The organism is bacterium (assembly GCA_036524115.1).
GTDB lineage: Bacteria > JAUVQV01 > JAUVQV01 > JAUVQV01 > DATDCY01 > DATDCY01.
The window spans coordinates 1-57,671 of record DATDCY010000012.1 but is presented as its reverse complement, the minus strand read 5'-3'; the positions used below and the strand labels follow the sequence as shown (position 1 = coordinate 57,671).

The window sequence follows — 57,671 nt, the reverse complement described above, 5'->3', positions numbered from 1 at the left end:
CGGGCGCCCCATTGCTCCTTGAAACGGTACGTGCCCTCGCCCGGCGTCGAGCGCCCGAAATCGAACGTTGCATACCCCTGCTCGCAGGCGAACGCCAGGACGCTCCAGTAGAGAAGGGTGTTCGGGCTGCTCCTGTTGAACCGCCGCACGGAGGAGGCCCAGGGTATCTCCAGGGTGTCCTTGAAGCCGAGAAGAAAGCCCGACGCCGCCGGCTCCCCGTCCCTGGTGTAGACCGTACGGATCCAGGTGCTGTCGGGGAACTCCTCGAGGATGTTCCTGAAGAAGTCCTTCGCATAGACCGGGGTTCCCAGGTCGCGCATGTTGGCCGCAAATACGTCGTAGAAGGCGTCCAACTCGTCGGCGCGGCCGGAGCGGACCGTCATCCCGTCCTTTGCCGGCCTGCGGATCTGGCTCCTGAGTTTCGCGTCGAAAGACTTCAGCAGGTGGTCGGCGCTGTCGGGGAGCCCGAGGTGCATCGACACTTTTGCAGTCTTGGCCGGCAGCCCGAGGTCGAGCGGTTCCCTGTGCCGCAGCTCGATGTGAGAGGCGTTCTCCCGCCGGGCGATGTTCACAGCCTCCCGGAGCAGTGCGACCCTCGCCTCCTGGTCGTCGGCGCAGACGCCACCGTAGGTGACGAACGGCATCGACACCAGGAAGTTGCCGAAGAGCCTGCTCTTGAGCCGAACCAGCGGGAGCACTCCCGCCACGCCGCCCCCACTTTCGGCGAGGAGGTAGTGCGTCCTGTGGCCGAAGCTCCTTTCGACGACGCCCTTCCAGCCGAACCGGTGGTAGGCCGCCGCCGCGGGGCTCCCGTCGACATAGCAGTCCCATCGCTCTGCGTCGTCGGCGACCGCGGCGCGGACCTCCACGGCAACCTCGGGCCTTGGCCGCGCGGCTCAGGCCGGCAGCCCGAGCTTCTCCCTGGCGGCGCGGATCCACTCCGGCGGCACCGGCTCCTCGAACTTGCGCAGCCCCTCGGCCCGCGGGATGACCCCCTCGCGCACCATGTTGGCGATCTCCCAGATGTAGGGGTGGAAGCCGTACCGCCGCAGGTGGATGTCGTTGGCGAAGGCATTCAGGAGGCAGTTCGTCGAGTTGCTGTCGGTGTCCCGCGGCGCCTGCCAGCCGAGCTTGCCGATCGCCGCGAAGATCTTGCCCTCGTCGTACTCCTCCCAGGCCAGCGGGTGCACGTTCCACGGGAACTTCTCCGGCGCCGCGAAGTGCTTCTCGCTCAGGAAGTAGGCGCCGACGTCCTCCCCCGCCACCCGCTTCAGCGGTCCGACGATCGCCTGCTGGGTCATCCGCAGCAGCGCCGGGTTCGTCTGCATGATCGACGACTGCACGGGCGCCTGCCCCGGGGACCAGCCGAAGCCGATCATCGGGATGTCCTGCTCGATCGCCATCTTCAGGCACGCGGTCTTCACCAGCCCGATGCACGAGGTGCAGATCGTGCTCGCGCGCTCGAGCGTCTTCTTCGAGTAGAGCTCCTCCTCTGCCGCGGCCGCGAAGATCGTGCGCAGCAGGTCCCACCGCGGCTTAAAGAGGACGTGGTCGACGCCGAGCCGCTCGGTGACGTTCCTGATATTCTCCACGGCCCGCGGCGCGATGAAGCCGTTGTCGTAGCTGACCGCGAGGATGCGCAGACCGTACTTCTCCTTGAGGAGCGCCAGCGTGTATGTCGAGTCCTTGCCGCCGCTGAAGGCCATGAGGACGTCGTGGGTGCGCCGCTCGCGCCTGCCGTCCCGGCCGAGCTGCTCCAGCAGCTGCGCGAACTTGAGCGCGTACTTCGCCTTGTCCTCGCCGAGCTTGCCGGACCGCCCGACGAACTGCTGGCAGTGCGTGCAGACCCCCTGCTCGTCGAACCGGATGCCGGGGAACGTCTCGGGGAGGATACAGTTAGTGCAGATTTTCATGGCGGGCGAAGTCTCCTGATTTGAGTTCCTTCTTGCTGATCTTGCCGGTCGAGGTCTTCGGCAGCGACTTCATGATCTCGACCGCCTTTGGAACCATGAAGTTCTCGAGATGCGCGGCGCAGTGCTTGAGGACGTCCCTCTCGGTCAGCGCGGCACCGGCCTCGGGGACGACGAACGCCTTGACCGCCTCGCCGAGGATGTCGTCCGGGACACCGATGACGGCCGCCTCGAGGACCCCATCGAGCCCGTACAGCGCGTTCTCGACCTCCTTGGGGCTCACCTTCTCGCCGCGGCTCTTGATGATGTCGTCCTTCCGCGCGACGAAGTAGAGGAAACCCTCCTCGTCGGTCTTGAAGAGATCGCCGGTGTACAGGACGCGCTCCCCGGGGTACTTGCCCGGCCGGATGCAGGCCGCCGTCTCCTCGGGCAGCTCCCAGTAGCCGAGCATGACGTTGGCGCCCCTGACGACCAGTTCGCCGACCACGCCGGGCCCGACGCGGTTTCCCTGCTCGTCGACGATGTACACCTCCTCGTTCGGCATTCCCCGGCCAACGGAGTGCGGCCGGCGGTCCAGCTCCGCGGGCGGCAGATACGACACCCGCTTGCACTCGGTGAGACCGTACATCGAGTAGAGCCGCACGGCCGGGAACAGTTCCCGCAGCCGCCTGATGTGACTCGCGGGCAGCGCGGCCGCGGTGTTGGTCATGTAGCGCAGAGAGCTGAGGTCCCACTTCGGCAGGTCCTTCAGTCCGAGAAGGATGGCAAAGATGGTGGGAACTCCCGGGAAGCCCGTGACCTTCTCCCGGATCATGAGCTCGATGATCTCGTACGGGTACGTGAAGGACCTCTCCAGCACGACCGTGCCGCCGATCTTGAAGGCCATGAGCACCTGGTAGAGGCCGTAGTCGAAGGCCAGCGGCAGCACGTTGACGATGACGTCGTCGGGTGTGTTCTCGAGATAGGTCGTGATGGAATCCGCCGCCGAGACCATGTTCAGGTGCGAGAGCATCACCCCCTTCGGGTTCCCCGTCGAACCCGAGGTGTAGATGACGCCGGCGAGGTCGAGATCGATGCAGGGCGACACGAGGCCACCCGCCGGAGCTGCGGCCACTGCATCCTCGAAGGAAAGGAGTCTCGCCCCGGCAAAGGCGGCCACGTCCGCGCCGGCCTTCCCCGCGAGGATGACCGTCTCGAGGTGCGGGCTGGAAACGCGGCTGGCGACGGCCCGCCGCGGCGTCTGCGTGACGAGGACACGCGCCCGGCTGTTGTTCAGGATGTACTCGAGCTTCTCGGCCTTCGTCGTGGGGTTGACGACCATGAAGGCCGCCCCGGCTTTCATCGTGGCGAAGATGGACACCACGGCCTCGACGGAGTTGTCCATGAACACCGCGACCCTGTCGCCGCGGACGACGCCGGCCCCCGCCAGCGCCGCGGCAAGGGCATCCGCCCTGCCGTTCAGCTCCGCGTACGTGAGCCGCTGCCCATGACAGAGCAGCGCGACCTTCTCCGGGAACTTCCCGGCGCTGTGCTCGAGGAAATGGTTGACGAGGGTCTGTCTCACGCCGACTGCTCCCTGGCCCGCCCCGGTCCGGTCAGGCCGCACTCTTCCTGCCGACGTAGTTGGCGAGGTTGTCGACGGAGTCGAAGTTCTCGGGGAGCAGCTCCTCGTCGGCCACCGAGATGCCGTACTTCTCCTCGACGAAGGCCACGAGCTCCAGTACGCCCGTCGAGTCGATCAGGCCGTTCTCGAGCAGCGACGCGCCGTCCGTGAAGTCCGGATTCTCCTGGCCGAACAGAAAGTTCTCGAGGATGAACGTGCGAAGCGCCTCCTTGACGGGCATGTGCGATCTCCTAGGTTTTCTTCCGGGCGCTCATCACGCGGACGCTGCCCTGCCGCTCGTGGCAGGCGATGTCCCCGTAGCCCCCGGTCTTCTTGAGCAATCGCTCCACCAGCTTCTCCTGCCGCTCCCCGATCTCGAACACGAGCACGCCCTGCGGCGACAGGAATTCCCGGGCACCGGCGATCAGCTTCCGGTAGATGTCGATGCCGTAGGGTCCGCCGTCCAGCGCAACGAGCGGCTCGTGATCCACGATCTCGGAAGAAAGCCTGGCAAGCGACGATGTGGGAATGTAGGGGGGATTGCTGACCACCACATCGACTGCGCCCCGGCAATCCAGATCGGCGAAAGGGGCAAACATGTCTCCGCAGAACAGGCTGACGCGGTCCTGGACCCCATGCTTCGCCACGTTGCGCCGCGCCACCTCGACCGCGCCGGCGCTGATGTCGGAAGCCAGGATCCTCGCGCCTTCCAGCCCCAGCGCCAGAGTGATCGCGATGTTCCCGCTGCCGGTGCCGATCTCGATGATCGTCGGGCGCCTGCCGGGTGCCGTCGCGCCCCGGGCGTGTTCGCTGACCACCCGGACAAGCAGATCGGTGTCCTCGGTCGGAATGAGGGTGTCCGGCGTGCAGTGGAACACGTTTCCCATGAACACCGCCCTGCCGACGAGGTACTCCAGGGGCACGGTCCCCTTGCCTCTCTGCTCGATTGCGGCCAGGCATTCGCTCATCCCGTCGGCCGCCGTCGCGTCGATCCTCCGGAGGGAACCGTCGCCCAGAAGGTCCAGCAGGTGCACGGCCTCCCTGAAGGGCTCCGCAACCCCCGCTGCCTTGAAGCGGGCGTAGATCTCGCACAGATGGTCATACATGCCCGCTCTCCCGACGAAGCTCGATGCCGGACCTGCGCCTACACCTCAACGGCATACCGGGTCTCCTCCCTGAGATTCCCCTGCATCCGGCTGATGCGCGGGGCGAAGTTCTCGACGAATTGATCGTGCAGGAGCATCGTCGAGAGAATTCCCACGAGCGCCATGTTGTCCTTGAACCCAAGCACCTGGCTCTGCCGGCACTTCTTGGCCAGCATCGCGACCGCCGTTGGATTGAAGTACCCGGCCCGCCGCAGGCGGTTCTCGGAAAGGAGATCGTCCACGTAGTCCAGCGGCTGCGCGTGGAAGAAGCTCTGGGCGTCCGGCGCCATGTAGGGTTGCTTCGTGCGGCGCGTGATCGATTGCGGAAGCAGGTCGCGCACGCTCTTCTTCAGGAGGTACTTTTCCGTGAGGGCCCGCATGCGCAGGCCAGGCGGCAGGGCGAAACAGAACTCCATGACCCGGTGGTCCAGGAACGGGAACCGGCCCTCCACGGAGTTCGCCATCGCCATCCGATCCCCCTGGGAGCAGAGCAGGTATCCCGAGAGGAGCGTCTTGATCTCCAGGTACTGAGCCTGGGAGAGGTAATCGTACTGCGGCAATCTCTCGTGCAGGAGGGGCGCAAGGGCCTGGAGGTTGTCGTAGCCGTGGAGCGCGGACTTCAGCGGGTCGGAGAAGAAGACCTTGGTCTTCCGCGTGGTGTTCCAGCGGGGCACGTGCGCGTAGAAGGCCTCCGGGTAGCCCGAGACGTCGGCATTGAAGAAGGCCTCCCCGTAGCGCACGGAGCGCACCGGCGACTTTTCCAGGTAGGGGTACAGGCGCTTGAGGATCAGGGGGCGGAACGTCGACTCGGGCGCCCTTGCCAGGAAACGACGGATCTTTGCTTCCTTGAAGATGTCGTAGCCGGCCAGAATCTCGTCGGAACCTTCGCCGGTGAGCACCACCTTGTAGCCGCTCTCGCGCACCAGCCGCGAGAGGAGCATGAGCGGCGTCGGCGCTGTCCTGAGGATGGGCTTTTCCGCGTGCCAGATGACGTCGGGAAACGCTGCGCCGATGTCCCGCCCGGTGCAGGTGATGCTGCTGTGATCCGTGCCGAGGTGGTCGACGACCTCCTGCTGGTATCCCCGCTCGTCGAAGGCTTCATCGCTGAAGTTCACCGAGAACGTGCGCACGGGCGTGTCGCTGAACCTCCGCACGAGCGTGGCGATCACGGAGGAATCGAGCCCGCCGCTGAGGTAGGCGCCCACGGGCACGTCCGCCCGGAGCTGGAGCCGGGTCGCATCGAGGAGCAGCGCCCGCAACTCCTCGGCGTACTCGGCCTCGCGGCGAGGGGGCTGTTCCTGGCGGAAGTCCGGGTCCCAGTAGCACGCCGTCGTCTCGACGTCCTTCTCGACCACCATGACGTGGCCGGCCGGCAGCTCCTGGACGCCGGCGAAGGCCGTCTGCGGCGGCACCGTCATCCAGAACGTGAAGACCTGGTCGAGCGCGCGCGGCTCGATCGTCCGGCTGACGCGCGGATCCGTGAAGAGGGACTTGACCTCGGAGGCGAAAAGAAGGGAGCCTCCGACGCGCGTGTAGAAGAGCGGCCGGATGCCGACCCTGTCGCGAGCGAGAAAGAGTCGCTCCCGCCCCTTGTCCCAGACCGCAAACGCAAACTGGCCGTTGAGGTGCTGCACGCAATCGATGCCGTACTCCTCGTAGAGGTGGACGATCACCTCCGTGTCCGAGCGCGTGTAAAAGACGTGCCCGAGTTTCACCAGGGCTTCCCGCAGCTCGAGGTAGTTGAAGATCTCACCGTTGAAGACGATCCAGACCCTCTTGTCCTCGTTGTGGATCGGCTGCCAGCCTCCCTCGAGGTCGATGATGCTCAGGCGTGCGTGCGCCAGGCCGACGCCCTCCCCCTGGAAGAACCCGAAACCATCCGGCCCCCGGTGACGCAACACGCCGATCATGTGTTGGAGCTGTTCACGGCGCACCGGCTCTCTCGAAACGCCGTTCAGGACACCCGCGATGCCGCACATGGCGAACGTCAGCTCAACCCGAGGACCTGTCTCAGCGGGGCGAAGGCATAGGAACCGAGCAATGATCTCATCTTGTGGATGGTGGTGCGCAAATTGCAGTAGTGACGGAACCGCGACTTCATGCGCGCCTTGATCCGCGGCTGCTCGGGATCGAACTCCCAGGGATGCATGTACAGCACCGCGGGCCGCCCTCCTTCGTTGACGCGGTCGATGGCGAGACGCGTCACCCAAAGGGGGAACAACCGCAGGTACCCGCCTCCGGCTGCGGGCAGGCGGACCTTCCCGCCAAGAAGGGGCACCGTCGTCGGCGGGAATTCCCGCAGAATGCCGGCTTCCCGCCTGATACTGTGAATGCCCGGGTCGGCCCCAGGCATCCCGTAGACATCGTGGTGGATGGGGAAGATGCTCGAGTCGTAGACAAAGCCCTCTTCGATCAAGATGTCGACGGCCCAGACCGACTTGGGCGTGATCGAGAAGCTCGGCGCCCGATAGCCAAGGACGGGTGCCCCGCACTGATCCTCGAGGACGTGCTTGGCGCGGCGCAGATCCTCCCGGAAGCGATGGGGGCCAATGACGTCCAGCCGCTCGTGGCCGAATCCGTGGCAGGCAATCTCGTGCCCCCTGCCCTGAATGCGTTTGACCAGGCCCGGCACCCGTTCCGCGACCCAACCGAGCACAAAGAACGAAGCCCGCACCTGGTGGCTGTCGAAGAGGTCGAGAAGAACCTCGGTGTTCTTCTCCACGCGGAGCGGATACCTATCCCAGTCGGATCGATTGACATTGTGTTCGAACGCACTGACGTGGAAGTAGTCTTCGACGTCGACACTGAGTGCGTTGATCATAGGGCGTGACTCCTGTCCTGAGCGCGCGGATCAGAGTCTGGCTGAGGTTCTGAAAGGTAAGCCCAGAGTCGATCAAGGAAAACCGAGACGGGCTACCGCCGCAGGCCGACGCTCAAGAGCCTCGGCCGCCCGGTACCCAATAATGGCTGTCTGTCCGAAGCAAAACCGCAAACAAAATAGACAATTGCGTAAGGGAAGTCAAGGTTACGCCAACGGTTCCGGGTCTCGCGCACCGCTGGAGACGGGCGGCCTGCTGGCCTTGCCTCGGAGAATCGGGCATCCTCAGGCTGCGATGGGCTCACGGGTGAAATGGGCGGCGGGTGTCGGTGCGGCGTCCATCCTCCTCTACGCGACGGCTATCGAGCCAACCCAGATCAGTGTCACCAACATCGTCTTCAATGAGGGAGATCTGTCCAAGGCACTCGACGGCTGCCGGGTCGCCTTCTTGAGCGATCTCCACTTCCGCGATGCCGGAGGCCCGGCGCCCAACCTGGTTCTGCGCCAGTTGGACGAGATCCAGCCCGACCTGATACTCCTGGGGGGTGATTTCGTGGAATGGGGCGCGCGCGGAAGGGCCTACGACCAGGCGCTCGCCTTCCTGGCCGGGTTGCACGCCCCCCTAGGGGTTTTTGCAGTGCTCGGCGACGCCGATGCGACCGGCGCGCGCCGGTCCTGCGAGTTCTGTCATGAACCTGGGGAGCCCGACCGGACGTCGCGCCATGACGTGACCTTCCTCCGCGACCAGGCGGCGGAAATTCCAGCCAGGACGGGAACCCTGAGGATTGCGGGACTCGATCCGAAGGCCCACTCGCACCCCGATGCGAGGCTCCGTAGCCTGATTCGAGGGTCTGGTCCGACAATTGTCCTCTCGCACTCTTCCACCAGTTTTGCGGAAATTGCGGCCGCCCGCGAGATCCTCGTCCTCTCCGGCGACACCCACGGCGGCCAAGTCTGGCTCCCCACGTGGGCCTGGCGCCTTCTGCGGTTGCTGCCGGACCCGTCGCACCCGTCCGGTCTGTATCGGGAAGACAAGAAGTTCCTCTACGTGACGCGGGGAATCGGCACATCTCGTCTGCCATTTCGCCTCGGCGCTCCACCGGAAATCGTGCTCTTCGAGTTCAGGAGGCCGTAGCGTGATTGCCCCGGCTGTCCGTCGCCTCATGTCGTCAGGTACGACCCGCCGAACCGCGACGGCTCTCACCGTCGCGATCGGCCTGGTCGCCTGTCAGCGTACACGGCCATTCGAGTACGAGTTCGAGAGGCGCGACATTCTTGACGAGTTGCAGTGGCAGTGCGGCGCCATCTATCGCCTCTCTGCCTCGCACGCAACATCGGGCCGGTCGAGTCTGGAAATGACGCTCTATCCGGCGAGCGCGGGCAATCCGCGGCCCTATCCTGGGATCACCTTCGCCTCGTTCGATCCGGACTGGTCCCGGCGGAGGCTGCTCCGATTCGACGCGTATAACCCGGCCGCGAACAACGTCCCCTTGACGCTTCGCATCGACGACGCCGAGTACCCCGACTTCCCGGAGCGCTTCAACAGGACCTTCTCACTGGTTCCGGGGGCCAATCGGATCGCTGTCCCCCTGCCCTCGCTCGTGACCTCGGGCTCGCACCGCCCCCTGCGCCGGGAGTCCATCCGCCGCGTGTTCATCTTCGTCGCGAATCCCCGGGCCCCAGTGACCATTTACCTGGACGACGTCCGTTTGGATTGAGCGCTGATCAGGAGAGAGCGCCATCCAAGTGACGGGAGACAAAAAGAAACCGCCGCCCCGTCTTGCGAGGGGCGGCGGCGTTGCTGCGGAGCGGCCGGCGAATCTAGGCGCGGCGCCGGCGGCGGATCAGGCCCAGGCCGAGGATTCCGCTGCCGAGAAGCAACAGCGAAGAAGGCTCGGGAACCTGACTCGCCACGCAGACATGACTCAGGACGAACTTGGCATTCTTAGGAAGATCCCCGGCATAGGTAACGGTCGCGGTGCTGCCACTCACAAGAAGGTCGTCGTAGTGGAACCCCGTCGGCACCGCCACATACACCTGATCGACCTGTGGCTGAATCCACAGCGATGTGTCGTAGAACGAGGTGCCAAGATTGAGATGCACCTGGACGAAGGTCGCCCAATCATTGTCCGGAGCGATCACGAAATGCCAATAGGTGCCGTCATTCGGGCACCCCTCCGTCCCGGGAGCGCAGATCGGAGCATCGTTATTGTGGAGGTCCAGCGTTATCGTAGTCGCCAGCGCGCGTCCCACCGGTACTAGCGTCAGGACCAGGGCGGCCACCACCAACACCATCCATTTCTTCTTCATAACCAATCTCCTTTCGCTGTGCTCGCCGAAGACCAACCGTCCCATTTTCGTCATCATCGCTCTCTGCCTGAATCATGTTTGCATGAGTTGTGCCAAACCGAAATGTAGGGCATCTGCGAATCTAACACATTGATTATATTGCTTTTTAAATGATCGACGCCAGAATGCAGGTCCTTTGTGGTGCTGCGACCGTCTGGCAACATGTAAGACAGTTTTACAGTTCAAAGAAGAGCGAGATCACTGCTCGCGAGGAATCCCCAGCTTCTCCATCAGCTCGTACATCGTCGGCCGGCTGATGTCCAACTCCGCGGCGGCACGCGTGACGTTGCCGTTGTGGCGCTTGAGGGCGCGCTGGACAAACTCCCTCTCCACCGCGTCGCGCACCTCCTTGAGCGTCGTGCCCTCGTAGCGCGCGGCGGCGGAGTCCAGGTCGAGGTCAGCCGGCGTGATCTTCGTCCCCTCGGCCATGATCACGGCGCGCTTGACGCGGTTCTCCAGTTCCCGGACGTTCCCCGGCCATTGGTGGCGCTCCATGGCCCGCAACGCCTGGGGCGTGAAGGCGGCGATCTTCTTCTTCGCCTCGGCCGAGAACCTCTGGAGCATGGTCGTGGCCAGCAGCGGGACGTCCCCCTCGCGGTCGCGCAGCGGCGGCAGGACGATCACGACCACCCCAAGCCGGTAGTAGAGGTCCTCGCGGAACCGCCCCTCCCGCATCGCCGTCTTGAGGTCGCGGTTGGTGGCGGCGATGACGCGGACGTCGACCTCGATCTGCTCGCGGCCGCCGATGCGCTCGATCCGGTGCTCCTGGAGAAAGCGCAGGAGCTTGACCTGCAGCGGCGCGGAGAGGTCGCCGATCTCGTCGAGGAAGAGCGTGCCGTCGCGCGCCAGCTCGACGCGCCCCTTGCGCTGGATGTGCGCCCCCGTGAACGCGCCCTTCTCGTGGCCGAACAGCTCGCTCTCGAGGAGCGCCTCCGGGATCGCGCCGCAGTTGATCGCGACGAACGGGCCGTCCTTGCGCGCCCCGAGCCGGTGGATCGCCAGCGCCGCCAGCTCCTTGCCGGTGCCGTTCTCGCCCGTGATCAGCACCGGCGCGTCGGTGGTGGCCACCTTGCGGATGGCGGTGAACACCTCGGCCATCTGGGGGCTCGCGCCGAGCATCCCTTCGTAGGAGCGGCCCGTGACCTGCTGCTGCAGCTCGCGGTACTCCCTCTCGAGCCGGGCAACGTGGAACGCACGGGCAAGGATGAGCCGCAGCTCGTCGACCTGCACCGGCTTGGGGAGGAAGTCGTAGGCGCCGCGGCCGATCGCCTGCAGGGCGTTCTCGCGCTCGCTGCGGCCGGAGCTGACGATGACCTTGACCAGATCATCCTCGCGACGCATCGCCTCGAGCGCCGCGAAGCCCTCGCTCACCGCGTCGGGACTGGGTGGCAGCCCGAGGTCGAGGATGACGACTTCCGGACGCTGGGCGAGGAAGGCCTCGAGGGCCCGGGGGCGGTCCTCCGCGACAAGGACCTCGTACTCCTTCGCGAGGGCCCACTTGAGCTGGGTGCGGATGCTCTCCTCGTCGTCGACAACGAGGAGCTTCGGCTTCGACGGAGTCGCCTCAGACGCTGCGGCGTTCTTGCTCATGAACCACGTCCCTGTTTCTCAACACCGAATGGATGGAGGCCGGCGCGGATCCTACTTGCTCCCGATCTCCCCCAGTGTCTTTCGCGCCTCGTCCGCGCCGCCGAAGGCCGAACTCAGCTCCAGCGCCTTCTTCAACTCCGCGGCGGCCTGCGCGTTCTTGCCGCTCTTGAAGTAGGCCATGCCGAGGTGATAGCGGACGACCGGGTTGTCGCCGATCTTCTCGCGGGCCTCCTCCAGGGAGGTCACGGCGCGCGAGAACATGTTCATCTTGTAGAAGACCCAGCCGAGGGTGTCGGCGACGTTCGGGTCCTGCGGCAGCTTGTCCTGCGCGATCTGCGCAAGCTGCATGGCCCGATCCAGGCTGCCGCCGTGCTCGGCCTCGATCCAGGCGAGATTGTTCGCCGCCGGACCGAACTTCGGGTCGATCCGCAGGACCGCCTCGTACTGCTCCTTGGCCTTGGCCGTCTCCCCGCGCGAGTCATACAGGACGCCAAGCAGCATACGCGCCTGCAGCGAGTCCGGCTGCTTCTCCACGGCCGTCTGCCCCTCCCGCAACGCCTTGTCGATCATGCCGTGCCGCCCGTAGAAGGAGCCGAGGGCGACGTAGAGACCGTTGTTCCCCGGCGCCAGGTCCATGGCCTTCCTCAGGCTGGCCTCGGCGAGATCGAGCTTGCCGGCGCGCTCGTAGAGCTGGAAGAGAAGCTGGTGGTACGCCGGGTTCCTCGGCGACGCCTCGACCTGCTTTTGCACGCGGGCGAGCGCCTTCTCGGGCTGCTTCTGCATCATCGCCAGCATCGCGAGGTCCTGGAGCGCCGGGAGGAAGTCGGGTGAGAGCGCGAGCGCCTTCTCCATCTGCGCAGCGGCCTCGTCGAGCCTTCCCTTCGCGACGGCCAGCCTGCCCATCAGCTGGAATCCGTTCGGGTTCTTCGGGTCGATCCGCAACAGCTCCTGAAAGTGCCGCTCGGCCGTGACCAGGTCCTTCTTCCAATAGGCGGCGCTGCCCGCGATCAACCGCGCCTGGTAGTTGTCGGGGTCCTTCTCGAGGACTCTGCTGCTTTCCTCGAGCGCCGCGTCGAAGTTCTTCGACTTGAGCGCGAGATCCGCGAGAGTCAACCGCGCCTCGCGGTAGTCGGGCGCGACCTTGAGCGCCTCCTGCAGCGCTGCCCTCCCCTGCTCCGCATCCTTGTTCGCGAAGTGGGCCAGCGCCAGCGAGTACCACCCGGGCGCAAAGTTCGGCGCGGCCTTGGTGGCAGCCTGGAACGTGTCCAAGGCCTCCCGGTACTGGCCGCGTCCCATGGCGATCCTGCCCTTGAGCAGCAGCCCCTGGGGGTCGCTCGGGTTGCGCTTGAGCAGCTCCTCGACCGTGGCGGCGGCCTCGTCGGGCCTCCCGCGCAGCAGGGCGGCCTCCCCGATCGTCCCGAGAGCGCGGGCGTTCCCCGCGTCGAATTCCAGGACCTTGCGCAGCGTCGCCTCGGCTTCGGCGCTGCTTCCCTGCGCGCGCTGGAAGTCGGCGAGGGTGAAGTAGGGCATCGGGTTCTTCGGCTCGGCCGCGATGGCCGCGGCCAGCGCCTTTCCCGCCGGCTCGGGCCGCCGCGTCGCGATGTAGAAACGTGCGAGCAGGACGTGCGACTCGGCCTTCTGGGGCTGAAGTTCCACCACGCGTTTGAACTGCGTCTCGGCTTCGTCCACGCGACCCGTGACCCGCAGAAACTCGCCGTAAGCGGCGTGCGCCTCCGGCGAGTTCGCGTCGACGCCGAGCGCGGCCTTCAGCGTCTCCTCGGCCTTGGCCGTCTGGCGCGCGGCCGCATACAGCTCGGCCAGCCGTATGGAGGACTGCATCCGCTTGGGGTCGAGCTCGACTGCCTTCTTCGCCTCGGCGATCGCGCCGTCGATGTCCTTTGAGGCGGCGTCGACCCCGCTCATCAGCAGGTGCCCTTCGACGTTGCCCGGCTCCTTCGCCAGCACGAGCGTCACCTTCTCTCTGGCCTTTCCGGTCTCTCCGGCGGAGAGCAGAATGCCCGCGAGCTTGAGCTGCGCGTCGACGTTCTCCGCGTTCAATTCCACGCTCCGCGAGAGATCGGCGTACGCCTCCTTGACCTGTCCGGTCATGAGATACGCCAGGCCGAGCTTGTAGTACGCGAGTGCGTCCCGGGAGTCGATCTGCAGCATGTTCCGGAACTCGATGATCGCCTCGCGCACCTTCGACTCCGCCAGGTAGGCCTCGCCCCGCTTGAGATGCTTCGCCTTCTTCTGCTCTGAACTGCACCCCGGAAGGAGAGAGAATGCCATCGCGACGAGGAGACACAGCGAAACCTTCCGCACCTGACCGTGCATGATTGCTCCTCTGAATTGATTTGCGGACATTCTTACCAAATCGGTCCCCTGATATCAACTTTGTTCACTCTCTTATCATGAAGCGCGACGCTCCAGCGCGGCAAATGCGGGTTCGCCCCGGTGAAGTCCGGGCATCGATCAAGAGCGTCCCCTTGACATGCGAGGCCGGCCACATGATTATTGCGTTAATAGGAAACGCGAGAATCGAGGGATCTTTGCGTCGTTTCGGCCTAGAGCGTCCCAACGCCAGGGAGGAACTGTCTGTCATGCTGCACCGCGTCCCGTTCCGGCTGATCGCCGTCATCGCCGTCCTGGGCACCTTGGGCCCCGCCAGCGCCGAGGCGGCGGGCATCGCCTCGGGCGAGACCCGCTCCGGCCTTCTCCTGGGCGGCACCGGAGGGAACAACCGGGAGGAGACCTGGACGTTCACCGGCTCCGCCGGGGACCGGGTCGTGGTCGCCACGGCCCAGGACGGCAGCGGCGGCGTGCAGCCGGAGATCGTCCTCGCAGGGCCGGGCCCGGCGCCGGCCATCGCGTCCGCGACGGGCTCGTTCAGCATGTTCCGCTTGACGCACCAGCTCCCGGCGGACGGCGAGTACACAATCACCGTGCGCGACAACGGCGCCAACAACGACGGGTATTACTCGATCGCCTTCACGAACGTGAGCGCGGCCGCCATCGACCCCGGTCTGCTCGCCTCGGCCGTGGATCCCGACGGCGGTCCCGTCTCCTCGGGCCAGAGTGTCGGCGGGTCGATCACGGGGAACGCCGACATGGACTGCTTCCAGTTCGACGGATCGCCCGATGATCGCATCGTCGTCACCGTTTCCGGCTCCGGTCCGCAGCCGGAGCTGTACCTGTTCCCCCCCGGCGGCGGTGGCCCCGCGGCGGACTTTCCCGGAACCGGGAACCTCAGCACCCGCCGCGTGGATTACCGCCTCGGGCCAGCCGCCGGCGGCACGAAGTACACGCTGCTCGTCAGCGACTATGGCATGAACAATTACGGCAGCTATACGCTTTCGTTCGCCAAGATCCCCGGCGACGCCGCGTCGGCGACGGACGGCGATGGCGGCCCGATCGCTTCGGGCGAGACGAAGCTCGGCTACCTCTCGCCCGCGGTGGACAGCGACCTCTTTCAGTTCGCGGCGACCGCCGGCGACCGGATCGTCATCACGACAGCGCCACTCTCGGGGAGCGGTGTCCAGCCGGAGTTCTACCTGTACCCGCCGGCGGGGGGCGCACTCGAGGCCTCGAGTCTCGGCAGCACGTCCGGTCATCTGCTTGACGCGGTCGCCGCAGCGAGCGGGACCTACACGATCCTCGTGAGCGACTACGGCTTGAACGCCGAGGGGTGGTACTCGCTGTCCCTGGCGAAGATCCCGGGCGCGGCCGCTTCGGCGGACGACGCCGACGGCGGGATCATCGCCTCGGGCGAGACGAAGCTCGGGTACCTTTCGAACCGCTCCGACACCGACATCTTCCAGTTCGACGCCCAGGGCGGTGAGATGGTGATCCTGACGACGGCCGAGAACACCGGCGGCGTGCAGCCCGAGATTCGATTCTATGCGCCCGACGGGTCCTTTGTCGCGCAGGCAATCGGCAGCAAGGACTCGCAGTGGCTGGAGCAGCGGTTGCCCGCGCAGAGCGGAACCTACACGGCCGTTGTGAGCGACTTCAACCTCGACGCCGAAGGGTGGTACGCGATCGCGCTCGTGACGATACCGGGGGCCGTCACCTCGGCGGGCGATGCGGACGGCGGCACGATCATGTCCGGCGGAACCAAGGCCGGAGTGCTCAGCTATCAGGCGGACACCGACGTCTATCTCTTCTACGGCACGGCAGGGACCACGGTCGCCGTGGCCGCCTCGTCGCCTTCCTCCGGTCTCGAGCCGCAGATACGCCTGTACGCGCCCGGAGGCAACCTCGAGCAGTCCTCTCTGCCGGTGACGAGGGCGACGCGCGAGAATTGGCAGCTGCAGGAGACCGGCGTCTACTCGGTGGTGATCAGCGACGCCGGCCTGAACGCTTCGGGCACGTACGCCTTCTCGCTGGTTCAGATCCCCGGGGGCATCTCCCCGTCGGACAACGCGGATGACAACGACGGCGGCATGATCGCGCACAAGGAAGTGAAGGTCGGCGCGTTCCACTATGGCGCGGACCAGGATGTCTACCACTTCTACGGCCGCCCCGGCGACCGGATCACCCTCACGGCTGCGGCCTATGCCTACTCGAGCGTGCAGCCGGAGATCTACCTCTACCCCCCCGGCGGCGGGGCAATCGAGGCGTCCGCCACCGGGTCGCTGATGCCGCAGAAGCTGAGTCACACGCTCCTGCAGCGGGGGCTCTACACACTCGTCGTGAGCGACAACAACCTGGATTCGACCGGCTATTACTCGGTGGTCTTCTCGACGTCCGCCGCCTCCCCTGCCCCGGGCATCTACAACGCATTCCCGCCGCAGGGCTCGTCCGTGGTGACCTCGGAGACAAAGTTCATGTGGGACGCCGTCGCCGGCGCGACCGGCTACGAGCTTTACTACGGCACGGACCCGCTGGCGCCGCTGACGCTGCTGGACACGATCGCGACGAACTCGCGCATCTTCCCGGAGAAGGTCGCCGGCAACACGTACTACTGGCGGGTGGTCGCGTTGACGCCGGGCGGACCGGTCCCGGGCCCGTTCACCTGGTTCTCGTTCATCGCCGCGCCGATCATCCACCGCGACGACTTCACCGACGGCAGCGACGCCGGCGACCCGGACTGGCTCCCTTACCGGTACGCGAGCTGGCGCGTGAACAGCGCCAAGCAGCTGGCGTCCACGGCGAACGTGGACAACCGCGTCGTCAACAACAACTTCAGCGCGTTCCTGACGGGCAAGTTCGAGATAAAGACGAAGCTCTCGGGCGGGGGCTCCGCGGCCAACGCCAGCCTCCTCTTCGCGTACCAGAGTGACCACCAGCGCTACCGGTACGTGAAGCTGCTGCCCGGCAGGATCGTCGTCGGGCAGGCCGGGTATCTCGGGACGGAAGCCGGCGGGATCAAGAAGACGATTTTCGTGCCGACGGTCGTCGGCAGGTGGTACCGGCTGCGCGCCGACCTGGACTCCGCCGGGTACGTGCGGGTCTACCTCGACGGCAGGCTGAAGGGCGCCTTCAAGTTCAAGAGGGCGGTCGCCGGCTGGCTCGGGCTCGGCGCCTCCCAGGTGGAGACCTTCTTCGACAACTTCTACTGCGAGGAGGCGACCGTCTTCCCCTAGAGGGGTCCCCTCCTGCGCCTCCGCGCCCTGTGACCGCAATCACAGCGCCCCGCTGCCGCTTGGGTGCATTCTCTCTCCGGCGAACGGCACCGCACCGGGCGGCGAACGGCTCGCCGGGCGACACGCGACGGAGGGGACGGCGATGGCAGCGGTCAGCAGGGAGATCGGGAGAAACAACAACGGCGCGCGCTGGCGGGCGCGTCTCTGCGGCGGGATCGCCCTGGCATTGGTCCTGATCCTCGGCGCGGGCCAGGCGCTCGCCGCCCAGGTGACGCTCGCGTGGGACGCGAACACCGAGCCTGACGTCACAGGGTACAAGGTCTATTACGGGACGGCATCCGGCGTCTACGGCACGCCGATCGACGCCGGCAACGTGACGACCTACACCGTGACCGGCCTGACCGACGGCACGACGTACTACTTCGCCGCGACCGCCTACGACAGCGTCGGCAACGAGAGCGGCTATTCCAACGAGGTGCCGTACACGGTGCCCGGGGTCCCGGACGTCAACGTCCTGGGCAACGCGGTCGTGATCGTCGACGGCGACACCACGCCCTCCGCGGCCGACCAGACCGACTTCGGCACGGCCGGCGTCGGCGGCGCCGCGGTGACGCGCACCTACACCATCCGGAACGTCGGCACCGGCCCGCTGACGCTCTCGGGGACGCCGCTCGTCGCCATCGGCGGCGCCAACGCCGCGGACTTCACGGTGACGGCGCAGCCGACGACCCCGGTCGCCGCGGGCGCCAGCACCACCTTCACCGTGAGCTTCGTTGCCGGGGCCGCCGGCACCCGCTCGGCGACGATCTCGATCGCCACCAACGTCGCGGCGAAGAACCCCTACGACTTCGCGATCCAGGGCGCCGGCGCGACCGCTCCCGCGATGAGCGTGCTCGGCAAGGGCACGGCGATTCCCGACGGCGATGTCGCGCCTTCCAGCACCGACGACACCGATTTCGGCAAGACGAAGCTGACGGGCGGCGTCATGACGCACACCTTCACGATCCGAAATACCGGCACCGCCGCTCTGACACTCTCCGGCGCGCCGCTGGTCGCCGTTTCCGGCGCGAACGCCGCCGACTTCACCGTGACCGTGCAGCCCTCCGCAACGATCGCGGCCGGGGCCAGCACCACCTTTACCGTGAGCTTCGACCCGAGCGTCGCCGGCACGCGCACGGCCACGCTCAGCATCGCGAACAACGACGCCGGCAAGAACCCCTACGACTTCGCGGTCCAAGGCATCGGCGTGGCGCCGCCTGGCGCGCCGAAGAACGTCCGCAGCAACTAGCCGCATTCGTCCGATCGCCCCCATCGTCCCCCGCGGGAAGGTGGGGGCGATCGCTTTTTCGGTCATCCGTCACATTCCCGGTGCGGCGTGACGCCCGTCACTTATTTTTCGCGCCCCCTCTTCTAGATTTTCCGCGGGTGAAGACGATGAACGGCAACAACGGGACTGCTCAGGGCAAACCATCCGAAAGGGTGGGACGCAAAGCCGACGGCCTGCTTCCCGCGGCGCGGGAATACGGCGGCAGGGCTGCCAGTCGAAGGGATGCCATCGCGGGGTGCTCTCTCCGCGGTGCGCCCCTCCGCCGGTGCGGATTGCCCGGAGCAGCGGAGGAGCGCTCTCATGGCACGGCACGGTCTCGGCGACGGTAACGGGTCCCTGAAGACGCGGGCCTTTCCGCACGGCGGCGTGACCCGGCTGCTGTGCGCGGCGCTGGTTCTTCTCGCCCCCTCGCTGGCGTTCGCCGGACAGATCACCATCTCGTGGGACCCCGATCCCGCGGAGACCACTGTCGGCTACATGGTCCACAACGGGCTCTCGGGCCAGCCGTTCTCGTCGGTCATCGACGTCGGCAACGTCTCCTCCTACACGCTGACGGGCCTCGATGCCTCCGTCGCCTACCACGCCGCTGTCACCGCCTACGACCTCCTCGGGCAGGAGAGCCCGCTCTCGGCCGAGGTGGTCTACAACCCCAAGGCGGACGCGGGCGGCGACTCGGACGGCGACGGCCTGGCCGACACGCTCGAGACGGCCGGCTGCACCAGCCCGACCGACGCGGACACCGACGACGACGGCATCCCCGACGGATTGGAGGATGCCGACCACGACGGCCAGGCCGGCGCCGGCGAGAGCAATCCGTGCGTCGCCGACACCGACGGTGACGGCCTCCAGGATGGCACCGAGCTCGCGTACGCGCTGGCGATGGCGGGCCCGGACACCGACCTGGCGGTCTTCCGCCCCGACCTCGATCCGGCCACCGCCACCGACCCGCTCGCCGCCGACACGGACGGCGACGGCCTGGCCGACGGCCGCGAGGACCTCAACGCCAACGGACGCGTCGATGCCGGCGAGACCGACCCGAACGTCGCCGACAACCCCAGGCTCTTCGTCGACGACTTCAGCGACGGGACGGCCAAGGGCGATCCGTCCTGGCGGAGGGTTCTGGGCGCGTGGGCCGTCACCGGGACGGCGAAGCGCTTCGCCTCGGCGAACGTGCCGGTCAGCATGGCGCTGATCGCCGACCCGAACGTTCGCGACGTGCGTTCGGGGCGGATCGAGAGCTGGGTCAGCCTGACCCGCACCTACACCGCCGCGCCGGATGCGCGGATCGTCTTCCACTACCAGGATGCGACGCACTACCGCTACCTCCGGCTGACCGCCACCGGACTCTCGATCGGACAGGTCGGCGCCACTCCCGTCGAGCGCGCCGGTTTGAAGGCGTCCCTGCGGCGCCGGCTCAGTCCCGGCACCGGCTACCGGGTGCGCGTCGACATCGAGGGCGGCACGAAGGTGCGCGTCTACCTCAACGGCAGCGCGGCGCCCGTGCTCTCGTACACCTTCGTGGTCAACTCCTCGGGCCGCGTCGGCTATCGCACGGAGGGCGCGAGGAGCCTCTTCGACAACACGGCCGTCTTCACCGACGCAGTCCTGCGGTAGCGCAGGCGAAACCGGGGGTCCGACACCGGCCCCCCGGCGCCCCTTGCGCCGAGCCACTTGGCCGGAAACTCTTGACAAATCGTGCCGTTGTCGGCGAAATGTTCAGGATCTGCGGGACTGGTGTGGAAACCCGATGCCGCCGCGAGCGGCGGGAACGATAATAAGAGGGGACCGCGCCGCAAGAGATAGTGCGCCGCATGCACAGCGAGGCAACACGCCACGGGATGTCGGGGCCATCGCCGGGATGGCGGTGGACGCTTGTCGCCGCGGTCGTCTTGCTCGCCGTGTTCCCCGGCCTCGCCAGGGGCGCTAACGTCACCCTCGCCTGGGACGCCAACACGGAAACCGTGGCGGGCTACCACCTCTACCGGGGACTCTCGAGCGGGGCCTACAACCCGACGCCGACCGTCGTGGCCAACGTGGTCACGAACGGCGTCGTCACGGCGACGGTCGATGGACTGTCCCCCTGCTTGACCTACTATTTCGCCGTCACCGCGTACGACGCGAAAGGCGAGAGCGGGTACTCCAACGAGGTCTCCTACATGCCTCCCTGCATTCCCGCTCCCGAGACCGTCTCCCAGCCTTCCCCGCCTGCCGGCCCGACCGATCTCCAGGCCGGGACGCCGTACGTCTTCACCGCGCGGGGCGCGGCGTCCAGCGCCGGCGACCCGGTGCAGTACCGCTTCTTCTGGTCGGACGGCACGGACTCCGACTGGCTGCCGGTCGGCGTCATCGAGGCGACCAAGAGCTGGGACGTCGCAGCGACGTACACGGACGTGCGCGTGCAGGCCCGCTGTGCGGCGCACACGAGCGTCGTGTCTGCGCTCTCCGACCCCATCGCGGTGACGGTCGCGGCGGCGCCGGCGGAAACGATCGCCGCGCCGGCCGCGCCCGACGGCCCAACGACGGTCACGGGAACGCAGCCCCACAGCTATGCGACGGGCGGGAGCCTCTCGAGCGCGGGGCACCCCGTGCAGTACCGCTTCCTCTGGGCCGACGGGACGGTCTCGCCCTGGCTCGCCGCCGGCGCCTCCTCCGCGGACAAGTCGTGGCTCCTGCCGGGGACCTATGCCGTCAGGAGCGAGGCGCGCTGCGTGCTCCACCCGGGCGTCCACTCGTCTCCGTCACCTCCCCTGGAGGTAACCGTGGCCACTGCGCCCGGCGAGACGGTCTCGCCGCCGGCCCCTCCGCAGGGGCCGGGCGACGGCCTCACCGGGGTGGTCTACGGGTACACCGCCGGGAATGCAGCATCGAGCACGGGAGACCCGGTCCAGTATCGCCTGCAGTGGGGCGACGGCACGGCCTCGCCGTGGCTGACGCCGGGAGGCTCCGGGGCCGTCGCCGCGTGGAAGTCCTGGCCCGCGGAGGGCGTCTACTTCGTCAGCGCCGAGGCGCGCTGCGCCCTGCACCCAAGCGTCCCGGCGGTCTCCGGCCCGACCGCGGTCTCGATCGCGGGCGGCGCCTCGCTGCTGCTCGCGGACTCCTTCTCGGACGGCACCGCCGCCGGCGACCCGCAGTGGCGGACGCTCTCGGGGAAATGGCTGGTCGGGGCCGACCGGACGTTCACCTCCGGCAGCATGACGCTCGTCAACCGCGCGGTCGTCAGCGCGCTGCCGGCGTTCGCCGCCGGCAGAATCGTGACGAAACTCAGGCTGAGCGCGCGCTCGCTGGCGAACAGAACGGGCATCCTCTTCGCCGTGACGGATGCGCAGCACTACCGCTATGTCGCTCTCCGGGACTCGCGGGTCGTCATCGGCCAGGCGGGGGACTCGCCCGGCGAGAAGGCCGGCATCAAGGCGTCGGCGGCCCGCCGCCTCCGGGCGGACCAGTGGTACCAGCTGCGCGCCGACATCCACCCGGGCGGCCGGGTCGCCGTCTTCTTCGGCAGGGAGACGCGGCCGGTCGTGACCTACCGCTTCGGGGACGCGACGGCCGGCGGCATCGGCTGCCTGGCCGAGAAGTCGGTCGCGCACTTCGACGACTATCGCGCCTGGGACGCGCGCGCGCTCCCCTAGCCGGGGGACGGAGAACGCAGGGTCCCGCCCTCGTCCGGCGGGAACGCGGGGAGAGGAGGCGTACGAGCATGGCGGCACCGAGGGACCGCGGCGGCAGACCGTATCTCGGCGAGCTGCTCGTGGGACAGGGGCTGATCGCCAGGGACCAGCTCGACCGGGCGCTGCGCGTCCAGGCCGGCGGCCTGCGCCGGCTGGGCTACCTCCTCGTGCGCATGAAGCTCATCAGCGACGAGCAGCTCCTCAAGGCGCTCTCGCAGCAGCTGGACCTCCCCGTCGTACGGCCGGATGAGGAGACCGCCGCCGATGTCCGGCGCGTCCTCCCGCGGCACATCTGCCACCGCTACGCCGTGATCCCCCTCGCCTTCGAGGAGAACAACGTCCTGCGGCTGGCCATGGCCGACCCCCTCGACGACCTGGCTATCCGCGAGGTGGAGAACTACACGGGACGGGCGGTCCGCCCGGCCCTCGCCCGCGTCGGCGACATCCAGCGCGCGATCGGCAGGCGCGTGGCCTTCTCGATCCAGGACCTCTTCAGCCCCCAGGCGTACCGGAGCGTCGCCAAGCTCAGCACGGCGGCGGCCCTGCTCCTGCTGCTCGGCGCCTCCTACCTGGTGTACGACGAGCTGCGTCGCCAGCGCGAGGGGACGGTCTCGCAGGTCGGCGAGTCGGTGATCTACAAGAACCACGATCTCATGGTCGACGTCTCCCCCGGCGGCGAGATCTACTTCACCGGCCGCGGCTCCTTCGCGAGCGGGTACTACGGCGTCCGGTTCGAGAGCGCGGAGGCCTGGGCGGCCTTCGTCGCGGCGCAGAAGGGCCTGCTCTCGGACGAGCAGCGCGAGTGGCTCGACTGGCTGAGGCGGGAGAAGCTCGCGCACCGGCCCGGGGGCCGCTCCTCCGGCTAGCCCCCCGTCCGCCCCCGGCGGAACTTTTCGCAGCCCCGACGCTCAAATCTGGCGTAGGATCGCAGGACGCAACCCACGACGAGGTGAACGACATGACGTCACGATCCATGGCCCTTCTTGTGCTCTCGTTCGGCGCCGCCCTCCTGGCCGGCTGCGCGGGCGCGCGGGTACCCGAGGCAGGCAGCGGGCTCTCGCCCTACCCCCTCGCACGCGCCCCACAGGCCGGCGACATCGTCCACATGCCGACCGGCCTGCTCATGAGCTTCGAGCAGATGATGGACATCGTCGACGCCGCCAAGGTCGTCTACATCGGCGAGATGCACAGCAACTTCCAGGCGCACGAGGCGCAGCGGCGCATCATCGCCGAGCTGGAGCGACGCCACCCCGGGAAGGTCGCGATCGGCATGGAGATGTTCCGCGTGCCGCAGCAGCCCGCGCTCGACCGCTGGGTGCGCGGCGAGCTGACCGAGCCGCAGTTCCTCAAGGAGTCCCAGTGGTTCGACAACTGGGGCTCCGACTTCGGCAACTACCGCGGCATCCTCGAGCTCGCGCGCGACCGCCGGCTGGACGTGATCGCGCTGGACCCGGCGAAGGAGACCCAGAAGCAGTTCGCCGCCGCGGGATCCGGCCCGCTGCCGCCGGAGCTGGCCGCCAAGGTGCCGGAGACGGACTTCTCCGACCCCTACCAGCGCGCCCTGCTCGAGGCGGTGTTCGGGGGGCACGACGCCGGGCACGGCACGGCCGCGCGCGCCGCGAACCCCGATGAGGACTGGATGGAGGCGACGGCCCGGGAGCGGCGCTCCGAGGCCGCGAAGGAGAAGATGTTCGAGAGCTTCTTCCGGACGCAGGTCCTCTGGGACGAGACGATGGCCTCGCGGGTGGTCGACTACCTCAGGAGCCCGGCCGGCGAGGGGAAGAAGATGGTGGTCGTCGCCGGCGGCTTCCACGTGCGCTACGGCCTGGGCATCCCGCGCCGGGTGCTGCGCCGCGCCGCCTGGCCGCAGGTCATCGTCCTCCCGGAGGAGATCTCGATCCCCGAGGAGCTGCGCGAGGAGCTGACGATGGACGTCGACGTCCCCGAGATCCCGCTGCTGCCCGGGGACTTCGCGTGGCTGGTGCCGTACGAGGACGTCGAGAAGAAGCGGGTGCGGCTCGGCGTCGTGCTGCGCGCGGAGGACAAGACGGTGTACGTCGACAAGGTCGTCCCGGGCTCGGCCGCCGCCGCGGCGGGCGTCCAGGCCGGGGACGCCTTCGTCTCGATCGACGGCTTCCCGATCGCCGAGCAGGGCGACGTGATCATCGTGATCAACGGCAAGAAGGCGGGGGACACGGCGACGGTGGTGCTCAAGCGCGGCGACGCCGAAGTCACGGTGACGCCGACCCTGGCGGCCCCGCCGGAGCCGCCGCCGGGCATGCACAAGAAATAGGCCACCGACGGGGGTGCGCAGCGGCAGGACTCCCGCAGCCTGCCCTGGGACAGGTCGAGAGGAGGAGGATTCGGAAGATGACAGGGAAACGGCTCGGGCAGTCGGCGCTCATGCTCGCTGCAGTTGCGGCATGCGCGGGTTGTGCCTCCACCCAGGCTTCGAAGCCCTCGGGGCTGCGAGACCCGCAGGAGCGGCACCTGGCCAACGTGCGCCAGCTCACCGCCGGCGGCCAGAACGCGGAGGCGTACTTCTCGCTCGACGGCGGCCGCATCGTCTTCCAGTCCACGCGGCCGCCCTTCGAGTGCGACCAGATCTTCACCATGAACCCCGACGGCTCCGACGTGCGGCTCGTCTCCACCGGCGAGGGGCGGGCGACGTGCTCGTTCTTCTTCCCGGACGGCAAACGCTTCGTCTACGCCTCGACGCACCTCGGCAGCCCCGCCTGCCCGCCGCCGGCCGACCGCAGCCTCGGCTACGTCTGGCCGCTCTACCCCGACTACGACATCTTCGCCCGCGCCCTGGATGGCGGGACGCCCGTGCGCCTCACGGACACGCCCGGCTATGACGCCGAGGCCGCGGTCTCGCCCGACGGCTCGCGCATCGTCTTCACTTCCGTGCGCGACGGCGACCTGGAGCTGTACACGATGAAGCCGGACGGCAGCGACGTGAAGCGGCTGACCAACCGCGTCGGCTTCGACGGCGGGCCGTTCTACTCCTGGGACGGGACGAAGATCGTCTACCGCAGCAACTACCTCGAGAAGCCCGAGGAGATCGCGGAGTACCGGGAGCTGCTGGCGAAGAACCTGATGCGGCCGACCCGCGCCGAGATCTACTACATGAACGCGGACGGCAGCGGGCAGACGCAGGTGACGCGCTCGGGCGACGCCAACTGGAGTCCGTTCATGCACCCGAACGGGCGGCAGATCATCTACGCGTCGAACATGCACGATGCGCAGAAGCGGACGTTCTCGCTGTACCTGGTCAACACGGACGGCAGCGGCGTCGAGCGGGTGACGTACGGGGCGCGCTTCGACAGTTTTCCGATGTTCAGCCCGGACGGGAAGAAGCTTCTGTGGTGCTCGACGCGCGGGGCGGCGGGGCCGCACGAGTTCAACATCTTCATCGCCGACTGGATACCGTAGCGCCCGATGAAGTTGTTCGCCCGGCAACGCTGGCTTGCGGGCGCTCCCATGGGGGCTGCGCCCCCTCTGGCGCGGCTTACGCCGCTGTCACCCCCGCGCGTGCTCGGGATCGCGGCCTTGTCCATGCTCCTCACTGCGTCCGCTGCGGTGCGCGCCGAGCCGGCCGTGCGGCACGAGCTGGCGGTGACCATCGAGCCGGCGGCGCACACCATTGCCGTGCGCGACACGCTGACGTTCCCGGCGCCGCCGACGGCGCCCGTTGTCATCAGACTGCACCCTGGAATGCAGCCCGCGGTCGCGGAGGCGGGCGCCCGGCTCGAGGAGGCCGGCTCCGACGCGGAGTTCGCGCGCTACCGGCTCGTGCTCCCGGCGGGCGCGGCGGTCGCCACGCTCGCCTACCGCGGCGCGATCGACCACCCGATCGAGCAGGTCGGCGAGGAGTACGCCCGGGGGCAGAAGGAAACGCGCGGGACGATCTCGGACGCCGGCGTCTTCCTCACGGGCGCCTCGGGCTGGTACCCGGCGCTCGAGGCGGGGGGCACCGTGACGTTCTCGCTCGCCGTCGACCTCCCCGAGGGCTGGGACGCCGTGAGCCAGGGGAGCCGCACGGCGCACGCGGTCGAAGCGGGGCGGCGGCGGGTGCGCTGGGCGTGCGAGGTGCCGCAGGACGACATCGCCCTCGTCGCCGACCGCTGGACAGAGTATCGCGACCGGGCGGGCGACGTGGAGGCGCTGGTCTTCCTGCGAGAGCCTGACGGCGCCCTTGCGCGCCAGTACCTGGATGCGACCACCGGCTACCTCGACCTGTACGCGAAGCTCATCGGCCCCTACCCCTACGGCACCTGGTCGACCGTCGAGAACTTCTGGGAGACCGGCTACGGCATGCCCTCGTTCACGCTGCTGGGCCCGAAGGTCATCCGCTTCCCGTTCATCCTGCACACCTCGTTCCCGCACGAGATCCTGCACTCCTGGTGGGGCAACGGCGTCTTCGTCGACTACGGGTCCGGCAACTGGTCGGAGGGACTCACGGCGTACCTCGCCGACCATCTCGACAAGGAGCAGCGCGGCGAGGGGGCCGAGTACCGGCGGACGACGCTGCAGAAGTACGCGGACTTCGTCCTCGCGGGGCGCGACCTGCCCCTCACCGCGTTCCGCTCGCGGCACGGCTCGGTGACCGAGGCGGTCGGCTACGGCAAGACGCTGATGCTCTTTCACATGCTGCGCCTCGAGATCGGCGACGACGCCTTCGTCGCGGGGTTGCGGGGGTTCTGGCGCGAGAAGCGCTTCAGCACGGCGTCGTTCGCGGACGTGCGGGCCGCCTTCGAGCGCGCGGCCGGACGCGACCTCGGCTGGTTCTTCGACCAGTGGGTGACCCGCACGGGCGCGCCACAGCTGCGACTGCGGGAAGCTCGGCCCGCGGGCGCCGGGGACCGCGACCTGGCCGTGGTCATCGAGCAGGCGCAGGAGGGCGCGCCCTACCGGATGCGCGTGCCGCTGGCGGTCACGGTCGAGGGCTCGGCGCAGGCGGTCACCGCGGTCGTCGAGATGACCGGCCGCACGGCGGAGACGACGGTCCGCGACCTCCCCGGAAAGCCGGTGCGCGTCGACGTGGACCCGGCGTTCGACGTCTTTCGGCGCCTCGACGTGCACGAGACGCCGCCGTCCCTCAGCCGCGCGTTCGGCGCGGAACAGGCGCTCGTCGTCCTCCCCGCCGCGGCGCCACCCGACCTCGCCGCCGCGTACCGCACGCTCGCCGGCCTGCTGGAGCACTCGGGGCCGGGGCGCGTCGAGACGGTGGAGGACGCCGCGCTCGCCGAGCTGCCCCGCGACCGCGCGGTGTTCGTCCTCGGCTGGGAGAACCGCTTCTTCCCGGCGGCGCGGGACGCCGCGGCCGCGCTCGGCGCCGTCTTCGGCGAGAACGACGTGCGGCTCGAGCAGGCGCCCATCGCACGGCGCGGCAACGCCTTCGTGCTGTGCGCGCGCCACCCCGCGGACCCCGCGCTCACTCTCTCCTGGGCGGCGCTCGACGTCCCGGCAGCCGCCGAGGGGCTCGGGCGCAAGCTGCCGCACTACGGGAAGTACGGGTTCCTCGCCTTCGAGGGCGCCGAGCCCGCGAACATCGCCAAGGGGCTGTGGCCGACGTCGGGCTCGCCCCTGACGCGCGTTCTTGCTCCGGGCGGGGCGCCGCCCGCGCCCGGGAAGCTGCCGCCGCGCACGCCGCTGGCAACGCTGCCGCCGCGCTTTTCCCAGGAGCGGATGCTCGGCGACGTGCGGGCGCTTGCCGACCCGGGGCTGTGCGGCCGGGGCTTCGGCGCGCCGGAGCTGGACCGGGCCGCGGAGCTGATCGCTGCGGCGTTTGCCGCCGCCGGCCTGCGCCCCGGGGGCGACGGCGGGACGTGGTTCCAGGCCTTCGCGGCGAGCGGCGGCGCCCCGGCGCGCGAGGCGTCGCTCAAGAACGTCGTCGGCGTGCTCCCGGGCTCGCGCCCCGAGCTGCCGCGGGCCCTGCTGGTGATCGGCGCGCACTACGACCACCTCGGCCTCGGCGATCCCGGCTGTCTCCCCGAGAACCGCGGCCGGACCCACCCCGGCGCGGACGACAACGCCAGCGGCGTGGCCGTGATGCTCGAGCTGGCGCGCACCCTCTGGAAGGAGGCGCCGCCCGCGCGCACCGTTGTCTTCGTCGCGTTCGCGGGCGAGGAGCAGGGACGACTCGGCTCGAAGCACTTCCTCTCCCGGCCGGAATACGGCGCGGACCGGACGTTCGCGATGGTCAACCTCGACACCGTCGGGCGCCTCGAGGGCCGCAAGGCGCTGATCCTCGGGGGCGCGTCTGCGCGCGAGTGGGTGCACATCTTCCGCGGCGCCGGCTACCTCGCGGGCGTGGAGACCGCGCTTGCCGCAGGCGACCTCGACGCGAGCGACGACGTGACGTGGCGCGCCGCGGGCGTGCCGGCCGTGCAGATCTTCGGCGGGCCGAGCCCGGACTACCACCGCCCGGGCGACACCGCGGACAGGATCGACGGGGCGGGCCTCGTGAAGATCGCGGGGCTGGCGGCCGAAGTCGTCGGCCACCTCGCCGGCGCGGAGGCGCGCCTGACGCCGCCGGACACTGCCGCGCCGCCCGCGGCAGGCCCGCAGCCAGGGCCCGCCGGCGAGGGCGAGCGCAAGGTCAGCCTCGGCGTCGTGCCCGACTTCGCGTTCACCGGGCCCGGCGTGCGCCTCGACGGCGTCGTCTCCGGCTCCCCCGCGGAGGCCGCCGGCCTGCACGCCGGCGACATCCTGCTGGCGATCGACGGCAGGGCGCTGGCCGGGCTCAAGGCGCTCTCGGCCGAGCTCAAGGCACTGCAGCCGGGAAAGGTCGCACTGCGGTTCACCCGCGGCGGGGAGGAGCGGACCGCCGAGGCTCAGCTCGTCCCGCGCTGATCCCCGCCGCGAAATCCGCGCGCAGGCGCGGATCGGAAAAGCAGACTTGTTATCGTGCTTCGGTTCATCCCGCATTTCGCCGTGCTTCGACCTTGGCGCCTGCTGCGGGTGGTTCCTGACAAGTCCTTCCGTGTCGACGTGCGGTGCAATCACCTCGGGTCAGGGCATATCACCAGGTCTGTTCCGCTGGATCCGCACGTGCGCGCGGATCGGGGTGCGGTTGCCGGCCCAGGCGCCCAGCGCGATGAGCGCCGCGCCGGCGAAGAGCCCCGGGCCGAGCGCCTCCCGGTAGAGCAGGCCGAGGATGACGCTGGAGCCGACGGGGATCAGGTACGCCAGGGTGCCGAGCAGGCGCGCGTTGCCGAGCTTCATCCCGGCCTCCCACCAGTGGTAGCCGAGCGCAACCGGACCGACGCCGCCGAAGACGACCCAGAAGAGCCCTTCGGGGCTGAAGGCGATGGGCGCTGACCACTCGCCGCGCCAGCCGGCCAGCGCGGCGGACATCGCGGCGCAGAGGCCGAAGTTCAGCGCCGTGCCCTCCTGCTCCGCGGGGATGCGCCAGCGCCGGATGAGGACGCAGTAGAGCGCGAAGAGGGCGCCGGCCGCGAGCGCGAGCAGGTGCGGGAGCCAGCGCTCGGGCAGGCGCAGGAGCCCTTCCGGCCCGCGCGCGGCGAGCACGCCGGCGAAGCCGAGGAGCGCGCCGAAGAGCGCGGCCCGGCCGCCGCGCTCGGGCAGCAGCACGTTGGAGAAGACCACGATCCAGATCGGCCAGAGATAGTTCAGCAGGTTCACCTGCCCGAGGTCCGCGGGGGCGGCCGCGAAGAGCGCCAGCGCCAGCAGCACCGTGTAGACCGCCACGCCGACAGCCCCCGCGGCGATGAAGCGGACGGGAAGGCGATACAGCGCCGCCAGGGGGCGCCCGCGCAGCACGTGCAGCAGCGCGTCGGTCGCTGCGCCGGTGGCCGTCATCAGGGTCAGGTAGACCCCGGGGCCGAAGATGCGTCCGCCCCGCGCGAAGCACGCGCCGCTCCAGCACCAGAACAGGATCGAGCCGACGCCGAGCAGCGTCGCCCGCCGCGAAGTATTGGCCGCCGTCATGGTCCGGGGAGCATACCCCTTTTCGGCTCCTCCGCGCGAGGCGCGCCGCCCCGCAGGGCACGGTCCCCGCGCGTCTGCCGGCGGCGTCTGGCCCGGGGCGGCGCCATCTGGTAGCGTTGGCTCGTGATCGACGAGACGCCCTTCTACCGGGCGCTGCGGGCGCTCTCCATGCTGCCCCGGTGGTACTTCCGCCTCCGGGTGGAGGGCGCCGGCCACGTGCCGGCCGCCGGCCCCTGCATCCTCGCCGCGAACCACGCGAGCTACGTCGACCCCATCGTGCTCGCCATCGCCTGCCCGCGGCCGGTCCGGTTCATCGTCGACCGCGCGCAGTACGTGCGGCCGCTGGTGCACTGGATCGCCACGCGCACCGGCGCCATCCCCGTCGAGAACGCGCCGCGCGACCTCGGCTCGCTGCGCCGCGCGCTGGAGGCCCTGCGGGCGGGATCGGTCCTCGGCATCTTCCCCGAGGGAGGACGGTCGGACGACGGCTCGCTCAAGGCCGCCAGGCCCGGGGCCGCGCTGCTGGCCCTGCGCGCCGGCGTCCCGCTCCTACCGGTCGCGATCGCCGGCTCCTTCAGGGCGTACTCCCGGCACCACCGCGTGCCGCGTCCGGGACCGATCGCGGTCCGCATCGGCCCGCCGCTGGCCTTCCCCGCCGCCTGGGCGGAACACCGCGGCAGGGGCCACCTCGACGAGGCGGCGGCCCTCCTCATGGAGCGGATCGGCTCGCTCCTGGCCACGTGAAGCGCCGCCCGCGCGGGGGCGCGGGCACGTCAGGCGTCCCGCTTCAGCGGACGGGCGCGAGCTCCACGCTCTCGGAGGCGATCGGGTGCCCCATGAAGATCTCCGCGAGGTGGTCGAAGTGCGCGCTCGAATCGGTGGTCAGGAAGCGGCAGCGGCCGTGGCGGGCGAGGCGCGCGTCCATCTCCGGGTGCCGCCGCAGGTAGTCCGCCAGCCGCGGGGCGACCAGCTCGTCCTGCGAGAGCACCTTCACCCCCGGCGCGATCAGCGCCTCGATCCGCCCGCGGATGAGCGGGTAGTGCGTGCAGCCGAGCAGCAGGGTGTCGACCCCGCCGTCCTGCGCCAGCGTCGCCTCCCAGTACGTGCGGATGAAGTGCTCGAGGCCCGGCCCCTCCAGCTCGCCGGCTTCGATCAGGGGAACGAGCAGCGGGCAGGCCTGCTGCGTCAGGCGCACCCGCGGCGCGTGCTTCGCCAGCTCGATGGCGAAGCTGCCGGACTGCACCGTCCCCTGCGTCGCCCAGAGCGCCACCGCGCCGGACGTCGAGTGCTCGTCCACCGCCTCGACGGTGGGGCGGATCACGCCGAGGACGCGCCGGTCGGGGTGCCTGGCCGCGAGGTACCCCTGCTGGATCGTGCGCAGCGCCTTGGCCGAGGCGGTGTTGCAGGCGATGATCACCAGCGGGGAGCCGAGCGCGAAGAGGCGCGCGACGCCCTCGAGCGTGAAGCGCAGCACCGCCTCGAAGGAGCGGTTGCCGTACGGCGTCCGCGCGTTGTCGCCGAGGTAGACGTAGTCGTACTCCGGCAGCAGCCGGCGGATCCCCTTGAAGACCGTCAGGCCGCCGAAGCCGGAATCGAAGATGCCGATCGGCCCCCGGTCCGTCACGCCGCGTGCTCGGCCCGCACCCGCCCGCGCGCTCACGCGGGACACAGCGCCGCCAGTCCGTACGCCCATGCCCGCGTGTGCGAGATCGACACATGGACCCCCCCGGGGCCGGGCGGCGCGCTCACGACGACGGGTGCGCCGCCGGGCTGGTGGCGAAGCTCGAAGTCGCGGGGCACGGGGAGCGGGGCGCCCGCGTCGGCCCAGAGCACGACCAGGGCGCTCTTGAGGGCGAGGAAGCCGGCCACACTCTGCACGGAGCGCTCGCCGAGGTCGGCCAGCTCCGCCGGAGAGAAGTGCCGGGCCTCGATCTGCGCCCTGCCCCGCGCGGCCGCCGCGACCGCGAGCGACTTGAGCCGGGAGCGGGCTGCCGGGAGCGCCTCGGCCCCCTCCGGCGCGCCCCGGTAGAGGTAGGCCTCGACGACGCACTCCCCGCGCTCGTCGGGATAGTGCTCGCGCAGGTGCACCCGGATGCCCGCGATGCCGCGGCTCTCGAGCAGCGCGGGCGCCGCGATGACCTCCAGGCTGCGCCCCCCGCCGGGGAAGCGGCACTCGCACTCGACGAAGGGGTAGCGCTCCCCGAGCGCCTTGCACACCGCCTCCTTCGCGCAGAACGCCGCGCAGAACGCGAGCGCGGGGCGGGGCTGCGCCGCGAGATGCTCGGCCTCTCTCTCGGTGAAGACCAGCCGCCAGCGCGGGGCCCCGGCCGCGATCTTCGCGAAGCGCCGCACATCCTCCGCGTCGACGCCGACACCGACGAGCACGCTCTCAGCGACAGTCTCGGGCATGATTGGGGGAATTCTCCGGCGCGGCCGGGGCCGTGTCAACCCGGCCGGTCCGGGCCCGGTCCGGGGCGCCGCCGTCGCCGGGCGCGCCCCTCCCGGCGCCGCGGGGCGTTGACGGGAGGATCAACTGGCAGCATAGTAGGGAAAAGCGGGGAAAAACGCGCCGGGTGGCCGGCGCCCCTGCCGCAAAGGAGTGCGCAATGCAGCCGGTACTCAAGTCGAACAAGCTGGCGGACGTCTGTTACGACATCCGCGGCCCGGTCCTCGAGCACGCCCGCCGGCTCGAGGAGGAGGGGCACCGCATCATCAAGCTGAACATCGGCAACCCCGCCGCGTTCGGCTTCGAGGCGCCGGAGGAGATCCTCCAGGACGTGATCTACAACCTGCCCGCGGCGTCCGGGTACTGCGACTCCAAGGGGCTCTTCGCCGCGCGCAAGGCCGTGATGCACTACACGCAGCAGAAGCGCATCCGCGACGTGCAGCTCGAGGACATCTACATCGGCAATGGCGTCTCCGAGCTGATCGTCATGGCGATGCAGGGCCTGCTCAACAACGGCGACGAGGTGCTCGTCCCCTCGCCGGACTATCCGCTCTGGACCGCGGCGGTGAGCCTCGGCGGCGGCCAGCCGCGCCACTACCGCTGCGACGAGCAGGCCGGGTGGCTGCCGGACCTCGAGGACATCCGCGCGAAGGTCACGCCGAGGACGCGCGCGATCGTGCTCATCAACCCGAACAACCCGACCGGCGCGCTCTATCCCGACGCCCTGCTGCAGGAGATCGTCGAGATCGCCCGCCGCAACCAGCTCATCGTCTTCTCCGACGAGATCTACGACAAGGTCCTCTACGACGGGCGCACCCACACCTCGATCGCGTCGCTCGCCGACGACGTCTTCTTCGTCACGCTCAACGGCCTCTCGAAGAACTACCGCGCCTGCGGCTACCGCGCCGGCTGGATGATCGTCTCGGGCGAGAAGCGCCACGCCGCGGACTACATCGACGGGCTGAACATCCTCGCCTCGATGCGCCTCTGCGCCAACGTCCCGGCGCAGTACGGCATCCAGACGGCCCTCGGCGGCTACCAGAGCATCGACGACCTCGTGAAGCCCGAGGGGCGCCTCTGCCGCCAGCGCGACGCGGCCCACCGGCTGCTCACGGCCATCCCCGGGGTCACGTGCTTCAAGCCGCAGGCGGCGCTCTACATGTTCCCGCGCTTCGACCCGCAGATCTACCCGATCGAGGACGACCGGCAGTTCATCCTCGAGCTGCTCAACGAGGAGCGGGTCCTGCTCGTGCAGGGCTCGGGCTTCAACTGGCCGGATGTGAACCACGCGCGCGTCGTCTTCCTGCCGAACGTCGACGACCTGACCGAGGCGATCGGCCGGATCGCGAACTTCCTCCAGAATTACCGGAAACGTCACGGGACGTGACCGGCGGGGCGCAGCCGCCGTGGCTGCCGCTGCTGCGGCGCATGCACGCGGTCGCGGACGCCGGCATCGAGAAGGCGGTGCGCGCCGAGGAGCGGCGCCGGGGTGCGCGGCGCGCGTGCCGGCGCGGTTGCTCGGTCTGCTGCCGCCACCAGAGCGACGTCCCGGCTTTGCCGATCGAGCTGACCGGCATCTCCTGGCACTGCGCCGAGGGGCTGACCGGCGCCAGCCGCGAAGCCGTGCGCGCCAGGCTCGCGGCCCACGCGCGCGGCGGCCCCTGCCCCTTCCTCGTCGACGACTCCTGCGCCGTGCACCCGGTGCGTCCCCTCGCCTGCCGTCTCTTCACGGTCTTCGGACGGCCGTGCGCCGAGGGTGAGGACCCGTTCCACGTCCGCCGCGCGGATCTGCTCACGCCGCCCGCCGGCCTGCTCGCGCGGGCCTACCGCGAGATGCTCCCCTTCCACGGGGTGACGGAGCCCGCCGACCAGGAGCAGTGGCTGCAGCGCAGGCTCGTCGATGCCCTCGCCGTGAACCTGATGGCCTGCGACTGGCGCACTCTCACCGCCTTGATGGACCGCGCCGCCCGCCCGGGTAAGTCATCGCTCGCTCAACCCGGGGACCGCTGAGGGTTGCCGGCCGCCGAGAAGGGGTCAGATGCAAGGAGCCTGACGATCCGGCGACTGAGGCGGCCTGGTGGCCGCCGCAGGGATTCCCGCACTCGCGCGGCTCGCACGGGCAAGGAGCCGCCGATGGCCCCGTATCGGCGGCCGGCTAGAAGCCGACCCAGGTGATGCGGTCGGGGCGCCGGGGCGGCTCGGGCGCCTGGCGCGCCGGGTAGCCGACCGGCACCACGGCCACCAGATCCAGGCCGTGCGCGTCGAGCAACGCGGCGATCTCGTCGGCGAACCGCACCGGCGCCGTCATCCAGCACCCCTGCAGCCCCTCGTCCACGCAGGCGAGCAGGGCGTTCTCGACCGCGGCGGCGCCCGCCTGGAGGTCGACGAACGGCCCGTCCTCCGTCGGCTCCGTGTAGAAGACGAGCACGACCGGCGCGCCGCCGAAGTCGCGAAAGAACCCGCGGGTGAACTCGACCGTCTTCTCCTGGTAGAGCCGGCGCAGCGAATCCTCGTGGAAGGCGAACGAGCGGCCCGAGATCTCTGCGAGGCGGTCGCGCGCCCCGCCCTGAACGACGAAGATCCGCCAGTTCTGCCGGTTCTTGCCCGAGGGCGCCCACGTCGCGGCCTCGACCACGCGCTCGAGCGCGGCGCGCGGCACCGCGTCCGGCAGGTAGCGGCGGCAGGAGCGGCGGCTGCGGAGCGCCTGGCCGAGCTCCACGGTCAGGCCGCCCCGCAACACTTCTTGTGCTTCTTCCCGCTGCCGCAGGGGCACGGATCGTTGCGCCCGATCTTCGGGCTCTCGCGCACCACCGGTTTCGGCTTGACCTCCCGGCCGTCGACGAAGTACCAGCGGCCGCCGCGGCGCGCGAAGGTGGAGCGCTCGTGGTGCTCCTGGCGCTCGCCCCCCATCGAGAACCTCGCGATGAACTCGACCTCGCCTTCCTCGTCCTCCGGGCCGCCCCCGGCGGTGTCCAGGATCTCCAGCCCGTGCCACTCGGCCTTCTCGGCCCACTCGCGGCTGCTCTTCTCGTCGTAGTCCTTCCGGTGATCGGGGTGCAGGGTCTCGCGCAGGTAGGGGATCTCCCGCTCGACGTAGGCGCTGTAGCGCGAGCGCATCAGCTCCACAGCGGTCTGCGCCTGTCGCTCCCCCGCGATCAGGGGACCGCAACACTCCCCGTAGTCCTTCTCCGAACCGCACGGACAGGGTCTCATTCGACATTACCCCCGATGTGGATGTCCCGCCGGCCCCGCGCGCGGGCGCGCCGCCGGCAACCGTCTTCAGTGTAGCACGGCCCCGCGGCGGCTTCCGGCCACCGGGGGCGCGCCGCTTCAGCGCGGGCGCGCCGCCGTCCAGACCGCGCGGTACCCGGCGACCATCCGCTCGAGCGCGAAGTTCCCGGCGATCCGCTCGCGGCAGGCTGCACCCCGTGCCGCCCGGGCGGCGGGATCGGCCAGGGCCCGCAGCGCGCCCCCGATTGCGGCCGCGAGCGCGTCCGGGTCCCCCGGCGGCACGATCCAGCCCGTCTCGCCCACGATCAGCGCGGCGTCCCCGGAGTCAGTGGCCACGACGGGCGTGCCGCAGGCCATGGCCTCGGCGACGACGTTCGGGAACGCCTCGCCGACGCTGGAGAGCACGAGCAGGTCCAGCGCGTTCATCAGGGCGGGCACGTCGTCGCGGGCTCCCACGGCGAGGACGCGCCCGCCGATCCCGTGCCCGCTGATCAGCCCGGCGAGTTCGGCGTTCGCGCCGTCCATCCCGCGGCCGGCGAGGACGCAGCACCACTCCGGCGCGCCGGGGCCGCCGAGCCGCGCAAGGGCGGCGAGCAGGTTCGCGTGGTCCTTGTGGGGGTCCCAGCGGGCGACCATCCCGAGAAGCGCCTGCCCATCTCCCACCCCCAGTTCCCCCCTGATCCGCGCCCGGGCTCCCGGGTCCGGCGCGAACTCCGCCAAGTTGTAGCCGTTGGGTACGACCACGAACCGCTCCGCCGCGTAGCCGCGCGCGATGTGCTCGTGAGCCGCCCGCGCCGAGCAACTCACGATCGCGCGGGGAACCCGCCTCGAGAGTGCGGCGCACGCCCGCGCGGCGAGCCGCGTCGGCCGGGAGACCCTCCGGGGGTCGAGGTCCGTGTTGCGGACGCCCCAGACGACCGCGCGCACGCCGGCGAGCCGCGCCGCGAGGCCGCCGAGCAGGTCGGCGTGATACATCCACGTCTGCACCACGTCCGGGGCCGCGGCCCGCACGAGGCGGACGAGCCGCGCGAAACCCGGCGCCGTCACCCTGCCGCGCGGGAGGCCCACGGCGTCAACCGGCACTCCCGCCGCGGCAAGCCGCGGGCCCACGATCCCATCCCCGGTGAGCGAGACGACCCGGTGGGAGTCGAGCCCGTCACCGCGGACAAGCCGCGCCAGGACGGTCTGGGCGCCGCCGTCGTCGAGGTTCGTGATGACGTGGAGGACTCTCATGCCGGGACTATCGCACCGGCCGGCGCCGGAGGGCAAGCGCCCCCGGCCGCTTCAGCCGCGAGCGACCGCGGGGGCTACTGCGTGAAGCGGTGGCACTGGGTACAGAAGGAGTCGCCGTCCGAGACCCCCCGGAGCTTGAAGGAGGACACCTCCATCTCGTGGGGGTTGTGGCACGTGGCGCACATCATGCGCTCCCCCTTGAACAGCGGCATCTCCGGCGGGATCGACCCTCCCGGGGGCTGCCGGGGGCTGCCGTAGTGCGTCGACAGGTGCTCGTGGGGCTCCTCGTGGCACGTGACGCACGGCAGGTTCGGGTCGGAGACGAAGCCGACCGTCTTGATGGTGTCCTTGCCGGCCACGGGCGTGCCCGCGTGGCAGAAGTCGCAGCGACGCCCCTCGTTCGCGTCCTTGTGGATGTCGCTGACCTTGAAGTTGTTCCGGTCGTGGCAGCGCCAGCACGGCTCGCGGGTGCTGCCGTAGGGCCCGCCGCGCAGCAGCTTCGGCACCCGCTCCTGGTCCTCGTGGCCCTGCTCGTGGCAGGTCAGGCACGTGAGCGCGCCGTCGGTGAGCGGCCATCCTTTGGGCACCGTTATGTCCGCCGGGACCTTCTTCAGCGGGTGGATGTTGCCCGGGATCTTGCCGCTGGCGTGGCAGCGATTGCACAGTTCGTTGATGTCCTCCAGCAGCAGCGCGTAGTCGTCGGTGTTCTCGTGACAGGCGAAGCAGAACGCCTTCCGGAAGTGCGGCCGCACCGAGACGGACTCCTTTGCCGCCGCCAGGAACCTTGCGTTGAGCAGCGAGGGGCTGTCCGCCGACTTCCCGTGGGGGTCGTGGCAGTTCGCGCACTCGACGCTCTCGCCGAGCGGGTCCGCGTCCTCGAAGTGGGTGCGCTGCATGATCCGGTGGCAGAGCGTGCACAGGTCCTTCCCCCGCGACGTCACTTCCTCCTGCTGTCCGGCCACCGGCTTCGCGGGGTGGCAGTAGCCGCACGACGGCTCGCCCCCGCGGTGCGGCGAACGTTTGGCGAGGTTGGTGCCGTGACACTCGGCGCAGAAGGCCTGCCAGGAAGGGAAATAGCCCGGATCCGGCGAGCCGGGGAACCCCCGGAGCAGCCCGGAGCGGCCGTCGGTGGCGTGGATGAAGTGGCAGGTCGTGCAGATGATCTTCCCGTCGAAGGCCAGCGAGGACCCCGCAGGCAGGTACGCCGACCGCTGCGCCCCCTCGGGCCCCGAGCCCGCGGCCACGAGCACGGGGTGGAGCGCCTCCTCCGGCTTGTGGCAGGCCAGGCAGAGCGCGGGGTCCTCGGGGGAGCCCTTGAAGGTGACGGTCTTGCGCGTGTCGATCCCGAACCGCGGTGTGTCGCGGTGGCAGGTCAGGCAGTCGCCGCTGTTGTGGACGTTCTCCATAGCCCCCCGCGCGGGCAGCGCCGCCAGGAACGTCCCGAGCGCCAGGAGCATCGCCGAACAGCGCTGTCTCTCTCTTCTCCCCGGGAAGCGGCGAGCCCCCGGCAGACCCAGGCCCACGGGAACGCAGCGCGGATCCGCGGGGACAGCGCGCTCGGGCGTCGTTGCCTGCACGTGGTCAGACTTTCCGGCCAATCCGGTCAATTGCACACGCCTCACACCGGCCGATGCGGCCGAAAGGGAAATGGGTCCGCGGATTATCCGTTGCACTGCCGCCGAAGTCAAGCGTCCGCTGCGGCCCCGTGTGTTAGCATGGGCGTGGGATGCGAGGGAACGGACAGGAGCAGGGAACCGCCTTTGCCGATCTGACCCCGGACGTGGTGATCGCCGTCGTCGAGGGGGCGCTCGGCGTCCGGTGCACCAATCTCTTCCGCCCGCTGAACAGCTACATCAACCGGGTATACGAGCTCGAGCGCGAGGACGGCGGCGGCCTCGTGGCGAAGTTCTACCGCCCGGGGCGCTGGTCGCGCGACGCCCTGCTCGATGAGCATGACTTCGTGCGCGAGCTGGTCGCGGCCGAGGTCCCGGTCGTCGCGCCGCTGCCGCTCGCGGGCGGCGGCACCCTCGGCACTCATGGGGAGATGCACTTCGCGGTCTTCCCGAAGAAGAGCGGGCGGGTCTTCGACGAGTACACCGACGAGCAGTGGCTGGAGCTGGGACGCCTCCTCGGGCGGGTCCACGTGGTCGGCTCCCGCCTGCGCCCGCGCGACCGGATCACGATGGCGCCGGAGCTCTCGACGCGGACCCAGGTGGACTACGTCCTGGCCGGCGGCTTCATCCCGGAGGACCTGGAGGGGCGTTTCCGCGAGCTGACCGGCGCCTTCATCGAGGAATCGGCGCCGATGTTCCGCGGCGTGGAGATGATCGCGATTCACGGCGACTGCCACGTCTCCAACCTCATCTACCGCCCCGGCGAGTCGTTCTTCATCATCGACTTCGACGACATGTCGGTCGGGCCGCCCGTGCAGGACTTCTGGATGCTGCTTCCCGGCTACCGGGGCGACTCGCTCGCGGAGATCGCGACCTTTCTCGAGGGCTACGAGACCTTCCGGCCCTTCGACCGGCGGACGCTGCGGCTGATCGGGCCGCTGCGCGCGATGCGGTTCATCCACTACATGGCGTGGTGCGCCCACCAGGTCGCCGAGGACGGTCACTCGCGGGTCGCCCCGGACTTCGGGACGCGGAGCTACTGGCTGCGGGAGCTGAACGACTTCGAGCAGCAGGTGGCGCGGGTGCGCGCCGGACTGCGCCGGGAGGAGGAGTAGCGGCCGTTCGGCCGCCCTCCCCCTCCCGCGGGGATCCTCTAGGCCTCCTGGACGACCGGCTGCGGCTCCAGCGCCGCGAACTCGGCCTCGACCTGCTCGCGGGACTTGATCTTCAGGGCCAGCGCGGCGGCGATGACGAGGCAGAGCCCGGCGGAGATGAAGCAGCTGTCGAAGCTGCCGCCCGAGCGCGCCACGAGCATCTCGGAGACGCGTCCCATGACGAAGCCGCCCACGCCCCAGGCGCTGAAGAGGACGCCGTAGTTGACGCCGAAGTTCCTCAGGCCCCAGAAGTCCTTGGCGAACGAGGGGAACAGCGCGAGGTTCGTGCCGTAGTTGAAGCCGATGAAGGTCGCCAGCAGCACCAGCACCGCCGGCGCCGTCGCGCCCGAGGAGACGACCGGGATCGCGGCGAACATCATCAGCGCCTGCAGCCCCAGCATCAAGAAGAGCGTGCGGGCGCGGCCGATGCGGTCCGAGAGCACGCCGGCGACGATGCGGCCGGCGGCGTTGCCGATCGCCATGATCGCCACCGCGACGAAGGCCATCTCGCCCAGGCTCTTCTTGGCCATGCCGGCCACGCTGCCGATGACCATCAGCCCCGCGCCCGAGCCGATGAAGAAGAGGCTCCAGAGCAGGTAGAACGTCGGGGTCCGCAGGATCTCGGAGGGCCGGTGATCGGCCGCGGCGGGCTTCGGCTTGGCGCCGGCGGCGGCGGGCGCCGCGGCGAGTCCGTAGCCCTTCGGGGGGTTCTTCAGCAGCATCGCCAGCCAGCTGACGACGAAGAGGAAGCCGAGCCCGAAGAACATCATGGCCTGCTGGAGGCCGTACTTCTTCACGAGCATGGTCGCCAGCGGCGCGATGTACACCGAGGCCAGCCCGAAGCCGCTGACCACGATGCCGGCGACGAGGCCCGTGCGCGCCGGCGGGAACCACTTGAGCGCCGGGGGCGTCGCCGCCGAGTAACCGAAGCCGATGCCCGCGCCGGCCAGGACCCCGAAGCCCAGGACCCAGGCCCAGTAGCTGGTCGTCAGCGAGATCCACATGAAGCCGGCCCCGACAAGCAGTGCGCCGACGAGCGCGGTCAGCCGCGGGCCGACCTTGTCCTGCACGCGACCCGCGACGATCATCGCAAACGCGAACACGAGGCAGCAGACCGCGTACGGATCGTTGATCGAGGCGAGGTCCCAGCGGAAGGCGCCCTCGCCGCCCCGGACGATGGAGTCCTTGATGGCGCCCTTGAAGATGCTCCACGTGTAGAGGATCCCGAGCGCGAGGTTGATGGCGGTGCCGGCGAGCGTGACGATCCAGCCTCTTCTGTCCGCTTGATGCGACATGTCCCCTCCTGTCCTCTGGCGCAGTTCTGGGTTGCGGTCGACGTCCGGGACGCGGCACGGACTCGTGTCGCGGTCGAGCAGCGTCCGGTAGGTTTCGCAGGCGACGTAATTCGCGCTGCAGTGGTTTGCGATGCGCTGCACCGTGGAAACGGAGATGTAGCCGCGGCCGCAATCGCAGCCGCCCGCCTCCCGGCCGTAGTAGGGGCAATGCATGGTCTTCTTCATCAGGTCGTCCAGCAGTTGCGTCTTGGTCATCGCCCTGCCTCCCGGCCACCAGGCCGCGATCGCAAGAAGCGCCCGGGCGGAACACCCGGAAGCCTCGCTCCGGTCCATAGAGCAACAGCCGTGCCAGACGCCGATTACCGTTGGGATCGCACAGCACAAAGTCCTTTTGTTACAGTATATTGCACACGTTACCAACATTATCTGATCATAGGCAGGAGAACTGTCGTCCTCGCATGATCGCGAATGAAGTGCTTGTTGATAAACGGCAGAACTGATATCAGACGGTGCCCGGAAGAAGTCGCGCTCTACGAAACAAATCTATGTCTATTGAGCAGTTGAATGACTTTTCACCAGAAGGTCATGATATTCGCAAGACTGCAAACAGAAGACACTGGATATTCGCAATACTGCAAATATGTCAGGCCAAGTCCTCCTTCCTGATCCCATGCTTCTTGATCTTCCGATAGAGCGTCGCCAGGTTCAGCCCGGCTTCCGCCGCGGCCACCTCCACGTTGCCGCGCGTCTTGCGCAGGAGCGACCGGAAGTACTCCGCCTCGAAGCGGCTCGCGGCCGATGCGAACCCGCCCTCGCCGCCGTCTTCTCCTTCCTCGGCCACAGCGGGCAACTCCCCGGGCACCTCCGCGCTCCCATCCCGCGCGCCGCCCGGGACCTCGATGAACTGGGCGAGCACCGCCTGCCCGACGAGGTCGCCCGACTCGAGCGCGAGACAGCCCTCGACGACGTTCCGCAGCTCGCGGATGTTCCCCGGCCAGGCGTACGCCGAGAGGACGGCCAGCGCCTCGGGCGTGAAGCCGCGGACGGCCGTGCCGAACTTCGCGTTCTGCCGGCGGACGAAGTGCGCCGCCAGCAGCGGGATGTCGGACGAGCGCTCGCGCAGCGGGGGCAGGTGCAGGGTCACCGCGTTGAGCCGGTAGTAGAGGTCCTCGCGGAAGGCGCCCGCCCTGGTCGCCGCCTTGAGGTCGGCGTTCGTCGCGGAAATGATCCGCACGTCCACCTTCCGCGGCGCGGCGTCCCCGATCCGGAGGAACTCGCGTTCCTGGAGAAAACGCAGGAGCGTCTTCTGGACGTCCAGCGGCAGGTTGCCGACCTCGTCGAGGAAGACGGTCCCTCCGTCGGCCGCCTCGAGCAGGCCCTGCCGATCCTCCTTCGCCCCGGTGAACGCCCCGCGGCGGAAGCCGAAGAGCTCGCTCTCGAGCAGCGAGGCCGGCAGCGCCGCGCAGTTGATGGCGACGAAGCGCCCCGCGCGCCGCGGCGAGTTGTGGTGGATCGCCTGCGCGATCAGCTCCTTGCCGGTCCCGGACTCCCCGGTGATGAGCACCGAGAGGTCGCGGACCGCGACCTTCTTCACCTTCTCGAGCACGTCCTTCAGCCCGGTGGCGGCGCCGACGATGTTGTCGAAGCGGAACTCGCCCCCGAGCTCCTCCCGCAGCGAGCGGTTCTCCTCGAGCAGCCGCGTCTGGGAGAGCGCGTTGCCGACGCGGTGGAGCAGCTCCTCCGGCTCGAACGGCTTGGTGATGATGTCGTACGCACCCCGCCGCAACGCCTGGATCGACATCTCCACGGTCGCATACGCGGTGATCATCACCACCGGCACCACCGGGTCCAGCTCCCTGACGCGCCGCAGCACCTCCAGGCCGTCGAGGCCCGGCATCTTGACGTCGGTGATCACCAGGTCCCAGCGCCCCGGCGCGAAGGCCGCCACGGCCTCGAGCGGCTGCGTGCTCACGCCGACCTCGTAGCCGCCGTCGGCGAGGACGGCCTCGACCATGCGGCAGATCCCCTCCTCGTTGTCGATCACGAGCACCCGCTTGCGCGCCGCCATCTAGATCTCCTCGCGCTCGACCGGCAGGCACACCCGCACCGTGGTGCCGACGCCGACCGCGCTCTCGACCGTGATCGTGCCCTGGTGCTGCTCGATGATCCGCCTGGTGATCGCCAGGCCCAGCCCCGTGCCCCGCGCCTTGGTGGTGAAGAACGGCTCGAAGATCTTCTCGAGATTCTCCGGCGCGATGCCGCACCCCTGGTCGCGGACGAAGATCTCCACCCGCGCGGGCCCCGCCGGCGCCGTTCCGACCGTGATGGTCCCGCCCGCCTCCATGGCGGCGCCCGCGTTGAGGATCAGGTTGATCGCGACCTGCCGGATCTGGTCGGGGTCGACGCACACCGGCGGCAGGCCCGGGGCGAACTCCCGCGCGATCCGCACGCGGCTGAGGTCGAGGTGATTGGCCGCGAAGTCCGCGATCTGGTCCAGCAGCGTCGTGAGGTCCGTCTCCTCGAGCGCCGGCTTCGGCGTGCGCGCGTAGCTCAGGAGGTCCTGGACGATCCCCTTGCAGCGCTTGCTCTCGCGGCGGATGTCCTGGATGTAGCGGAAGCTCGGGTCCTTGGGGTCCATCTTGCCCTCGAGGTGCGCCGCGTAGCCCAGGATCACGCCGAGCGGGTTGTTGATCTCGTGGGCGACGGCCGAGGAGAGGACCCCGAGCGACGCCATCTTCTCGTGCTGCGCCAGCGTGGTCTCCATCTCCTGGTTGCGCTCGATGATCCCGACCATGCGGTTGAACGTCGCCGCCAGCTCGCCGAGCTCGTCGTTCGAGCGCACCGGCATCCGCTCGTCCAGTCTCCCGCGCTTGACCCTGCGGATCACGGCGATCATCTGCTCGATCGGGACGGTGAGCACCCGGGAGGCGTGGAAGACGAGGACCGTGCCCACCAGCACCGCGAGCGTCGTGAGCCCGGCCATGCTCCAGAAGATCCGCCCCCGGATCAGGTTGGCCTCGGCGTAGAACTCGTCCTCGTAGGAGCCGACCGCCACGATCCAGTCCCAGGGTTCGAAGTACTCGTAGCGCACGATCTTCATGCGCGGCCGCGCATCCCCGACGTTCTTCCAGGGGTAGCGGATCCAGCCGCTCTTCTTCTCGCAGATCTCGCGGATGAAGGCGCGGCCGCTCTCGTCGCGCGCGTCGATGATGTTCTCGCCTTCGCGGTCGACGTGGATGCGCAGGTCCCCCGCGCTCGAGAGCGCGTAGATGTAGCCGGTCCTGCCGACGCGCTTGCTCTTGAGCCGCGCCTTGAGCTCATCGAAGGCGCGGTTCTCGAAGGCCACGTCCTCGTACGTCTCGTCGAGGTAGCCGCCGGCGGCGACGATCCAGTCCCACTCGCGGAAGTACCGGTAGGCCACGGCCTTCTTGCGCGGGCGCGTGTCGCCGAGCGACGGGTTGCGCCAGGGGTAGACGATGTGCAGCACCTCCCCGGGCGCGGAGGCGCGCGCCGCGGCGCACATCTCGCGGATGAAGTAGCGGCCGCGCTCGTCCCGCTCCCCGGCGATGTTCTGTCCCTCCTGGGCGACGTGCACGGTCAGCAGCCCGTCCCCCGTCATCGCGTAGAGGTAGCCGGTCGCGCCGAGCTTGACGCTCTTGAGCGCCTTGCGGGCCTCGCGCTGCGCGGCCTCGCGGCTGATGCGCCCCGCGCGGCGCTGGCGCTCCTCGCTCTCGACGAGGTTGTAGGCGAGGTTGACGAGGGTCGCCAGCTCGCGGTCGATTCCCTGCTTCTTGTCGGCCCGGTAGACCTCGAACTGCTGGTAGTGCGCGTTGAGCAGATCGATGGCGAAACGCGCCATGTGCTCGAGGTCGTCCTTGCTCGTCTGGGTGATGCCGCGGTAGGCCTGCCGCGTCGCGATGAAGCCGACCACGGTGCCGACCACCAGCGCGGGGAGCGTCGCCAGCGGCAGCACCACGAGGAGCAGCTTCCAGCGCAGCTTCAGATCGTTCAGGCGGCGCACGACGCCCCTGCCGGCGGGCCGGTCCGCGCTGACCGAAGCGCTCATCGCCGCACCTCTGCCGGGGGGGGGCCGAGCCCGTCCGCGCCACCCGCCGTGGACGCGTCGACGCGCGCGTACACGAACGACGCGACGTCCCGGATGGCCGCCTCCAGCGCCGGCTCGGCGGTCCCGCGCGTCATCACGCAGAGGAAGTAGGGCCGCCGGGAATGGTAGACGATGCCGCAGTCGTGGAGCTGCGTCGCGGTCGCCCCACCGGCCGGCTCGGTGTAGATGCCGAACTTGTGGGAGACCGTGGTCCCCGGCGGGACGCCGGCCACGAGCCCGCCGGCGAAGACAGTGTCCGTCAGCAGCCCGAGGGCCGTCTCCGACATCTGCCGGCTGAGGTACGAGGCGTTGTAGAGCACGCGGAAGATCTGCCCGTACGTCTTCGGCGAGATGGGCACGGCCTGGGAGATCACGTCCGCTGGCGCGGCGAGCCCGAGGTCGTGGTAGATCTGGCGCAAGACGCGGCGATCGACCAGGCGGTTGAGCAGCATCAGGGAGTAGTTGTCCGAGAGCGCCCCCGTCCGCGCGAGCAGTTCCCTGACCGTGTACTCCTTCCCGGCCTCCAGCGGCGCGCCCGGGTCGAACCCCGCGATCACGCCGCCCTCGAGCGCCCCCTGGAACCGGACCGTGCGGTCGAGGAAGGCGGGGTCCGCCTCCGCCTGTTTCAGGCAGGCGATGATCGTCGGCAGCTTCAGCAGGCTCCCCGGGGCGAACGGCCGGTCTTCGCCGACGCCGACCCACGGCCCGTTGTCGAGGTCGCGGAAGTACACGGAGACCTCCCGGACCGTGCCGCCGCGCAGGAGGTCCGCGACGCGGCCCTCGAGTTCGTGCTGGAACGAGGGCAGCTCCCGGCCGTGGCGGTACCCGTGGACCTCGCAGTCCAGGAGCGGGTTGGTCAGGCCGCTGCGCCCGCCCCGGATCTCATAGGCGTTGTCCGGCCGCACCTGCAGCGAGCGCAGCGCGTAACCGAGCGCGACGCCGAGCACAACCAGACCGGCGGCAAGCGCCACCGCTGTCGCGGGGGAGAGACGCCGCAGCATGTCCGTACTTAGCCGAGGCAGATCGAGAGGCGACCGCGCACGTTCGATGCATCCCTTTCCGCGCCCACCGTCCCCCCTCCGGTCGCCTGCGCCGCAGTATGGCGCAAGAAACCCGACCGGGCAACCGGCTGACGGGCGGCTACCCGTTCCCCGCCGCAGGACCTATCTTCCCGTTATCAGCGGGCGCGCCGCGACGGGCGGCCCCCCCCCTGAGCAGGTGGTCGCCGGCAGCGTCAACCCTTCGGGAAAGGAAAGGACCATGCGCAAGTCATTGCTCGCCGTCCTCCTCGGCACGGCCCTCGTCGTGGCCGCCGCGATACCGGCGGCGCGCGCCGAGGTCGACTTCGGCTTCTTCTTCTCCTCGCTCTCGCCGTACGGCGCCTGGGCGGAGCGCGAGGGGTTCGGCTGGGTCTGGACGCCCGCCGGGATGCCGATCGGCTGGCGCCCGTACACGACCGGCTACTGGGCCTACACCGACGACGGCATGATGTGGATCGCCGAGGAGCCCTGGGGCGACATCCCCTTCCACTACGGGCGCTGGGCCTACGACCAGGACATCGGCTGGTTCTGGGTGCCGGACACCGTCTGGGCGCCCGCCTGGGTCGCGTGGCGCGTCGGCGGCGGCTTCGTCGGCTGGGCGCCGCTGCCGCCGCCGATCGGCTTCGACATCCGCGCGGGCTTCGCCTTCGGGGGGTTCGGCTTCGAGGACATCGACGCCTTCTTCTGGAACTTCGTGCCGCAGCGCAGCTGCTTCGACCACGATCTGTGGCGGTCCTTCGTCGCGCGGCCCCGCGTCACCGGCGTCTTCCGCGCGACGAAAATCGTCAGGAACCGCTTCGATATGGACCACGGCCGGGTGAGGGACCGCACCTTCTCCGACGACACGTTCCGGCGCTGGGGCGGCAGGCCGGAAAAGCTGCGCGTCCGCGACGAGAACGCGGAGTTCGAGGGGCGCCGCCACGAGGTCCGCGGCAACGAGCTGCGCATCTACCGCCCGACCGTCCAACGGCGCTTCCCCGCGCCGCCGCAGAACCGCCCCCCCGAGGAACGCGCCGGGGCCCCGCGCGGCTACCAGAACGAGCGCGAGGAGCTCATCAAGCGCCAGGTGCAGGAGCGCGAGCTGCTCCAGCAGCTGCACCAGCGCGAACTGGAGCAGGAGAAGCAGCCGAAGGCGCAGGCGCCGCTGCGCTACCGCCAGCAGCTGGAGCGCAACCAGATGGGCGACGAGCACAACCGGCAGATCCGGCAGCTGGAGCGGCGCTACCCGGACAAGGAGCGCTTCCCCTACTAGCGGCCGGTTCGCCGGCGCGGCGCGGCGCGGCGCGCGGCCAGGCCTAGCCGCCCTCCCCCGGTGGTGCGGGGGCGGCCGCCCGGATCGCGGCGATCAGGTCCTCGCACGGCCCCCCCTTGGTGAGGTATGCCGCGGCGCCCGCGTCGCGCATGGCCTGCGCGACCTCCGGGTCGATGTGCATCGAGAGCCCGATCACCTTGAGGCTCGCGTTCTGCGCGAGGATGCGGCGCGTCGCCTCCATCCCGCTCATCCCGTCGAGGTTGACGTCGATGATCACGACGTCCGGGGCGAGGCGCGCCACGAGTTCGATCGCCTCCGGGCCGCCCGCCGCCTCGCCGACGACCTCGATGCCGCGCTCGAACGCGAGGAGGCCCCGCAGCCCCTCCCGCATGATCCGGTGGTCGTCGACGATCAGCACCCGGCAGTCCCGGTCCTTGCGCCCCACCCGCAGCTGCTGGCGTCGCTCCCCGCTTGCCTGCTCCATCGGCACATCCCCCCCTCCTGGTTTCGCGTCCGCGGCGATCGGCGCCGTCAGCGTGACGCGCGTCCCCTGCCCCGGGCTGCTTTCGATCGTCATGCGGCCGCCGACGTAGGCCAGCCGCTCCCGGATGCTGAACAGCCCGAAGGTCACCGAGTCGGCATCCCGCCCGGCGAGCGTGGACGCCTCGAAGCCCCGGCCCCGATCCTGAACCGTCAGCTCCACGTCGTCCGCGCCCGCGCGCCGCAGCAGCAGCTGCGCCTCCGCGACCCCCGCGTGCTTCGCCGCGTTCAGGAGCAGCTCTCGCGCGCACTCGAAGAGCAGCACCCGCGTCTCCTCACCGGCGGGCTCGGCGCCCTTCTCCGCGTGCACCTCGACCGCGATGCGGTGCTGCTCGCCCATCCTCTTGGCGAGCCAGTTCAGGCCCGCCACCAGGCCGGCTTCGTACACCACGGGCGGGCACAGGTCAACGGCGAGCGACCGCGACGCCGCGAGCGCCTCGAGCAGGATCGCGTCGGCGCTCTGGAGACAGGCCTGCCGGCGCTCGGGGCTGCTCTCGCGCCGCAGGGACTCCAGCTGCATGCGCGCCACCACCAGGAACTGCTGGATGTGGTCGTGGAGGATGCGCGCGAGCCGCTTGCGCTCGCGCTGCTCCGACTGCGCCAGTCGCGCGGCCAGCGCCCGCAGCTGGTCGGCCAGGCGATTGGCCTCAGCCGTCCGCCACGCCACCCGCTGCTCGAGCGTCTCGTTGAGCTCGCGCAGCCGCTGCTCCGCGAGCTTGCGCTTCGTCACGTCCTGCGTGATGCCGAAGCCGCCCATCAGCTCGCCGGCCGCATCGAGCTCCAGGAAGGCCCGCTCGCGAACCCACTTGACCCGCCCGTCGACGATGATGCGGTGCTCGACGTCGTAGAGCGACCCCCGCATGCCGGCCTGCCATGCGCGGTCGACGTGCGCGCGATCCTCCGGGTGCACCAGCCCGAGGAAGGTCTCGTAGGTCAGCGGCGTGCCCTCGGGCAGCCCGAAGATGCGGTGATTCTCGCGCGACCACGTCAGCACGTCGTGCCGGACATCCAGGCGCCAGCTGCCGATCTGCCCGACCTCCTGGGCGCGCGCCAGGTCCTCCCGGCTCCGACGCAGCTCTTCCTCGGCGCTGAACTTCGCGACGGCGACGCCCAGGTACCCCGCGAGGCGCTCCCAGAACGCGATGCCCTCCGCGCTGAAGCACCCCGGACGGCGGTCGTTGAACTGGATGAGACCCAGCCGCTCGCGGCCCATCACCAGCGGGATCAGGGCCACCGACTCGTACCCCTCGCCGTTGCAGCGGTTGCGCGTGCGGGCCTGCCGGTCAGCCTCGTTGGTGCTGGCCAGCACCTGCGTCGTGCTGTTCGTCCAGAAGCTGCCCGCGGCGGTGAAGAACGGCTGCGCGGGGTCGAAACGGCCAAGGATCACGTTGCCGCACATGCACTCGAGGACCGGGTTGCACGCCGTGTCGCGCCGCAGCCTGCCGTCGGGCTCGCGGGAGCAGAGGCTGTCCTCGAGCTGCACGAACGACCGCGGGAAGCCCACCGTCTCATAGTAGGGGAAGTCCGGGCCCCTGCGCAGCCTGATGCCGACGGCCTCGCAGCCGGAGAGGCGCTGAAGGAACGCCGTCGCCCCCCTGATCAGCTCGGGGAGCCCGGCGCTCTCGTTGATCAGCCGCAGGAAGTCCGCCGCGGTCCGGATCGCCTCCTCGGCCGCCCGGAACTCGGTGATGTCCTCCTGGGCGAACACCGCGCCGCGGACCTCCCCCTCTCCGAGGAAGGGGACGGCGTTGATCAGCAGTCGGCGCACCCTGCCCCGCCGGTCGTCCATCAGGTACTCCGCCCCCAACACCGTCTCGCCGCGCAGCGCCCGTGAGGAGGGCATGTTCGCGGCGGTGAGCGGCGTGCCGTCGGGAAGCCGCGCGTGGAGCCGCCGCGCGATGTCCTCGCGCGGCGCCCCGACCGGATCGAAGCCGAAGAACTCGACGACCGCCGGGTTCGCCTTGAGCCACCTCCCGTCGGGCGCGTGGAGCGACACGAGATAGGGGATGGCCCGGAAGATCGCGTCCAGCGTCCGCTCGCTCTCGCGCAGCGCCTCCTCGGCCCGGGTGCGCTCGGTGACGTCGACCATCGCGCAGAGGCGACCCGGGCGGCCGGCGAAGGGAACGGAGCTGACCGTGATATCGACGGCGATCTCGGCGCCGTCCCTGCGCCAGTGGCGGTGGACGCCGACGCCCGCCTCCCGCGACCCGCGCTGGGTCTCGATCACCGCGCGCACCCGCTCCCGCTCTTCGGGGGGGCGCACGTCGAGGATCGTCATCGCGAGGAACTCCTCGCGCGACCAGCCGTAGTGGCGCACCGCCGCCTCGTTGACGGCGAGGAACCGGTACGTCTCCTCGTCGAAGACCCACATCGGGGTGGGGTTCCTCTCGAAGAGCAGGCGGTAGCGGGTCTCGCTCTCGCGCGCGGCCTCCTCGGCGCGCCTGCGCTCGGCCGCCTCGGCGGTGCGCCTGCGGACCTCGCGGCGGAGGCTGAGGGTCCAGAGCGCGCCGAGCACCGAGAGCAGAAGCATCGCGCCGGCCGCGGGGGCGAGGTAGGGCCTGAGCCGCACCCAGGGGTCGTCGACCGCGAGCCACTTCTCGTAGATGCGGTTGTACCCGCCGCTGGCCTTGACGATGAGGAGCCCCTCGTTGAGCTTCTCGAGCAGGTCGGCGTCGCCCTTCTTCACGGCGAACGAGAAGACGCGCTTGTAGTCGGGAATCGGCGGCCCCGCGACCAGGCCGCGCAGCCGGCGCTCGCGGATCTCCAGCTCGCCGAGGAGGCGCGGGTAGAGCAGGGCGTCGCATCTGCCGGCGACGAGCAGCGAGAACATCTCCGCGGTCGAGTCGACGGGGACCAGCGCCCCGCGGAACCGGCGCTCGACCAGCGCGTGGTGGGCGGCGTCCGAGCGCAGCACGGCGATGACCTTGCCCTGCGCCTGTTCGATCGTCGCCGGCGCCGGGTCGCCGCGGCGCACAAAGAAGGCATCGAAGGTCTCGGTGTGAGGCAGCCCGAAATCCACCTGGGACATGCGGCTCGGCAGGCGCGCGACGACCGGGAGTGCGTCGAGCTCGCCTGCGACGAGGCCGTTCCACGCGGCGTCCCAGGTGCTGGGGACGATGCGGATCCGCAGCCCCATGGTCTGGGCGACGGCGCGGATGAGGTCGATCCCCAGCCCCGCGGGTCGCCCCTGCTCGTCGACGAAGGAGTACGGCCGGAAGTCCCGCTCGGCGCCGACCTGGATCTCCCGCGGGGCCGGTTCCGCGGCACGGGTCGCGCCGGCGCCGGGAGCACACACGGCGACCGCGACGGCCAGCAACGCCGCCGTGCGCGCGCGAAGGGTCAGGAACGGACCGGATGTCATGCTGTCCTCGCTGGACCGTGGACGGCCACCCCTGCCGCCCGCCGTGACGCCGCAGACTGCGCTCGTCCGCATTCTCCGGGCGGGCGGGGGCGAAGTCAAGGCCGGCAGTCCGCTTGGGGGGCGCAACGCCCGTCAGCGTCGCTCCCGCTGCATCTTCTCCCAGATCTCCGGGTAGAGCGCCTGCGTGCACTCGGGGCAGAGGCCGTGGCTGAACTCCGCCTCCGTGTGGGCGCTGATGTAGGACTCGATCTGCTGCCAGTACCCCTCGCCACCGCGGATCCGCTTGCACCGGGAGCAGATCGGCAGGAAGCCGCGCAGGACCTTGACCTCCGCGAGGGACTGCTGGAGCTCGTGGACGAGGCGCTCGCGCTCGGCCTCGAAGCGCTCGCGGTTCTCGACCATCTCGTTGAAGACCGCCGCCAGCTCGCCGACCTCGTCGCGGGTCCTGATGCCCACCTTCTCCTGGGTCTCGCCGCGGCCGAAGCGCTCTGCCGCCAGGGCCAGGGTGGCCAGCGGCCGCATGAACAGGCGGGACAGGCCGATCGCGGCCACGGTGCCGACGACCAGCGTCAGGACCGCGAAGGCCACGATCAGCAGCACGATCTCGTGCACGTCCTTGTGGATCGCGCTCTCCGAGAAGCCGACCCGGAGCACGCCGATCTCGCCCCGCAGCAGCGGGACCGCGATGTCGATCACCTTCCCCCGGTCGGTGTCCAGCTCCTTCGCGGACGACTTCGCGAGCGGGCTGACCGGGTGCGCCATCCTCAGCGCGGCGGGCACGGGCCCGGGGAAGGTCTGGACCAGCTCGCGCCCGTCCTCGGCGACGACGAACGCGTACACGAAGTCGGTCTCCGAGTCCTGGAGGTCCCGGAACGCCATCGCCACCTCGAAGTAGCGCTCGGTGATGATGGGATTGACGGCGTCCGCGGCCACCTTGCGCGCGATCGCCACGCCTTTCTCCTGGAGCTTGTCGACGAGCCTGCGGCTGATGACCGTCTCGGCGAAGATCACCATGGCCAGCGCGAAGAAGACCGTGGTCGCGAGCTGGCTGACGACGATCTTCGTCCGCAGGCTGTGGAGGGGCATCGCGCGGTCCTCACCGTCCCGGCTTCTGGCGGGCGATCCAGTCCTGCATCTCGCGGACGGAGTCGTAGTCGGCGTCGCTGATCGGGACGAAGCGGTCGATCCGCATCTTGGCGAGGATCTCGCGCCCGCGCGGGTCGGCGTCGGCGCCGAGGAACGCCGCGCGCAGGCGTTCCTTGAGCGCGGGGGCCAGGGTGCGGGGGACCGCCACCGGGGGGATGGCGTACGGCGGGGACTTCTCGATGACGCGCGTCCGCGACGCGAACCCGGGGTCCGTCGCGTTCAGGAACTCCCAGATCAGGCTGTCGACGGCGGCCCCGTCCACCGCCTCCTGGGCGACCGCCTTGATGGACTTGTCGTGCGCCTTCGTGAAGACGAACTCCCTGAAGAAGGACTCCGGCGTCTCGTTCATCCGCGCCAGCATGTAGGTGGGCACCAGCTTGCCCGTGTTGGAGAGCGGGTCGGTGAAGGCGAAGCGCTTGCCGCGCAGCCCGGCGAAGGAGCGGACCGCGCTGCCCTTGGGCACGATGATGTAGGAGTGATAGACGGTCTTCCCGTAGGCCTGCGGCGCGGCGAGCAGCTCGAGGCCGAAGTCCCGGTGGCCGTCGACGTACGGGCCGCTGCACACGAAGGCCGCCTCGAGCTGGCCGTTCCTGAGCATCTCGTTGATCTCCGCGTAGCCCTCGCGGTCCACGTAGTCGACCTTGACGCCGATCTTCTCCTGGATGTAGCGGAGGAAATCGCGGTAGTAGGCCATGCCCTCTTTCGGCGTGATCATCCCGCCGACGGCGATCCGCACGTGCGGCGCCTCCGGCTGCGGACTGCTCCCGGGCGGCCCCGGGGCGCTCTCCAGCGCGATCTTCGGCTCCTCCCTCGCGCACCCGGGGAGCAACGCGAGCACCAGCGCCAGGACCAGCAGGGGCGTGCGGTTCCCTCGCATCATGGACTGCCTCCCTTCAAGTGAGAGGACGTATGTCCCGAACGCTCCGGGGGCGCTTCTTCCGGCTCGCCGACCGCATTGCGCCATTTGTCACATGATCATTGTCAGGCCGCCACCACATTCCGTCAAGGTGCTGCCAGCCGGGGCGCGCGCCGCGATCGTGGTAGCATCGACCGCGTGAAAGTGACGGCGTCAACAGCCCTTGTGGCGCTCATGCTGGCGGCTCCAACGGCAGCGGCGGCAGCGCCCGGCACCGGTCTCCCGGGAGTCGCCGCGGCCGGTCAGGCGAATCCCTCGGACCGGGGGGCGGCGCCGACACCGGCCGAGAGCGGCAAAGAGATCCACGGCGACGTCCCCGCGGCCCGCGGCTCCGCGCGCCTCTACACCCTCGTCGTCCCGGACGATGCCGTGCAGGTGGACGTGGCGGTGACGAGCCCGGACGGCGAGGTGGGGCTGCGGGCGGTCAGCGGAGAGGCCACGCCGGCGCGCGACGACGACTGGACGTGGACGGCCGGACCGGAGGGGACGCGGGCGGAGCTGGCCCTGACGCGCCACGCCGAGAGCGCGCTGAACCCCGGCGCCCTGCTCGTCGAAGTGCGGTCGCTCGCCGCTGCCGGCCGCCGCGGAGCGAGGCGACTGGTGCCGTTCACGTTGCGCGTCGACGTGACCCGCCTGCAGGCGCCGCGCGCCGTGGCCGCCGGCGCCGGCGTGGACGAGGCGACGTCGCCCGGGGCCGGCCACCGACGCGACTTCGTCCTCGACATCCCGGCCGGCGTGACGGCCCTGCGCATCGACCTCGTGGACGCCGGGCGCGACCTCGACCTCGCCGCGTCGTCCCTGGGCCCGCCGCTCGGCACCGACGACGCGCAGTGGGAGGCCGCAACGACCGTCGCCCGCGAGAGCCTGATCATCGACCGCGGCTCGCAGCCACCGCTCGCGGCCACCGGCAGGCTCTGGTTCGCGGTCCTCGACCCCTCGCTCTACGACGCGCCGGTCAAGTTCCGCGCCGTCGTCTCCTCCGGCGTCGCCCCACCCGCGGAGGCGCTCGCGCTGCCGGAACTGCCGCGCCCGGCCGACCCGCGGGAGCTGGCGCTCGCCGCGGCGGTCGAGATCGTCGGCGGCGACGGCTCCGGCTCCGGCACGATCGTCTCGTCCGACGGCCTCGTGCTCACGGCGAGCCACGTCGTCGGCGACCGCGCTCAGGCCGACGCCGAGGTCGTGATCGGGATGAACCTGGACGCGACGAGCATCACGCGCGACCTCTTCCGGGCGCGGCTGGTGCGCTCGGACGAGCGGCTCGACGTCGCGCTGCTGCGCATCACCTCGGGGCTCTACGGCCAGCCGTTGCCGCCGGGCTACCGCTTCCCGGCCTGCCCGGTGGCGCCCGACGGCGTGCCCCGCCTCGGCGACGAACTGGTCACGATCGGCTTCCCGGAGGCGGGCGGCACCGGCACGCGCGCCCCCGTGATGCTCAGCCGGGGCGTGGTCTCCGGGTTCGAGCGCGAGCGCGGCGGGCTGCGGATCAAGACCGATGCGTTCGTGGCCTCCGGCTCCTCGGGCGGCGCCGCGCTCGACGCGCGCTACCGCCTCGTCGGCGTGCCGGTGTTCACGATGAGCGACAGCGACCGAGCCGCGCTCCTGGGCTTCCTCGTGCCCGTCACGGAGCTGCCGCGGGAGTGGCGGGCGCTCATCGGGAAGTAGAAGAGCCGAAGCGCGGGGGGGCGGCAGAGGTCACTTCTCGGGGTCGGGTAGCGTCCCCGTCTCGTGCTCCTCGAAGACCTCGAGGACCTGGTCGATCCCGAACTCGATCGTCATCGCGAGATAGTCGTGGATCGCCTGACGGAACGGCGCGGCCTCGGGGTCACGACCGACGATCTCCACGCTCGCCCGTCGCAGCGCCTGGAGGGAGGCGACGAGGTTCTCCACCTGGTAGCCCTCCCGGTGGCGGTGCTCCGCGAGGTTGCGGCAGAAGGCCATGAAGCCGCCCTTCGTCCCCGTCCGGACGGCGTCCATGAGGTTGCGCAGCAGCAGGCCGGAGTGGTACTCGCGCTCCTCGGGCTTCATGCCGCTGTAGCGCGCGAGCGCGGGATCGGCGCCCGGCCCCTGGAAACGCGCGGCGTGGGCGGCGGCGATCTCCGCCGCGTGCCGCCGCACGATGCGGAAGACGGCGTAGTTGGGGCGGACCAGGTGGTGCTCGAGCGCCTCGGCGTTGCGGCGGACCCACTCCACCCTGTCGGAGCGCTTGTTCTCGACCATGTACGGGACGCGGCTGAGCAGACCGAGCCGCGGATGCGGTTCCCAGCCCAGGATCCGCCGGGTGCGGCTGGCGTCGACCCAGAGGAACGTGTCGATGTAGCGCGCCATCCAGGTCCGCTCGAACGGCCGCTGCCCCCGCATCCTGCCGACGAGGTCGTTGAGCGCGATCCCCGGGCCGGCGAGGAAGGCCGGCACCAGGATCGGCGGCCGCGTGCCGACGCGCGCGTACGCGGTCGCCGCCTCGTACAGCTCGCGGTGCGACACTGCGCCGTCGGCGCTCGCCAGCAGCGTCACGGCCCGCTCGAGGCCGTCCATCCGCTCGAGCAGCCGCAGAAAGAACGAGACGGCGTCGCGCACGTGCAGGTACGGCGTGGAGGTCTCGCCGCGTCCGCCGAGGACGCGGGCGTTCCAGGCGTTCGACAGCCAGGTCTCCATCATGAAGTACAGCGGCGGGAACTCGCACCAGTCCGAGAACAGCGCGGCGAGCCGCACGTTCACCGTCGGGAAGTCGCGGGAGCGCTCGCGGACCAGCTCCTCGCCGATGCGCTTGGTCCGGGCGTAGATGTGCTCGCCGTCGGCCGGCGCGTCCTCGTCCAGCGGCGCGCGGTCGCGGCGCACGCGGACCGCGCCCGCCGAGCTGGCGAAGACGAAGCGGCGCAGCCCGAGCGTGCGGCAGACGTCGAGGACGTTGCGCAACCCGACGACATTCGTGCGCTCGTACTCCGGGTCCTCCTCGCCGGTGAAGTCGTAGTACGCGGCGAGGTGGATGAAGTAGTCCACGCGTCCGCCGGCGCGGATCTCGGCGAAGGTCTCCTCGACGGCGGCGGCGTCCCCGAGGTCGATCTGGAACCAGCTCATGTTCTCGTGGTCGGGCACATACGCCTCCGCCCGGGGCCGCCGGTCGATCCCGACGACACGGGCGCGGGAGAGCAGCGAACCCACCAGCCGCCGGCCCAGGAAGCCCGAGCCGCCGGTGACGATGACCCTCGGCAGCGTGCTCACGATGCCCCTCCCTCCGTCTCGCCCCCCGACCCCGACCGGCGTTCCGCCGGGGTCCGTCCCGCCGACATTGTCCCACGGCCGGCGCCTTTCGGGAATCGGGTGGCGCCCGGGAGCGGGCGCGCCGGCGGGAAACGCAGTTCGGCCCGGCATTGACCCCTGCCCGCCGGAGGCCGGAACGCTTCGCACGGGTCTGCCATAGCGGCCCGGGATGTGTCGCGGGGGCATGTTCCCAGATGCCTTCAGGCTGCCTCATGCCGCAGAAGTTCACCAATCTTCCGCCACCGAGGGGCTAAAGACGGTCTATTTCTCCACAAGCATGATTCCGAAGTTTTGTCATGGACTGACACCGTAACTGACTGTTTTTGCGTGATTGTCATCGCTTGACTTCCTATCCACAATTCCTAGTGATTGTGACGGAAATCACTCGACGTCCTTCTCCACACCCTCTAGATTGGCGCTCCAGAGAGGAGGGAACTAAACAACAATGATTGGTTTCATAGTGAATCGGTGGGGGCTCGAGAATCTCGAAAGACAGCGAGCCCCCGGCCGGCGCCGGGAATGCGCCAAGAACAAGGAAGGGGGATGCGGCAGGATGGCTGGCAGGAACCGGGCCGGGCAACGTCCGTAACGCTCCAAAGGAGAAGAACCGAATGAAGCATGTCTTGAGATTCGCACTGGCTGCCGCCTTGGCCATCGGGGCTCTGGCCCATGGCACCGCGGCGCACGCCAACGGCACTTGGTACAACAATTTCCACACGGCTTATCCGGCAGCAGTCGGATCGAGGATCGACTCCTGTTCTCTCTGCCACACGGCCTCGATCCCCTCGCTGAACCCCTACGGGAGCGCGTACGCGGCCGCAGGGCACAATTTCACGACGATCGCGCCAGCGGACTCCGATGGTGACGGGTTCGCCAATGGCGTGGAGATCGCCGCGTTCTTCTTCCCGGGCGACCCGGCCGACCATCCGGCCACGCCGCCGCCCGATACCACGGCGCCGACGGTGAGCAACTTCGCGATCCCTGCCACCTCGACGAGCCTGACGGTGTCCATCACCACGCTCACCGCCAGCGACAACGTCGGCGTGACCGGCTTCCTGGTCAACGAGAGCGCCACCAAGCCTGCCGCCACGGCCGCGGGCTGGGCGGCGACCGCGCCGGCCAGCTACACC

The 57,671-nt window shown here is 69.9% G+C and carries 42 protein-coding genes and 1 riboswitch (1 of these 43 running past the window's edge); of the genes, 17 read left to right on the top strand and 25 right to left on the bottom strand.

Annotated features, from left to right (window positions below; translation table 11 throughout):
• The 7 genes in view from VI078_00610 to VI078_00580 are tightly spaced (at most 38 nt apart) and all read right to left on the bottom strand, a layout consistent with a single transcriptional unit that may run on beyond the window.
• Positions 1-869, bottom strand: partial view of a FemAB family XrtA/PEP-CTERM system-associated protein gene (locus tag VI078_00610; GenBank protein HEY5997789.1) — the 5' portion only. 163 nt of this gene lie to the left of the window's left edge; only the first 869 of its 1,032 coding nucleotides appear in the window; it begins with the start codon at positions 867-869; its stop codon lies off the left edge, out of view.
• 27 nt (positions 870-896) lie between these two features.
• Positions 897-1,913 (bottom strand): hypothetical protein, encoded by a 1,017-nt coding sequence (locus tag VI078_00605; protein ID HEY5997788.1) that lies wholly within the window; start codon positions 1,911-1,913, stop codon positions 897-899.
• Positions 1,897-3,474, bottom strand: a complete 1,578-nt coding sequence (locus VI078_00600) for an AMP-binding protein (GenBank protein HEY5997787.1) — start codon at positions 3,472-3,474, stop codon at positions 1,897-1,899. The genes VI078_00605 and VI078_00600 overlap by 17 nt, the downstream gene beginning before the upstream one ends.
• Positions 3,475-3,505: 31 nt before the next feature.
• On the bottom strand, positions 3,506-3,754 hold the full coding sequence (locus VI078_00595) for an acyl carrier protein (protein HEY5997786.1): 249 nt from the start codon (positions 3,752-3,754) through the stop codon (positions 3,506-3,508).
• A gap of 10 nt (positions 3,755-3,764) precedes the next feature.
• Positions 3,765-4,619, bottom strand: coding sequence for a peptide chain release factor N(5)-glutamine methyltransferase (prmC, locus tag VI078_00590; GenBank protein HEY5997785.1), 855 nt, complete (start codon positions 4,617-4,619; stop codon positions 3,765-3,767).
• A 38-nt stretch (positions 4,620-4,657) separates the two neighbouring features.
• Positions 4,658-6,637, bottom strand: a complete 1,980-nt coding sequence (asnB, locus tag VI078_00585) for an asparagine synthase (glutamine-hydrolyzing) (GenBank protein ID HEY5997784.1) — start codon at positions 6,635-6,637, stop codon at positions 4,658-4,660.
• A gap of 8 nt (positions 6,638-6,645) precedes the next feature.
• Positions 6,646-7,479 carry an XrtA system polysaccharide deacetylase gene (locus tag VI078_00580; GenBank protein HEY5997783.1) on the bottom strand — a complete coding sequence of 278 codons (834 nt, stop codon included), beginning with the start codon at positions 7,477-7,479 and terminating at the stop codon, positions 6,646-6,648.
• A 304-nt stretch (positions 7,480-7,783) separates the two neighbouring features.
• Here VI078_00580 and VI078_00575 point away from each other — a divergent pair, with 304 nt between their 5' ends.
• Both VI078_00575 and VI078_00570 read left to right on the top strand, forming a co-directional pair.
• Positions 7,784-8,611 carry a metallophosphoesterase gene (locus VI078_00575; protein HEY5997782.1) on the top strand — a complete coding sequence of 276 codons (828 nt, stop codon included), beginning with the start codon at positions 7,784-7,786 and terminating at the stop codon, positions 8,609-8,611.
• Position 8,612: 1 nt separating this feature from the next.
• Positions 8,613-9,194 (top strand): hypothetical protein, encoded by a 582-nt coding sequence (locus tag VI078_00570; GenBank protein ID HEY5997781.1) that lies wholly within the window; start codon positions 8,613-8,615, stop codon positions 9,192-9,194.
• 103 nt (positions 9,195-9,297) lie between these two features.
• Here VI078_00570 and VI078_00565 read toward each other — a convergent pair whose 3' ends face one another.
• The 3 genes from VI078_00565 to VI078_00555 form a co-directional block, all read right to left on the bottom strand.
• Positions 9,298-9,786 (bottom strand): PEP-CTERM sorting domain-containing protein, encoded by a 489-nt coding sequence (locus VI078_00565; GenBank protein HEY5997780.1) that lies wholly within the window; start codon positions 9,784-9,786, stop codon positions 9,298-9,300.
• 237 nt (positions 9,787-10,023) lie between these two features.
• Positions 10,024-11,415: a PEP-CTERM-box response regulator transcription factor gene (gene prsR, locus VI078_00560; GenBank protein ID HEY5997779.1), complete on the bottom strand. Its 1,392-nt coding sequence runs from the start codon at positions 11,413-11,415 to the stop codon at positions 10,024-10,026.
• A 51-nt stretch (positions 11,416-11,466) separates the two neighbouring features.
• On the bottom strand, positions 11,467-13,749 hold the full coding sequence (locus tag VI078_00555; protein HEY5997778.1) for a tetratricopeptide repeat protein: 2,283 nt from the start codon (positions 13,747-13,749) through the stop codon (positions 11,467-11,469).
• 266 nt (positions 13,750-14,015) lie between these two features.
• Between VI078_00555 and VI078_00550 the strand changes: the two genes are divergently transcribed.
• From VI078_00550 to VI078_00515, 8 genes are all read left to right on the top strand, one after another.
• Positions 14,016-17,000, top strand: coding sequence for a hypothetical protein (locus tag VI078_00550; protein ID HEY5997777.1), 2,985 nt, complete (start codon positions 14,016-14,018; stop codon positions 16,998-17,000).
• A gap of 142 nt (positions 17,001-17,142) precedes the next feature.
• The gene (locus VI078_00545; GenBank protein HEY5997776.1) at positions 17,143-18,288 is read left to right on the top strand and encodes a choice-of-anchor D domain-containing protein; all 1,146 of its coding nucleotides are present in this window, start codon (positions 17,143-17,145) and stop codon (positions 18,286-18,288) included.
• Positions 18,289-18,451: 163 nt separating this feature from the next.
• Positions 18,452-18,542: riboswitch (cyclic di-GMP riboswitch) on the top strand.
• A gap of 85 nt (positions 18,543-18,627) precedes the next feature.
• Complete coding sequence (locus tag VI078_00540) at positions 18,628-19,941, top strand: hypothetical protein (protein ID HEY5997775.1); 1,314 nt, start codon at positions 18,628-18,630, stop codon at positions 19,939-19,941.
• Between the two features lie 197 nt (positions 19,942-20,138).
• Complete coding sequence (locus tag VI078_00535) at positions 20,139-21,956, top strand: fibronectin type III domain-containing protein (GenBank protein HEY5997774.1); 1,818 nt, start codon at positions 20,139-20,141, stop codon at positions 21,954-21,956.
• A 68-nt stretch (positions 21,957-22,024) separates the two neighbouring features.
• Positions 22,025-22,861, top strand: a complete 837-nt coding sequence (locus tag VI078_00530) for a hypothetical protein (GenBank protein HEY5997773.1) — start codon at positions 22,025-22,027, stop codon at positions 22,859-22,861.
• A 92-nt stretch (positions 22,862-22,953) separates the two neighbouring features.
• Positions 22,954-24,288 (top strand): ChaN family lipoprotein, encoded by a 1,335-nt coding sequence (locus tag VI078_00525; GenBank protein HEY5997772.1) that lies wholly within the window; start codon positions 22,954-22,956, stop codon positions 24,286-24,288.
• A gap of 77 nt (positions 24,289-24,365) precedes the next feature.
• Complete coding sequence (locus tag VI078_00520; protein HEY5997771.1) at positions 24,366-25,430, top strand: hypothetical protein; 1,065 nt, start codon at positions 24,366-24,368, stop codon at positions 25,428-25,430.
• A 123-nt stretch (positions 25,431-25,553) separates the two neighbouring features.
• Complete coding sequence (locus VI078_00515; GenBank protein HEY5997770.1) at positions 25,554-28,853, top strand: M20/M25/M40 family metallo-hydrolase; 3,300 nt, start codon at positions 25,554-25,556, stop codon at positions 28,851-28,853.
• Positions 28,854-29,012: 159 nt separating this feature from the next.
• Here the strand turns inward: VI078_00515 and VI078_00510 are convergent, their stop codons facing one another.
• Entirely contained in the window at positions 29,013-29,951 is a 939-nt protein-coding gene (locus VI078_00510; protein HEY5997769.1) for an EamA family transporter, read from the bottom strand.
• A gap of 123 nt (positions 29,952-30,074) precedes the next feature.
• Between VI078_00510 and VI078_00505 the strand changes: the two genes are divergently transcribed.
• The gene (locus tag VI078_00505; protein ID HEY5997768.1) at positions 30,075-30,695 is read left to right on the top strand and encodes a lysophospholipid acyltransferase family protein; all 621 of its coding nucleotides are present in this window, start codon (positions 30,075-30,077) and stop codon (positions 30,693-30,695) included.
• Between the two features lie 43 nt (positions 30,696-30,738).
• Here the strand turns inward: VI078_00505 and murI are convergent, their stop codons facing one another.
• Together murI and VI078_00495 are read right to left on the bottom strand one after the other, a co-directional pair.
• Positions 30,739-31,575, bottom strand: coding sequence for a glutamate racemase (murI, locus tag VI078_00500; protein HEY5997767.1), 837 nt, complete (start codon positions 31,573-31,575; stop codon positions 30,739-30,741).
• Between the two features lie 32 nt (positions 31,576-31,607).
• Entirely contained in the window at positions 31,608-32,360 is a 753-nt protein-coding gene (locus VI078_00495) for a 4'-phosphopantetheinyl transferase superfamily protein (GenBank protein HEY5997766.1), read from the bottom strand.
• A gap of 197 nt (positions 32,361-32,557) precedes the next feature.
• Between VI078_00495 and VI078_00490 the strand changes: the two genes are divergently transcribed.
• Both VI078_00490 and VI078_00485 read left to right on the top strand, forming a co-directional pair.
• Positions 32,558-33,784 carry a pyridoxal phosphate-dependent aminotransferase gene (locus tag VI078_00490; protein ID HEY5997765.1) on the top strand — a complete coding sequence of 409 codons (1,227 nt, stop codon included), beginning with the start codon at positions 32,558-32,560 and terminating at the stop codon, positions 33,782-33,784.
• Positions 33,781-34,407 (top strand): YkgJ family cysteine cluster protein, encoded by a 627-nt coding sequence (locus VI078_00485; GenBank protein ID HEY5997764.1) that lies wholly within the window; start codon positions 33,781-33,783, stop codon positions 34,405-34,407. Before VI078_00490 ends, VI078_00485 begins: the two co-directional genes overlap by 4 nt.
• A gap of 145 nt (positions 34,408-34,552) precedes the next feature.
• Here VI078_00485 and VI078_00480 read toward each other — a convergent pair whose 3' ends face one another.
• The 4 genes from VI078_00480 to VI078_00465 form a co-directional block, all read right to left on the bottom strand.
• Positions 34,553-35,137, bottom strand: a complete 585-nt coding sequence (locus VI078_00480; protein ID HEY5997763.1) for a nitroreductase family protein — start codon at positions 35,135-35,137, stop codon at positions 34,553-34,555.
• Positions 35,119-35,610 carry a YchJ family protein gene (locus tag VI078_00475; GenBank protein HEY5997762.1) on the bottom strand — a complete coding sequence of 164 codons (492 nt, stop codon included), beginning with the start codon at positions 35,608-35,610 and terminating at the stop codon, positions 35,119-35,121. Before VI078_00475 ends, VI078_00480 begins: the two co-directional genes overlap by 19 nt.
• Positions 35,611-35,727: 117 nt before the next feature.
• A complete protein-coding gene (locus tag VI078_00470) occupies positions 35,728-36,861 on the bottom strand; it encodes a glycosyltransferase (GenBank protein HEY5997761.1) in 1,134 nt (377 codons plus the stop codon).
• A 74-nt stretch (positions 36,862-36,935) separates the two neighbouring features.
• Positions 36,936-38,318 (bottom strand): cytochrome c3 family protein, encoded by a 1,383-nt coding sequence (locus VI078_00465; protein HEY5997760.1) that lies wholly within the window; start codon positions 38,316-38,318, stop codon positions 36,936-36,938.
• A gap of 269 nt (positions 38,319-38,587) precedes the next feature.
• Here VI078_00465 and VI078_00460 point away from each other — a divergent pair, with 269 nt between their 5' ends.
• Positions 38,588-39,589: a serine/threonine protein kinase gene (locus VI078_00460; GenBank protein HEY5997759.1), complete on the top strand. Its 1,002-nt coding sequence runs from the start codon at positions 38,588-38,590 to the stop codon at positions 39,587-39,589.
• Positions 39,590-39,627: 38 nt separating this feature from the next.
• Here VI078_00460 and VI078_00455 read toward each other — a convergent pair whose 3' ends face one another.
• The 4 genes from VI078_00455 to VI078_00440 form a co-directional block, all read right to left on the bottom strand.
• Positions 39,628-40,923 (bottom strand): OFA family MFS transporter, encoded by a 1,296-nt coding sequence (locus tag VI078_00455; protein ID HEY5997758.1) that lies wholly within the window; start codon positions 40,921-40,923, stop codon positions 39,628-39,630.
• 643 nt (positions 40,924-41,566) lie between these two features.
• Entirely contained in the window at positions 41,567-42,991 is a 1,425-nt protein-coding gene (locus VI078_00450) for a sigma-54 dependent transcriptional regulator (protein HEY5997757.1), read from the bottom strand.
• On the bottom strand, positions 42,992-44,989 hold the full coding sequence (locus tag VI078_00445; protein HEY5997756.1) for a cache domain-containing protein: 1,998 nt from the start codon (positions 44,987-44,989) through the stop codon (positions 42,992-42,994).
• Positions 44,986-46,029, bottom strand: a complete 1,044-nt coding sequence (locus tag VI078_00440; protein HEY5997755.1) for a serine hydrolase — start codon at positions 46,027-46,029, stop codon at positions 44,986-44,988. The genes VI078_00445 and VI078_00440 overlap by 4 nt, the downstream gene beginning before the upstream one ends.
• A gap of 259 nt (positions 46,030-46,288) precedes the next feature.
• Here VI078_00440 and VI078_00435 point away from each other — a divergent pair, with 259 nt between their 5' ends.
• Positions 46,289-47,320, top strand: a complete 1,032-nt coding sequence (locus VI078_00435) for a cell envelope integrity protein TolA (protein ID HEY5997754.1) — start codon at positions 46,289-46,291, stop codon at positions 47,318-47,320.
• A gap of 43 nt (positions 47,321-47,363) precedes the next feature.
• On the opposite strand, the gene VI078_00430 is transcribed toward VI078_00435, so the two are convergent.
• From VI078_00430 to phnD, 3 genes are all read right to left on the bottom strand, one after another.
• Positions 47,364-51,221: a PAS domain S-box protein gene (locus VI078_00430; protein ID HEY5997753.1), complete on the bottom strand. Its 3,858-nt coding sequence runs from the start codon at positions 51,219-51,221 to the stop codon at positions 47,364-47,366.
• 132 nt (positions 51,222-51,353) lie between these two features.
• Positions 51,354-52,307, bottom strand: a complete 954-nt coding sequence (locus VI078_00425) for a HAMP domain-containing protein (GenBank protein ID HEY5997752.1) — start codon at positions 52,305-52,307, stop codon at positions 51,354-51,356.
• Positions 52,308-52,317: 10 nt separating this feature from the next.
• Positions 52,318-53,247 carry a phosphate/phosphite/phosphonate ABC transporter substrate-binding protein gene (phnD, locus tag VI078_00420; GenBank protein HEY5997751.1) on the bottom strand — a complete coding sequence of 310 codons (930 nt, stop codon included), beginning with the start codon at positions 53,245-53,247 and terminating at the stop codon, positions 52,318-52,320.
• Positions 53,248-53,421: 174 nt separating this feature from the next.
• Here phnD and VI078_00415 point away from each other — a divergent pair, with 174 nt between their 5' ends.
• Positions 53,422-54,945: a trypsin-like peptidase domain-containing protein gene (locus VI078_00415; GenBank protein ID HEY5997750.1), complete on the top strand. Its 1,524-nt coding sequence runs from the start codon at positions 53,422-53,424 to the stop codon at positions 54,943-54,945.
• Positions 54,946-54,975: 30 nt separating this feature from the next.
• Here VI078_00415 and VI078_00410 read toward each other — a convergent pair whose 3' ends face one another.
• Positions 54,976-56,502 (bottom strand): NAD(P)-dependent oxidoreductase, encoded by a 1,527-nt coding sequence (locus tag VI078_00410; GenBank protein ID HEY5997749.1) that lies wholly within the window; start codon positions 56,500-56,502, stop codon positions 54,976-54,978.
• Positions 56,503-57,152: 650 nt separating this feature from the next.
• Between VI078_00410 and VI078_00405 the strand changes: the two genes are divergently transcribed.
• The coding region (locus VI078_00405; protein HEY5997748.1) for a hypothetical protein at positions 57,153-57,671 on the top strand (519 nt) is incomplete at its 3' end.

Coding starts and splice junctions, on each gene's coding strand:
- VI078_00510 (HEY5997769.1), bottom strand. CDS start 29,951: ATGACGGCGGCCAATACTTCGCGGCGGGCGACGCTGCTCGGCGTCGGC.
- VI078_00545 (HEY5997776.1), top strand. CDS start 17,143: ATGGCAGCGGTCAGCAGGGAGATCGGGAGAAACAACAACGGCGCGCGC.
- VI078_00460 (HEY5997759.1), top strand. CDS start 38,588: ATGCGAGGGAACGGACAGGAGCAGGGAACCGCCTTTGCCGATCTGACC.
- VI078_00490 (HEY5997765.1), top strand. CDS start 32,558: ATGCAGCCGGTACTCAAGTCGAACAAGCTGGCGGACGTCTGTTACGAC.
- VI078_00435 (HEY5997754.1), top strand. CDS start 46,289: ATGCGCAAGTCATTGCTCGCCGTCCTCCTCGGCACGGCCCTCGTCGTG.
- VI078_00595 (HEY5997786.1), bottom strand. CDS start 3,754: ATGCCCGTCAAGGAGGCGCTTCGCACGTTCATCCTCGAGAACTTTCTG.
- VI078_00525 (HEY5997772.1), top strand. CDS start 22,954: ATGACGTCACGATCCATGGCCCTTCTTGTGCTCTCGTTCGGCGCCGCC.
- VI078_00535 (HEY5997774.1), top strand. CDS start 20,139: ATGCACAGCGAGGCAACACGCCACGGGATGTCGGGGCCATCGCCGGGA.
- VI078_00425 (HEY5997752.1), bottom strand. CDS start 52,307: ATGCCCCTCCACAGCCTGCGGACGAAGATCGTCGTCAGCCAGCTCGCG.
- VI078_00475 (HEY5997762.1), bottom strand. CDS start 35,610: ATGAGACCCTGTCCGTGCGGTTCGGAGAAGGACTACGGGGAGTGTTGC.
- VI078_00520 (HEY5997771.1), top strand. CDS start 24,366: ATGACAGGGAAACGGCTCGGGCAGTCGGCGCTCATGCTCGCTGCAGTT.
- VI078_00470 (HEY5997761.1), bottom strand. CDS start 36,861: ATGAGAGTCCTCCACGTCATCACGAACCTCGACGACGGCGGCGCCCAG.
- VI078_00430 (HEY5997753.1), bottom strand. CDS start 51,221: ATGACATCCGGTCCGTTCCTGACCCTTCGCGCGCGCACGGCGGCGTTG.
- VI078_00565 (HEY5997780.1), bottom strand. CDS start 9,786: ATGAAGAAGAAATGGATGGTGTTGGTGGTGGCCGCCCTGGTCCTGACG.
- VI078_00495 (HEY5997766.1), bottom strand. CDS start 32,360: ATGCCCGAGACTGTCGCTGAGAGCGTGCTCGTCGGTGTCGGCGTCGAC.
- VI078_00515 (HEY5997770.1), top strand. CDS start 25,554: ATGCTCCTCACTGCGTCCGCTGCGGTGCGCGCCGAGCCGGCCGTGCGG.
- VI078_00555 (HEY5997778.1), bottom strand. CDS start 13,749: ATGCACGGTCAGGTGCGGAAGGTTTCGCTGTGTCTCCTCGTCGCGATG.
- VI078_00445 (HEY5997756.1), bottom strand. CDS start 44,989: ATGAGCGCTTCGGTCAGCGCGGACCGGCCCGCCGGCAGGGGCGTCGTG.
- VI078_00605 (HEY5997788.1), bottom strand. CDS start 1,913: ATGAAAATCTGCACTAACTGTATCCTCCCCGAGACGTTCCCCGGCATC.
- asnB (HEY5997784.1), bottom strand. CDS start 6,637: ATGTGCGGCATCGCGGGTGTCCTGAACGGCGTTTCGAGAGAGCCGGTG.
- phnD (HEY5997751.1), bottom strand. CDS start 53,247: ATGATGCGAGGGAACCGCACGCCCCTGCTGGTCCTGGCGCTGGTGCTC.
- VI078_00550 (HEY5997777.1), top strand. CDS start 14,016: ATGCTGCACCGCGTCCCGTTCCGGCTGATCGCCGTCATCGCCGTCCTG.
- VI078_00465 (HEY5997760.1), bottom strand. CDS start 38,318: ATGCTCCTGGCGCTCGGGACGTTCCTGGCGGCGCTGCCCGCGCGGGGG.
- VI078_00580 (HEY5997783.1), bottom strand. CDS start 7,479: ATGATCAACGCACTCAGTGTCGACGTCGAAGACTACTTCCACGTCAGT.
- VI078_00455 (HEY5997758.1), bottom strand. CDS start 40,923: ATGTCGCATCAAGCGGACAGAAGAGGCTGGATCGTCACGCTCGCCGGC.
- prsR (HEY5997779.1), bottom strand. CDS start 11,415: ATGAGCAAGAACGCCGCAGCGTCTGAGGCGACTCCGTCGAAGCCGAAG.
- VI078_00530 (HEY5997773.1), top strand. CDS start 22,025: ATGGCGGCACCGAGGGACCGCGGCGGCAGACCGTATCTCGGCGAGCTG.
- VI078_00450 (HEY5997757.1), bottom strand. CDS start 42,991: ATGGCGGCGCGCAAGCGGGTGCTCGTGATCGACAACGAGGAGGGGATC.
- VI078_00440 (HEY5997755.1), bottom strand. CDS start 46,029: ATGCTGCGGCGTCTCTCCCCCGCGACAGCGGTGGCGCTTGCCGCCGGT.
- VI078_00540 (HEY5997775.1), top strand. CDS start 18,628: ATGGCACGGCACGGTCTCGGCGACGGTAACGGGTCCCTGAAGACGCGG.
- prmC (HEY5997785.1), bottom strand. CDS start 4,619: ATGTATGACCATCTGTGCGAGATCTACGCCCGCTTCAAGGCAGCGGGG.